The organism is Streptomyces sp. NPDC031418 (assembly GCF_055581605.1).
This window is the reverse complement of the sequence record NZ_JBVIJC010000004.1, coordinates 365,447-410,512: the sequence shown is the minus strand read 5'-3', so window position 1 is coordinate 410,512 and position 45,066 is coordinate 365,447. Positions and strand designations below refer to the sequence as shown.

Below are 45,066 nucleotides of genomic sequence, written 5' to 3'. Positions count from 1 at the left end.
CTGCTCCCTTCCTCCCTTCCCCCCCCCCCCCCCCCCCCCCCTTTCCCCCCCCCCCCCCCCCCCCCCCCCCCCCCACGCGGATCCCGTCCACCTGCCCCGCAAGGTGAGCCGGGCGCGTCGCTGCGGATACCTTTGGGTCGTGCAGCCAGCAAGTGACACCCCCCAGCGACCGCCCGGGCGGCTCCACCGGGCCAGAGCCCTGTACCGGAACGTATCCAAGCGCAGGACCGCCTGGCTGCTGCTGAAGGACACCGTCAACTCCTGCATGGAGTACCGCATCCTGGGCCTGGCGGCCGAGGCCGCGTTCTTCACGCTGCTGTCGGTGCCGCCGCTGCTGCTCTGCCTCATCGGGCTGCTCGCGTACGTCGACACCTGGACCGGCGCCCACACCATCCGCAGTCTCGAGACCAACATCCTCGAGGCCTCGCGGACGGTCCTGTCGGACAAGGGCGTCAAGGAGATCACCCAGCCGATCCTGCACGACGTGATGAGGGGCGGCCGGCCCGACGTCATCTCCATCGGCTTCCTCTTCGCCCTGTGGTCCGGGTCCCGTGCGGTCAACGTCTTCATCGACACCATCACGGTCATGTACGGCCTCGACGGCGTCCGGGGCATCGTCAAGACCCGGATCATGGCCTTCCTGCTGTTCATCGTGGCGCTGCTGATCGGCTCGGTCGCGCTGCCGCTGATGGTGGCCGGGCCGGATGCGGTGGTGCGGGTGGTGCCCTGGTCGGCGACGGTGGTCCAGGTCCTGTACTGGCCGGTCGTCATCGTCCTGTCCATCGTCTTCCTGACCACCCTGTACCACGTGTCCGTGCCGGTCCGCTCACCGTGGATCGAGGACGTCCCCGGTGCCCTCGTCGCTCTCGCCATGTGGGTCCTCGGCAGCTTCCTGCTGCGGATCTACCTCACGAACACCATCGAGGGCGCCACCATCTACGGCTCCCTCGCCGCGTCCGTCGCCGTCCTGCTGTGGATCGGCGTGGCCGCCTTCGCCGTGCTGGTCGGAGCGGCCGTCAACGCCGCCATCGACCGGGTGTGGCCGGCCGCCGCCACGGCCACCGCCCGCGCGGCCAACGAGCGGATGCGCGAGGCTCAGGTCGCCGAGTACGTCGCCCGCGCCGCGGCGGCCCGGGAGAGCGACTCCGACGATCCCGACGACCCGGACGACCCCGACATGCCGTCGGAGTTCCCCGAGCGCTGGTCCCGCTTCCTGCCGCCGGAGGACGTGACGTCCCGCCTGCGCACGCATGTGAAGAGCCAGCACGTCCACAAGGGGCATGTGGGCAACGGGGTGAACGGGGTGAACGGGGTGAACGGCGTGAACGGCGTGAACGGGGTGAACGGAGGCAACGGGGGGAGCGAGGACACGGCGGGCCCGCAGAGGTAGGTCCGACTTCCGGTCCGACCCGTGGTCCGACCCGTGGTCCGACTTCTGGTCCCCGGGGAGCGCTCCACCAGGGGGTGGAGTGCCGGACGGAGATCGCGGACCTGGACCTCCACCTGGTTTCCACCCGGCTCTCCACCCCTGCTCCGATCCGCCGGACCCCGCCCCGCGCCTAGCGTTTTCCCAGGCCGGCACCGCCCGGCAGGGAATCCGCTGCGGAGCGAGGAGGACCCATGGCGCACCCCACGGGCAGCAGGACGGACGACAGGACAGGCCGCGTTGCGGACAGCACGACGGGCCGCACGCTGGACACCACGACGGGCCGTGCTCCGGACAGGACGGCGGGCCGTCCACCGGACAGCACGGCGGATGTGGCGATGGGGCACGCGCCGGATGACGCGGCGCGGCCACACCGGCCGCGTGCGCGGGGGAAACCGGGCGGGACGGCCCGCGGCCCCCTGCTCTCCCTCGCGGTCGACATCCTGCTGCCGCTCCTCGTCTACTACGCGGCCCGGTCCCTCGGCGCCGGCCAGGCACCGGCGCTGCTGCTGAGCGGCGCGCCTCCGGCTCTGCGCCTGCTGTCCGGTGCGGTGCGCCGGCGCCGGGTGGACGGCGTGGACCTGTTCTTCACCGTGCTGCTGGCTGCCGCCGCGCTGGCGTCCCTGCTGGGCGGGGGCACCCGGCTCCTCCTGTGCAAGGACGCGGCGCTGTCCCTGGTGGTGGGCGCCTGGGTCCTCGGCACCGGACTCACCCGGCGACCGCTGGCCTTCCAGCTGGGACAGAGACTGCACCGGGAACCGGCGGCCCTGGCGCGGGCAGGGTTCTGGCAGGACTCCGCGGAGTTCCGCCGGGGGCTGCGGGTCCTCACCCTGCTGTGGGGCACCGAGCAACTGCTCGACGGCGGCCTCGGCACGCTCGCCGCCCTCACCCTGCCCACCGACACGGTGCCGCTGCTCGTCCGGGCCCAGTCCCTGCTGCTGCTCGCCCTGACGGCACTGGCCAGCTTCGCCTACGCCCGCCGCTTCCGTACCCGCCACGGCATTCAGCTCTTCGGTGTCCCCTCCGGCGCGGCGGACCGACGTCAGCACAGGTCGAAGGGCGGCCGGGCCCCGGGGCTCAGCGGAAGGTGACCGGTCCGTTGGGTGTGTCCAGGGTGAAGGAGAGTCCGGCCGGGCCCGGGGTGAGCGACAGTCCGGTGCCGAGGGCCGCGAGCGGGCCGTGCACCTCCTCCGGGGCGGGCAGGGTGGCCGTGACCTCCAACGGCGGGGTGACCGGCAGGCCGGAGGCAGCGGGATGACGGGAGTCGCCCCAGTCGATGAGGAACGGCACCAGACCCGACGGGTGGCCCGCGGCGCCGTCGGTGAGCCGCCGGCGCAGCACGGTGCCGTCCGGGGTGCGGCGGCTCATCGGCCGGGCGGGGCCGGGGTCGTAGCCGCGCGCGCGGGCCGCTTCGATCGCCGCGTCGAGGTCCGGCGGGCTGATGGCCCAGGTGAGCGTGCGCGGCCCGGTCAGCCGGTCGACACCGAACGGCCGGGGTGCGGGCTGGTCCGGGTCCGGGCCGAGGATCTCCAGACAGCTGCGGCCCCCGAGCCCCACCAGATAGTTGCGCAGCTCGCCGAGTGACGTTTCTGCGGTGAAAGCGTTCCACCATTCAGGTGAGTAAAGCTTGTCTCAGTAGAAGGTCACATGAGTATCTAGAGATGCTCTTGGCTTGGTAAAGGGCGTCGAGACGCGGCGGGGCCCCCGCTCCGCGTCACCCACCCACAAAAGGAGCCGGACCTTGACTTACGGGAAGAAGCTGCGCGACCGGATCGCCGGGCCCGGGACCACCCCGCTGATCGGCGTGTACGACATGTACTCGGCGTCGATCGCGGCCAAGCACTACGACGGCATGTTCGTCTCGGGCTTCGGTTTCGCCGCCTCGTACTACGGCCTGCCGGACATCGGATTCATCGCCTGGCCCGACATGGTGGCCTTCGTCCAGCGGCTGCGGGGCGCGTTCCCGCACCACCACCTGCTGGTCGACATCGACGACGGGTACGTCGACCCGGAGGTCGCCTGTCATGTCGTCGAGGGGCTGGAGCGCATCGGCGCGTCCGGCGTGATCCTCGAGGACCAGAAGCGGCCGCGCCGCTGCGGTCACGCCGACGGCAAGCAGGTGCTGCCGCTCGAGGAGTACCTGGAGAAGCTGCACCAGGTGCTGGAGACCCGCCGTGATCTCGTCGTGGTCGCCCGTACCGACGCCACCGACGAGCGGGACATCCTGCACCGCGCGGAGCGGCTGGCCGCCACCGACGCGGACGTCGTCCTGGTCGACGGTGTGCGCAGCGTCGAGTGGATCAAGCGCATCCGTGAGGTGGTCGGCAGCAAGCCGCTGCTGTTCAACCAGATCGCCGGCGGCAAGTCGCCCCGGCTGTCCCTGGGCGAGCTGTCCGAACTCGGCGTCGACGTCGCGATCTACAGCACCCCGTGCCTGTTCGCCGCGCACCAGGCGATGGACTCCGCGCTCTCGTCCCTCAAGGAGGCCGACGGGCGGCTGCCGGAGGTCGACCCGGCGAGCGGGGTCGGCGTGCGGGCGTCCACCAGCCTGCTGGAGCGCAACATCGCCCGCGAGCGGCTCATCCCCGAGGGTGTGGGCGTGTGACCGGCGCCCTGCCCCGGCTCGGGGTGGCGACCGCCGTGGCCGCCGCGCTCCTCGGCGCCGGCGCCGGTCCCGTGGCCGCATCCGACAGTCTGATCACCGTGATCGACAACTCGCACGCCGACTCCTGGCTGGAAGTGGACCGTGCGGCCAACGTCCAGACCGGCAGCGGCACCGCGGGCAGCGACCACGACGGCAGCGCCGTGGACGTGGTCGAGGCCATCGTCGGGGCCGCGCACCGGCACGGCGTCGCGGACTGACCCGGCCCACCGGCCCCACTCGCGGACAACGGCGGCCGGGCACCTCCCGATCGGGGTGCCCGGCCGCCGTCCGTCCGGCCCCGGAAGGGGGCCGCGTCTCAGTCCTCGCCGAGGTCGGGCCGGCCGTTCTCGTCGAGCTCGACGTCCTCCTTCGGGTCGTGCTCGTCGGCGGCCGTCAGCACGGTGGCGCGGTGCTGTCCGGGGGCGAGGGTGCGAGAGGCGGCGTGCGCCGTGCCGTAGGCGGCGACCAGGGCGATGGAAGCCACGGCGAGGGCGGCCGCGGAACGCGTGGTGAGGTTCATACCCGGGCAAACGGGTATGCGCCGGGCAAAGTCACCACGGTACGGCCGAACGGGCGGGCGGAGTGCGCCGGTTGCCGGGGCGGAACCCGTTCTACAGGACGGCGACCGTCTGCGCGTCGGCGTACCGGAACCCGTCGTTGTCGAAGTAGAAGACGGTGACCTTGACCTTGTCCCCCTTGGCGAAGTGCGAGCCCACCGCCGGGCGCAGGTTCACCAGTGCGACATGGTTGTTGTAGTCGCAGATCAGGTGGTCCTTCTTGATGGTGCCCGCGGCGATGGACTGGTCGTGGGCGCTGTGGTTGAGCGTCGTCGCGTTGCCGACGAGCTCGTGGTCCATGCCGACGTCGCAGGAGTACGTGACCTTCACCTGGATGCCGGGGGTGTGCAGGGACACCTTGTCGATGGCCAGCAGGTTGGCCTTGGCCGCCGCGGACGGCGCGGTCGCCAGCGCGCCGGCGCCGATCAGTAGAGCGGTGACCGCGGTTCCGGCGACACGTCGGCGGAGACGGGATGACGTCATCTCGGTACTTTCCTTCCCCCTTGCGCGGTCGCCCTTGGTCGATGTGTGGAGAATTCTCCAACTAGGCGGGCAACTGCGACTGTTGGTCAATTCGACCTGAATGTTATGTGCTCGTGGAGTGATTCAGGGGCTCGACGGACGACGGTGTCCCGTGAGGAATGCCGCACCCCGCCGGATGAACCACTCCCGGCCCGACACCGTCAGCGCACCGGGCGGACCGGGAGCGCCTGCACGCTGTTGCCGATGAAACTGCGCTGGCGGGGGAGTTCGGCCTCCGGCACGGCCAGGTCGAGGTCGGGGAAGCGGGTGAAGAGCGCTTCCAGGGCGATCGTGACCTCCAGTCGGGCGAGCGGGGCGCCCACGCAGTAGTGCGCGCCGTGGCCGAAGGAGAGGTGCCGGGCCGCGCCGCGCCGGGTGACGTCGAAGCGGTCGGCGTCCGGGCCGTGGAATGCCTCGTCCCGCCCGGCGGCGGTGTAGCCGGCCAGCACCGGGGTGCCCCGCAGGATGACGGTGTCGCCGAGGGCCAGGTCGCGGGTGGGGTAGCGGAAGGGGAACCAGCTGACCGGGCCGTCCCAGCGCAGCGTCTCGTCCACCACGTCCGACCAGGTGGCTCTGCCGTCCAGGACCAGCGCCAGCTGGTCCCGGTGGGTGCACAGCGCCCGGACCGCGTTGCTGATCAGGTTGAGGGCGGTCTCGTGGCCGGCGACCAGCATCAGGCGCATGGTGCCGATGAGGTCGGCCTCGCTGAGCCGGTCGCCGCCGTCCTCGCGGGCGGCTATCAGGGCGCTGGTCAGGTCGTCGCCGGGGGCGGCCCGGCGGGCGGCCGCGATCGTGCCGAGCAGCTCCGTCAGCTCGCGTACGGCGGCCATCACCTCCGCCGGGGTGGCGTCCGTGGCGATGACCATCGTGTAGGTGAGGTCGTGCAGCCGGGCGCGGTGCTCGGGGTCCACGCCGAGCAGCTCGCAGATGACGCTCAGCGGGAGCGGGAGGGCGACATGGGTGCGCAGGTCCGCGATGCCGTCCGGGTCCTCGGCGGCGGCCCGGGCGAGGTCGTCGAGAAGGCCGGCGGTCAGCTCCTCGATGCGCGGCCGCAACCGCTCCACCTGGCGGGCGGTGAAGGCGTTCCCGACGAGGGAGCGCAGCCGGCGGTGGTCGGCGCCGTCGGCGGTGTGCATGCCCCGGGCGTCGGCGAAGACCCGCAGCGGCCAGTCCGCGGGGATCGTGCCGTCGTGCAGGGCCGGGCAGTGGCGGGCGTCCTTGGCCACGTCGGGGTGGGAGAGGAACTCCTTGAGCGCGTCGTGCCCCAGTACGACCGCCGCGGGCACCCCGCCGGGCAGTACGACATCCGCGACGGGCCCCCGGGCCCGCAGCTCGGCGTTCAGGGCGTGCGGGCAGCCGCCGGCGGGATCGACGACATGGGCGGACGCGGGCGCGGGGAGGTGGGAGGACAAGCCGGGACTCCTGACGGTATGACGGATACCGGCCAACAGTGCGGTGTCGAGAGCCGCTTGTACAGCCCACCCGGCGGACACGTCGGCCGGGGCCCGCCTGGGCGAGCTTCGGCCGGGGGACACCCTCGGCCGGGGCGCTCGCACCGGCCCGCCCGCGGACACTTCGGCCGGGGCCTGCGCGTGCAAGCTCGTCCGGCGGACACTCCGCCTCGGCCGGAGGTGCTCGTACCAGCCGGCCAGGCGGAACACCTCGGCCGGGACCACCCGTCCAAGCCCGCCCGGCGGACACGTCGGCCGGGGCCCGCCTGGGCGAGCTTCGGCCGGGGGACACCCTCGGCCGGGGCGCTCGCACCAGCCCGCCCGCGGACACGTCGGCCGGGACCACCCGTCCAAGCCCACCCGGCGGACACGTCGGCCGGGGCCCCGCCTGGGCGAGCTTCGGCCGGGGGACACTCTCGGGCGGGGCGCTCGCACCGGCCCGCCCGCGGACACTTCGGCCGGGGCCTGCGCGTGCAAGCTCGTCCGGCGGACATTCCGCCTCGGCCGGAGGTGCTCGTACCAGCCGGCCAGGCGGAACACCTCGGCCGGGACCACCCGTCCAAGCCCGCCCGGCAGGACACCTCAGGCGACGCCCGCCCGTACAAGCCCACTCACCGGCGCCCCGGCCCAGTGGGACACCTCGGCCGGAAGCCGGTGCGCCCTCCTTCTGCCGTACCTCAGAGGCGGAGTGTTCCCGGGAAGGCGCCGTGGCTGATGCCCGGGGCGGTGAGCGCCAGCCAGCCGTGGCCGCGTACCTCGGTGTCCGGGCCGACCTCGCCCGGGTCGACCGAGAGGTACCGGCAGGCCGAGCGGGCGCCCGTGGTGCCCGCGTTGGACGGTACCTCGTCGTACTCGGGGTCGTACTCCGGGTCGTCGACCGCGAGGGTCTCCCACGGCAGCGGGTCGCCCTCCCACTCGGGGTCGCTCTCGGCGGCGTACCGGCGGATCATCCGGCCGTCCTCGGCGACCATCCACACGTCGGCGCCGCCGGCGTCGTCGAGGAAGAACAACTGGGCGTGGCCGCAGCGGGCGCTGACCGACTCGACCGTCTCGATCAGACCGTCCCAGGCGTCGCCGACCAGCAGGTCGAAGGGGCCGAAGACCAGGCGCCAGCCGTTCAGCTCGGGGGTGACGAAGACCCGCCCCACGGCCTGCCCGGCGCCGTCCTGCCCGGGTGCCCGGATGTGCCGGCCCTCCGCCGCCTCGACGCCGGCGGCGACCGTCACGGGCCGCCGGTCGTGCAGGCCCAGCGCCTCGAAGAGGCCCTCGTACGACGCCCCGGGCACCGCCAGCCACCAGCCGCTGAGGGTCGACGACGGGAGCCTCGGGGTCTCGTGCGGGATCTTGACCCGGATCAGCCGCTCGATCGCCGCGCGGTCGCGGTCGTCGAGGGCGTCGGCGCCGCCGCCCGCCACCAGCGCCACCATCGCGCCCCGCCGGGTCCTCGGGCTCTCGGCCGGGTCGCGGCGCAGGGCGCGCAGCCGCGGCCGGAAGGAGTCGTGCAGCGCTCGGGCGTAGTCGGACGCCCGGTAGGGGGCGACGCGGTCGCGGGCGTAGCTGGCCACCAGGGCCCGCAGTCCGGCCTCGGAGTCCGTCCGCAGCCTGAAGAGCCCCTGGAAGCCATGGCCCGACGTGCGGTAGTCCGGATCGGCCGCCAGGGCCGCGTACTGATCGGCGGAGCGCTCGTCGAACACCCCGAGGAGACGGCCCGCCTGCCAGTCCGGCACCTCCTTCCGGCGCCAGGCGGCCACCAGGGGCTCGAAGGCCGGCGGCCCCATGTGCTGCAACGCCCGCATGACCGGTTGCAGTCTGGCGGTCGACTTGACAGCGGCCACGCCCCGCAGCAGCGCGGGCACCACGGTGTCGGCCTGCTCGGCCAGCAGTGCGGCGGCGGCCTCCGCGCGTGCGGAGTCGCCGCTCTCCAGGTCCTCAAGAAGGGATTCGATCTTCATACGACAGCACGGTAGCCAGTGTCGGGTACGGCCCCGGCGGCGCGGCTCACTTCAGGGCGCCCAGCGTCACCCCGGTCCGCCAGTACCGGCGCATCGCGACCATCATCACCGCCATCGGCACGATCGACAGCAGCGCTCCGGTGAGGACCAGGCTGGTCAGGTCCACCCCCGACTCCAGGCGTTTGCCGGTCCAGTTGTACAGGCCGAGGGCGAGCGTCCAGTTCTTCTCGCCGCGCAGCACGGTCAGCGGCAGGAAGAAGGCGTTCCAGGTGTTGACGAAGGCGAGCAGGAACACCGTCGCGCCACCCGTGGTCATCATCCGCAGCACGATCGTGCAGAAGATCCGCACCTCGCCGGCGCCGTCGATCCGGGCCGCCTCCAGCAGTTCGTACGGAATGGTGGACTCCGTGTACACCTTCGCGAGATACACGCTGAACGGGTTGATCAGGCACGGGATCAGCATCGCCCACACCGTGTCCACCAGCCCGATGCGCGAGAACAGCAGATACAGGGGGAGCGTGAGCAGGGCGATCGGCACCAGGAAGGAGCCCACCACACACGCGAACACCACACTCCGGCCGGGGAAGTCGAAGCGCGCCAGGCCGTAGCCGGTGGCCAGCGCGATGAGCGTGCCGCCGGCCGAGCCGGCACCGGCGTACAGCAGCGAGTTGGCGGTCCAGCGCAGGAAGATGCCGTGCTCGTAGGTGAACAGCTGCCGCAGATTGGCCGCCAGGTGCATCCCGGAGAACCACAGGCCGTTGCTCTGGTACAGCCCTGTGCGGTCCTTGGTCGCCGCGATGATCAGCCACCACACCGGAAACAGGCTGTAGGCGCTCGCCAGCACCAGCCCCGCCAGCAGGAACCGCTGCCCGCCACGGCTGCGGGCGGCCGGGTCCGGGCGGGTCAGCCGCCGTACCGGACGGGTCCGGCCGCGCTCTTCGGTGAGGGTCATCGGTCGGCCTCCCTCGAGGTGAGCCGGTAGAAGGCGAAGGAGGCGACCCCGAGGACGAGCGCCAGCAGCACCGAAAGGGCCGCCGCGTAGTGGTAGTTGCCCGCGTTGAACGCCTGGTTGTAGATCACCATGATCGGGGTGAAGCCGTCCCCGACCGTCTGCGGAGTGACGTTCCGGAACAGCGCCGGCTCATTGAAGATCTGGAGCATCTGGATGATCGACAGCATGCCGGTGAGCACCAGTGCCCCACGGACGTACGGCACCTTGACGCTCCGGGCGATCCGCAGCTCGGAGGCGCCGTCCAGCCGGGCCGCCTCGAACAGCTCGCGCGGCACCCCTTGCAGCGCCGAGTAGATGATCACCATGTTGTAGCCGATGCCGTGCCAGGTCAGCAGGTTGCCGATGGACGGCCACACCATCGACGGCGCGAAGAAGTTCCAGGACAGACCGAACACCCGGCCCAGCGGGGTGAGCGGGCCGACGTCGGGGCTGTACAGGTTGATCCAGACGACGGCCGCGACCACCCCCGGGATCATGTACGGCACCAGCAGCAGGATCCGGAACCGGCCCGCCACCCGGGTGGCCGCCGCGTCCAGCAGCAGCGCCAGCACCAGGCTGATCAGCAGCATCACCGGGATCTGCACACAGGCGAACAGCACCACCCGCCCCACCGCGTGCAGGAACGCCGGATCGCTCAGGCCCTGGCGGTAGTTGGCCAGGCCCGAGAACCGCACGGTGGCGCCGCCGAGTCCGAGCCCGGACTGGTGCTCCCGGAAGAGCGACTGGTGGACGGCGTACCCGATCGGGACCAGATACAGGAAGACGAAGCCGAGCTGGAACGGCACCGTGAACGCGGCGCCCTTCCAGCGCTGGGAGCGCACCATCGGGCCTTCAGCCCTTGACGCTGATGCCGCGCGACGTCAGGTCCGCGACCGTCCACCGCTGCATGTGCGCCAGCAGGTCGGTGACCTTCTGCCGCCCGCTGACCACCTTCGCCCAGCCGCTCTGCAACTCGGTGAACATGGCGGTCCAGTCCGGGCCGAAGGTCCAGTCCGTGGTGACCGTCTTCAGGCTGTCGGTCACCACCGTCTTCGCCGGGGCGTAGTTCCTGCCGAGCAGCTTGGCCGAGATCGCCTCGCCCACGTAGGCGCCGCTGTCCTTCAGCGCGGGCATCACCCCGTTGCCGGTGACCGGGCTCGCCATCGTCCTCACCGCGCCCGGGTCCGTGGACATCCACAGCGCGGCCTCCGCGGCCTGGCGGGTGTGCTCGCACTGCTTGGTCACCAGGGTGACGCTGCCGGTCAGGTTGGTGCCGGAGGGCGTCCTGGCGGCCTCACCGGGGTACGTCGGCCATGGCGCGAGCGCCCACTTCCCGAAGGACTTGGTGAAGTTCTGCACCATGCCGGCCATCTGCCAGGTGGAGATCTGCCGGGTCGCGGTGCCGCCGTCGTCGTAGGTGCGCTGCACGGCCGCGTAGTCCGCGAACGACAGCGTGGAGTCGAGGCCGTTGTCGATGATCTCCTGGATCACCGCGGCCGCCTTCAGGGTGCCCGGGCCCTGGAAGTCCACCTTCCAGGAGTCGCCGTCGATCGCGTACCAGTGCGCGCCGGCCTGCATGGCGAGCACCTCCAGCGTGCTGGGGTCCTCACCGGCGTAGTTGGTGATCTTTATGCCGTGCTTCTTCAGCACCTTGCCGGCCGAGATGAAGTCGTCCCAGGTGGCGGGCGGCTTCAGCCCGTACCTGGCGAAGAGGTCGGCGCGGTAGACGGTGAAGGCGGGCGCCGAGCTGGTCGGTACGCCGTACAGCTTCCCCTGCACCTGCGCGGTGGACCAGGAACCGGGGTTGAACCTGTCCTTGGCGGTCCGGACGTACGGGGTGATGTCGGCGAGGGCGCCCTGCGAGACCCAGCTGGTCACGTACTCGGCGGTGTTCTGCACCAGGCAGGGCGCGTTGCCCGCCTTGACCGCGTTGGTCAGCTGCTTCTGCATGGTCAGCTGGTCGGTGACCTTGGTGTACTCCAGCTTGACGTCCTTGTGCGAGGCGTTGAAGGCCTTGACGACGGCGTCCTGCCCGTTGGCCCAGCCCCAGAAGGGCAGCGTGACCGGGCCGGCCGAGGCGGTGTCGCCCCCGGAGCCCGAGCCGCCGCAGGCGGTGAGCAGACCGGTGAGCACGAGACCCGTGAGGGCGGCGTGGGCGAACTTTCTCCGTGGGCTGGTGAAGTTCATCTGACCGGGTTCCTTCGGGATGTAGGCGTCTCGGACGGGAGGGGGCGTCGGCTGCGCGCGGGCCGGGATGGGCGGCCGGAGGTCATCGGCTCGGAAGGTCCGGGACCGGCCAGGCGGAGGCCGTCGTCCAAGCGGAAGCTGTAGTAAGCGTTTGCTGAGAAAGTAGGCGAGCTGACGAGCGGCGAGCAAGAGGCGTGCGGGAATTCGCTCCAACCAGCGGTCGGCCACCGGCCGGGGGGTGGGTAACCGCTGAGGAAAACGTTTACGAAAGAGCGCTGCCCGGACTCGACCTCAGCGACCCGGCGCGGGGGCAGGCGGCCGCACGGAGTCGCGTACGACGACATGGGTGCCCAGCACCAGATGCTCGCCGTCGGCGCCCCTGCGGCGGCCCGCACCGCCCTCGCGCCGGTCGGCCACCGCGCGCAGGGCGACCCGGCCCATCTCCTCGTAGGGCACATGCACGGTGGAGAGCTGGGGGGTCAGCTGGGAGGCGAGCGGGATGTCGTCGTAGCCGACGATCGACACGTCCTCCGGCACCCGCTTCCCGGCCGCGCGCAGGGCCTGCATGGCGCCCGCCGCGACCACGTCCGTGCCGGCCAGCACGGCGGTGAACTCCAGCCCCTCGCGCAGGCTCTGCCCGACGGCCCGGTACCCGTGCTCGTCGTCGTACGGGCCGTGTCTCACCATGCCCGGGTCGAAGGGCACGCCGTACGCCTCGAAGGCCCGCCGCGCGCCGCGCAACCTGCCCTGCGCCGTGGTCAGTTCGGCGGGACCGGGCAGCACCAGGACCCGGCGGTGCCCGGCCGACAGCAGATGGCTGGCCATCGCGTAGGCGCCGCCCTCGTTGTCGTAGTCGACCGTGGTGGCCGGCACGTCGCCCTCCAGGGGCGGCCTGCCCACCAGGACCAGATGGGAGCCGGCCGCGTCGAGGGAGCGGGCGAAGCGGGCCATGCGCAGCTGGTACTCGTCGTAGTCGTAGGCGCCGCCGAGCAGCACCACGGCGGCGACGCCCTGCTGGCGCATGAGGTTGACCAGCGCGAGTTCTCGCTCGGGGTCGTCACCGGTGGTGCCCACCAGGGAGAGCCACCCGCGCAGCGCGGCGGCGCCCTCGACGCCCTTGGCGACATGGGCGAAGGCGGCACCGGTGATGTTGTTGATGAGGATGGCCACGGTGGGGGTGCCGCCGCCGGCCAGCGAGCGGGCGTGGGCGTTGGTGACGTAGTCCAGGTCGCGTACGACCCTCATCACCCGGCGGCGCAGGTCCTCCGAGACCGGGTAGTTGCCGGACAGCACGCGGGACACGCTCGCGACGGAGACGCCCGCTCGCTCGGCCACATCGCGGATGGTGGCCCGTCCGGCCTCGCTCACCGCCTTGCGCTGACCCACCCTTGCGGCTCCTTCGCGTGAGTGACCCGGTCACCCGCGGGCCGAGGGCCACTTTGGTGCGGGTTGCGGAAACCGTATCCGATGCCGACTGCGGGGCGGCCTGCCCTGTGGACAAGCGCCGAGGGGGACCCTCGCCGGCCGGTGTCGGCGTCGGCCGGGGTGCGGCGGGCGTGGACTTCCATGCGTGTGGCTCGTGTTGCCGCCGGCCGAGGGCCGCCGGGCGCCCTCATGCGACCCGCGTCAGGTCGGAGTGCCGTACCTCGTGGGCCAAGGGCTGCCCCGCGGCCAGCCGTTCCAGTTCCTCGACGACGATGCGCCCGAGCCGCTCCAGCTCGTTGCCCAGCGAGCCCGCGATGTGCGGGGTGAGAAACACGTTGGGCAGCCGGTACAGCGGGGACTGCGCGGGCAGCGGCTCGGGCTCGGTCACGTCGAGGATCGCGTGCAGCCGCCCCGACACCAGCTCCCCGGTGAGCGCGTCCGGGTCGACCAGGGCGCCCCGGGAGGTGTTGATCAGCACGCCTCCGTCCCGGATGAGGGCGAGCCGGCCGGCGTCGAGCATGCGGTAGGTCTCGGGGAGGTCGGGGGCGTGCAGGGTCACGATGTCGCTGCGCCGCAACAGGTCGTCCAGCGGCAGCAGTTCGGCACCGAGGGCGGCGGCCTCGGCGGGGCTCGCGTACGGGTCGTGCAGCAGGACCGTGAAGTCGAACGGCCGCAGCAGCTCCAGCAGTCTGCGGCCCACCCGGGAGGCGCCGATGACCCCGACGCGACGGCCGACGTTTCCGGTGGCCGCGGTCTCGGCGTGGGCGGGGTGGGCGTGCGTGGCGCGGAACCGCTCGCGGTGCGTGAAGGCGTCCTTGCCGGCGAGCAGGATCATGGCGAGCGTGTACTCCGCGACGGGCACCGCGTTGCCGGTCGCCGCGCTGGACACGGCGACCCCGGCCTTCCACAGCGCCTCGCCGACCAGCGAGCGGACCGAGCCCGCGGCGTGCAGGACGGTGCGCAGGCCGGGCGCGACGGCCAGCACGTCCGCGTCCAGGCCGGGGCAGCCCCAGCCGGTGATCAGCACCTCGGCACCGGCGAGGGCGGCCCGGGCGGCCGGGTCGGCGAAGTCCCGTACGACCAGGGCCGGATCGAGGTCGCAGGTCTGCCGCAGCCGGGCCATGAGCGGTGGCGGGAAGAGCAGGGGGAGGTGCACCGGATCCATCGCGAACACGGCCCTCGGCGGCTGGCGGCTGGGCATGGCTCTCCTGGGATGGGAGTGGATGAGAGGGGGCGATGCCAGAAACCTTTTCAGAAAGCGGCTTCTACCGTAGATCTGGCGGGAAGCGCCGGTCAATGACCCGGCCGGGTGGGGGTGCGGCTTGGGGCGCCGTCCCTGGGACCTGCTCAAGCGAGGACTTCACTGTTCTCCAAAGTTCGCCGGGCCTCTTGACGTGCCGTGTGGCGGGAAGGAAGCTCCCTGCACTGCCAATAGCAAGCGGTTGCTGAAACATCGCACCCACCGCGTCCCTCATCTGCTCACCGCCCGCAAGGAGTCAGCACATGAACCCGCCGGACGCCTCATGACCATTCCTGCACCCAGCCGCCGCCGCTTCCTCGGCGGTACGGCGGCCCTGCTGCTGGCGTCGGGCGCGAGCGGACTGTCGACGCCGGGCACCGCGCGGGCGGCCGGCGCCCCCGGCGCCAGGACCTTCGCCCACCCCGGCCTGCTGCACACCGCCGCCGATCTCGCCCGTATGAAGGCGGCCGTCGACGCGCGGCAGTCACCCCAGTACGACGGCTTCCTCGCCCTCGCCGCCCACCCTCGGTCGCAGAGCGGCTACACCGTCCAGAACACCGGCCAGATCACCTCCTGGGGCCGCGGCCCCGCCAACTTCCAGAACGAGGCCGTCGCCGACTCCGCGGCCGCCTACCAGAACGCCCTGCTGTGGGCCGTCACCGGCGACCGCGCCCACGCCGACAAGGCCCGTGACATCCTCGACGCCTGGTCCGCCTCCCTCACCAAGGTCACCGGCGCCGACGGACCGCTCGGCGCCGGCCTCCAGGCCTTCAAGCTCGCCAACGCCGCCGAACTGCTGCGGCACACCGGCTACGACGGCTGGACGGACGCCGCCGTCGCCCGCTGCGAGCGGTCCTTCCTCGACGTCTGGTATCCCGCCGTCTCCGGCTACATGCTCTACGCCAACGGCAACTGGGACCTGACGGCCATTCAGACGATCCTGGCCATCGGCGTGTTCTGCGAGGAGCGCACGCTCTTCGAGGACGCCCTGCGCTACGCCGCCGCGGGCGCCGGCAACGGCAGCATCCGGCACCGCGTCGTCACCGACGCCGGCCAGGGCCAGGAGAGCGGCCGCGACCAGGGCCACGAACAGCTCGCGGTCGGGCTGACCGGCGACATCGCCCAGGTCGCCTGGAACCAGGGCGTCGACCTGTGGGGGTACGACGACCACCGCATCCTCGCGGGTGCCGAGTACGACGCCCGCTACAACCTCGGCGCCGACGTCCCCTTCACCCCCGACCTCGACCGCACCGGCAAGTACCTCAAGACCGCCGTCTCCGGCAAGGGCCGCGGCACCCTGCCCCCGGTCTACGAGATGTACTACGCCCACTACGCCGGCGTACGCGGCCTCGACACCCCCTGGACCAGGGCCGCCGTCTTCCGCGGCACCGGCGGCGCACGCGTCGTCGAGGGCGGCAGCGACGACCTGCCCGGCTGGGGCACCCTCGCCTACGCCGGCGCCCGGGCCCTGGGCCCCGCCGTCCCCACCGCCCCGGCCGGCGTCACCGCGACCGGCGACGGCACGGCCGTCACCGTGACCTGGCTGCCGTCGGCGGGGGCGCGGACGTACACCGTCCGGCGGGCCACCCGCCCCGAGGGCCCGTACGAGGAGATCGCCACCGGCCTCGGGCAACCGTTCCACACCGACCGCGGGACCCGTCCGGGCCGCACCTACTCCTACACGGTCAGCGCCGTGAACTCCCTCGGCACCAGCGGTGAGTCGGCCCTCGCCGCGGCCGCCGCCGGGCTGCCCGGGCCCTGGCGGACCCAGGACCTCGGAGCCGTACGGATCCCGGGAACCGCTGCCTTCGACGGGGAGCGGTTCCTGCTGGAGGCGTCCGGCACCGCGCACACCGGCCGCCTCGTCCATCTCCCGCTGCCCGGCGACGGCACCGTCACCGCGCGGATCGTATGGCCGCTCAGCTCCCAGTACTCCAGGACCGGCGTCACCCTGCGCGCCTCCCTCGACGCGGACGCGGCGCACGCCGCCATGCTGATCCAGGGCCTGCCGCTGCACACCTGGAGCGGCGTGTGGAGCGTACGGCCCAGCACGGGAGCGGCCGTCTCGGGCACCGGCAGCACACCGGTACCCCCCACCCAACAACAGGCGATCACGGTGAACGCCGGCTTCCCGCTCTCCGACCTCGGCGAACTGCCCGAGTCGGCCACCCCGCTCCAGGCCCCCCATGTCGAGGGCGCCGGCGACGGCTACCGGCTGCGGACCCCGTACTGGGTACGGATCAGCCGTCGCGGCGACCGGTGCACCGGGGCGATCTCACCGGACGGCGTCCGCTGGACCGAGGTGGGGTCGACGGTCTGCGACCTGCCGCACACCGCGTACGCGGGCCTGATCCTCACCTCCTGCCTCGGCGTCGACGCGGACTACGCCGAGACCGGCACCGGCGCCTTCGACAACGTCAGCGTGACCACCGCCTCCGGCGACCTGTGGACCCCGCCCCGCCCCGCCCGCACCGCCGCCGGCCTGACCGCGGCCACCGGCGCCGACGCCGTCGAACTGGCCTGGACCGACCCGGACCCCGGCGCCCGCTACACGGTGCTGCGCGCCACCGACGCCGAGGGCCCCTACCTCACCCTGACCACCGGCATCGGCCCGGTCGGCACCGGCAGCCGCATCCGGCACACCGACGCCACCGGCACACCCGGTACCAGGTACCACTACGCCGTGGCAAAGACCGGCGGCGGCGGACGCGGGCCGCTGTCGGCATCTGCCGCCGCCACCATGCCGACCCCGTCCGTCCCCGAACTCCCGGCCGGGACCGCCGCGTTCGCCAGCCAGGGGGACCCCTTCCAGCTGTGCCTGCGGGCCACCCACGAACCCGTGCGGTTCACCGCCGACGGGCTCCCCGACGGCCTGCGTCTCGACCGGCGCACCGGCCTGATCTCCGGCACCCCCACCACCACCGGCGTCCGCACGGTCACCCTCACCGCGGGCAACGCCTCCGGCACCGGCACCGGCACGCTCACCTTCACCGTCGGCACACCCCCGCCCGCCCCCTGGACCTACGGCGACCTCGGCGACCCGGTCCTGGACGACCGGGCCTTCGGAACCCTCGGGGTGGTCGCGATCCGCACCCCGGGCAGCACCGCCGTCGAGGACGGGACCTTCGTGGTGCGCGGCGCCGGGGCCGGCCTCGACGTCAACCACCAGGCGATGACCGGCCAGTTCGTACGGCAGCCGGTCACCGGCGACTGTGTGCTCACCGCCCGGCTGGTCTCCCGCACCGGGGCCGGCGCCGACCGGGCCGGGCTGCTCATGACCAAGTCCCTGTCGCCGTTCGACCAGGCCGCCGGAGCGATCGTCACCGGTGGCACCGGCGCCCAGCTCATGCTGCGCCCCACCGTCGCCGGCGCCTCCGCCTTCACCGGCGCCACTGCCGTCCAACTTCCCCTGCTGCTGCGGCTGAAGCGCACCGGGACCGCCTTCGCCGCGGCCGTCTCCACCGATGACGGCGCCACCTGGACCCCGCTCGCCACCGGCGAGATCCCGGGCTTCGGCGACGCCCCCTACCACGTGGGCCTGGTGGTCTGCTCCGGCGACCCGTCGGCCCTCGGCACCGCGCACTTCGACCAGGTGAGCGTCACGCCCGCCTGACCTCCCCCCACGAGGAGAAACCCATCTGGCCTCCCCCCACGAGGAGAACCCCGTCTGGCCTCCCCCCACGAGGAGAACATCGCGATGAACCGCCGCGAAGAACACCACCCCCACCCCCACACCGGCGCGCCGAGCCGCCGCGGTCTGCTGCGGACCGCCACCGGTCTCGCCGCCGCTCTCGCCGTCGGCTCCGCGTCCGCCGCCCCCAGGGCGGACGCGGCACCTGCGGCCTTCACCCACCCCGGGATGCTCCACAACGCGGGTGACATCAACCGCGCCAAGATCCGCGTCGCGGCCGGCGACGAACCCTGGCTCTCCGGCTGGCACCGGCTGACCGCCAACGACCACGCCCAGTCCACCTGGACCCCCAACCCCCAGGCCACCATCGTCCGGGGCGGCACCGGCGAGAACTACGGCATCCTCTTCCACGACATCGCCGCCGCCTACCAGAACGCCCTGCGCTGGAACATCGCCGGCACCGCCGCCCACGGCGACTGCGCCGCACGCATCCTCAACGCCTGGGCGTCCACCCTCACCACCATCACCGGCAACTCCGACCGCTTCCTCGCCGCGGGCATCTACGGCTGGCAGTTCGCCAACGCCGCCGAGCTGATGCGCGGCTACCCGGGCTTCGACCTGCGCGCCTTCCAGGAGATGATGACGGGCGTCTTCCACCCGCTGAACAACCAGTTCCTGACCCGCCACAACGACGCCTGTGTCACCCACTACTGGGCCAACTGGGACCTGTGCACCATGGCCTCGGTCATGGCCATCGGCATCCTCACCGACGACACCGCCACGTACGACCAGGCCGTCACGTACTTCAAGAAGGGCGCCGGCAACGGCTCCATCGGACACGCCGTGCCCTACCTCCACACCGACGCGGACGGCCACGAACTCGGCCAGTGGCAGGAGTCCGGCCGTGACCAGGGGCACACCCTGATGGGCATGGGCCAGATGGGCGCCCTGTGCGAGATGGCCTGGAACCAGGGCGACGACCTGTACTCCTACGACGGCCGCCGCTTCATGAAGGCCGCCCAGTACGTCGCCAAGTACAACCTCGGCGAGGACGTCCCCTTCACCACCTACACCTGGGGCAGCGGCCAGGACTGCGCCGAGCAGTCCCAGACCGTCATCTCCGACGAGTCCCGGGGCCAGCTCCGCCCGGTGTGGGCCATGCTCCACTACCACTACAACCGGCGCCTCCACCTCGACGACCCGTACATCGCCCGGATGAGCGACTCCGTCGCGCCCGAGGGCGGCGGCGGGGACTACGGCTCCACCTCCGGCGGCTACGACCAGCTCGGCTTCGGCACGCTGATGTACGCCAAGTAGCCGCGGGTACGCCGAACGGCCCAGCGACCGGCCCCAGCACCGGAATACATCCGCGCAGTGTGGTGCTCTGATGTGTACAGGGCACACGCGTCGCCGAGCGCGGTGCGACAGTCCGGCGAAGGGCTGGTGGCGATGACGGCAGACCAGACAGGCCCCGTGGTCAGAACCCCCCACGGGGCCGTACGCGGCCGGTACGAGCGGGGTGTCGCGGTGTTCCGGGGCATCCCGTACGCCGCCCCGCCCTTCGGCCCCCGGCGGTTCCGCCCGCCCCAGCCACCCGACCCCTGGGAGGGGGTCCGGGACGCGGCCGCCTTCGGTCCGACTGCGCCGAAACCGCCGTACTCCGAGGTGTTCGCCCATTACCTGTCCGATCCGGTGATCCCCGGTGACGACTGTCTCAACCTCAACGTCTGGACCCCCGACCCGGACCCCGGCGCCCGCCTCCCGGTCCTGGTCTGGCTGCACGGCGGCGCCCTGACCAGGGGCTCCTCCGCCGTACCCGTCTACGACGGCGCCACCTTCGCCCGCGACGGCGTCGTCTGTGTCTCGGTCAACTACCGGCTGGGCGTCGAAGGCTACGGACTCTTCCCCGACGCACCGCCCAACCCGGGGCTGCGCGACCAGCTGGCCGCGCTGCACTGGGTGCACGACGCGATCGAGGCCTTCGGCGGCGACCCCGGCCGGATCACGCTGTGCGGCCAGTCCGCCGGCGCCATCAGCGTCGGTGCCCTGCTCGCCGCGCCCCCGGCCCGCGGCCTGATCCGGCGCGCCGTGCTGCAAAGCGGCCCGCCCGAGGCCGCGGACCGCGACAAGGTACGGCGCATGGTGCGCCGGATGGCCGCCCGGCTGAAGATCCCCGCCACCGCCGAGGCCTTCGCCGCCGTCGACCGCGAGCTGCTGCTGCGCACCCAGGCCGAGGTCGGCCGGCTCAGCAGCCCGGTGCTGGGCGGCCCGGCCTTCGGCATCGTCGTGGACGGCGACCTCGTCCCCCGCGACCCGCTCAAGGCCCTGCTCGCCGGGGACGCCGCCCCGGACGTCGAGCTGCTCATGGGCTGGACCCGGGACGAGTACCGGCTGTGGCTCGTGCCCGGCGGACTGCTGGAACGCGTCGACCGGCTCGGCGCCGTCGCCCTCGCCGGCGCCATGGCCCGCTGCCACACCGGCCACGAGGTACCCCGCGCCTACCGGGTCCTGCACCCGGACGCGGGCACCGCCGAGATCGTCGGCCAGATGGTCACCGACCACCTGCTGCGCGTGCCGCTGCACCGGCTCGCCGACGCCCGCCCCGGCAGCTCCTGGCTCTACGAGTTCGCCTGGCCCTCCCGCCTCCCCGGCCTCGGCGCCTGCCACGCCCTGGAACTGGGCTTCGTCTTCGACTCGGCGGCCGTACCCGAGTCCCGGCGGCTGGCCGGCGAGGGCGCGCCGCAGGAGCTGTGCGACGCGATGCACGCGGCATGGGTCCGGTTCGCCGCCGGAGCGGACCCCGGCTGGCAGCCGTGGGACGCCACCCATCCCGTACGGGTCTTCGGGGAGGGCGATCCCTCCACCGTGTACGGCCCCCGGGACGCGGAGATCGCCCTGTGGCCGGCGGAACCCGGCCCGCCCGCGGAGATCCGCGCCCCGGGAGCGGAACTGGCGGGAGCGGTGCGCAGACTCCGCCGGTCGGTCGGGGCGCGGCGCCGCTGAGGCTCCGGGCGGCTGGTGCGGCGCGCAAGGAGCCGGCCGCCCGGTGGGAGGTCCGGGCGGCCGACGGCTGTGGGGCGGCGGGGCAGGTCACTGAGGTGTCGGCCGGGCGCATCCCCCGATCCCGCAACCGACCGTACTGATCCGAGCACGCGCCGTCACCGGCGTCAGGAGGCGCTGTTCGATCGCCGGGCGCCCGCTGGCGCCCCCCCCGCGCGGTCAGGCGCTGAAAGGCGCACCCGCCGGGCCCTCGGGCACACCTCCACCCCTCGCGCGGGGGACTGTGCGGACGGGACCCGGGCATCCGCACGAGCCTCTGCGCGCGCCCCACCGGACGGCCCCGCCCTACGTGCCCTGCCCGCCCACCGCGTCCGCGAGCGCGGCGATCGCCTCCGGGCCCACCCGGCAGCAGCCCCCGATCAGCCGTGCCCCGGCCGCCTGCCAGCTCGCGACCTGACCGGTGGCGAACCGGGTGCGCCCCGTCCAGGCCCGCGCCGCCGCGTCCCAGGCCTCGCCGCTGTTCGGATACACCACGACCGGCTTGCCGGTGACCCGCGCCGCGATCTCCACGGCCGGGGTCACATCCTCGGGATCGCAGCAGTTCACGCCCACCGCGATCACTTCCTCGGCCTTGGCGGCGGGCGCGAACGCCTCCTCCAGCGGCTGCCCGGCGCGGGTCTGCCGGCCGTCGACGGTGTACGACAGCCAGGCCGGCACCCCCAGCCCGCGCACCGCCCGGAGCAGCGCGACCGCCTCGTCGCTGTCCGGCACGGTCTCCAGCGCGAGGACGTCCGGCGCGGCGGCGGCCAGCACCTCCAGCCGCGGCCGGTGGAAGCGCTCCAGCTCGGCGACGCTCAGCCCGTACCGGCCGCGGTACTCGGAGCCGTCGGCGAGCATCGCGCCGTACGGCCCGACCGACGCGGCCACCCACAGCGGCCGCCCGACGCCCGCCGCCCGGGCCTGCCGCGCCGCGTCGCGGGCCAGTTCCACACTGAGCGCGAGCAGACGCGCGGCCTCCTCGTGGCCGATGCCACGCCGGGCGAAGCCCTCGAAGGTGGCCTGGTAGCTGGCGGTGATGGCGACGCTCGCACCGGCGAGGTAGTAGGCGAGATGCGCCTCGGTGACCGCCTCCGGCCGCTCGGCGAGCAGCCGCGCGGACCACAGGGCGTCGCTCAGGTCGTGCCCGGCCGACTCCAGCTGGTTGGACATACCGCCGTCGAGCACGACCGTTCCGGCGGCGAGGGCGTCGGCGAGGCTGGGGGAGGGATAGCTGGTCATGTCCCGACGCTAGTCGAAGCGGAGCCCGGCCGGATCGGGCCGTCCAGCAGGTGAACAGCCCACGATGCCGCGTCTGACCTGCGGAAACCCTGGGATCCGCCGCTGATTGTGTCCATTTCATGAACAGATCGCCCACCATGTGGACTCGGGGGTTACGATCACGCACCCACCCCTCCCCGCTCTTCTTCCCGTGACGGAACCGCCATGACAGCCCCCAGCTCCACCGGACCCGCCCACCCCGCCGAAGCGGCCGACACGCCCGCCGCTCCCACGCCGAGGCGCCGCACCTTCGGCCTGGCCACCGCGACCGCCCTGGTGATGGGCAACATCATCGGCGGCGGCATCTTCGCCCTGCCGTCCGCCGTCGCCCCGTACGGCACCGTCAGCCTGCTCGCGTTCGCCGTGCTGTCCGTGGCGGCCGTCCTTCTGGCCCTGCTCTTCGGCAGGCTGGCCCGGCGCAGCCCGGTCACCGGCGGGCTGTACGTGTATCCGCGGGACGCGTTCGGGCCGTTCGCGGGGTTTCTGTCGGCGTGGTCGTACTGGACGATGTGCTGGGTGAGCATCGCCGCGCTCGCGGTCGCCGTCGTCGGTTACGTCGACGTCCTCATTCCGCTGCACGGCAACCGGCTGCTCCAGGGGCTGGTCGCGCTGGCCGCGCTGTGGCTGCCCGCCGCCGCGAACTTCGCCGGCACCCGGGTCGTCGGTGTGGTGCAGCTCGTCTGCACCGTGCTGAAGTTCGTGCCGCTGGTCCTCGTCGCCACCATCGGCCTGTTCTTCGTCCGGGAGGACAACTTCGGCCCGTTCAACGCCTCCGGGGAGAGTGTCCCGGGCGCCGTCGCGGCCTCCGCCGCGCTGCTGCTGTACAGCTTCCTCGGGGTCGAGTCGGCCGCGGTGAGCGCGGGCGAGGTGGCGGACCCCGAGCGCACGGTGGGCCGCGCGAGCGTCCTCGGCACCCTCGGCTCGGCCCTCGTCTATCTGCTCGGCACGGTCGCCGTCTTCGGCCTGGTCCCGCACGAGCGGCTGGCCAGGTCCGGTGCGCCGTTCGCCGACGCGGTGAACGCGATGACCGGCGGGCACTGGGGCGGCACCGCGATCGCCCTGGTCGCCGTCGTGTCCGTCGTCGGCTGCCTCAACGGCTGGATCCTGCTCGCCGCGCAGATGCCGTACGCCGCCGCTCGCGACGGGCTCTTCCCGGCGCCGTTCGCGAAGGCCGGTGCGGGCGGCGTGCCCGGCTTCGGGGTGTGGGCCTGCGCGGTGCTCGGCACGGTCCTGATCGCCCTGAACTACACGGCGGGCCCGGACGCCACCTTCCGGGTGCTGGTCCTCATCACCACCTTCACCGGCTGTGTGCCCTATCTCCTGTCGGCCGCCGCCCAGTTGTTCTGGCTCGTCCGGGGCTCCCGCGCCCGGGTCCGCCCGGCCGGCCTGGTCCGCGACCTCGTCGTCGCCGCGCTCTCCTTCGCCTTCTCCTTCTGGCTGATCGCGGGCGCCGGGTACGCGGCCGTCTACCAGGGGGTGCTGTTCCTCTTCGCGGGCATCCCGGTCTACGTGTGGCTGCGTGGCCGCGCCGAACCTCCGGTCGAGGCCTGACCGCCCCGGCCCGCTTGAGAGGATCGGGGCATGACAGCCGCACGCATGCAGATCAACGCCCTCGTCGTCGACGCCGTGGACCCCGAGCGGCTCGCCCTGTTCTGGTCCGAGCTGCTCGGCAGGCCGGTCGTGGCCCGCACGGGCCCCTATGTCTGGCTGCGCCGGGAGGACGGCCTGGGCCTGGGCTTCCAGCGCACCGCCGCGCCCAAGTCCGGCAAGAACCGGATGCACTTCGACATCAGCTCTCCCGATCCCGCGGCCGAGCAGCAGCGGGTCGAGGCGCTCGGCGGGCGCCGGCTGGAGGAGTACGCCGACGGCGGTTTCCTGGTGATGGCGGACCCCGAGGGCAACGAGTTCTGCATCATCCCGGACGGTCCCTTGGAGATGGACGACGACGGGCGCGTGGACTACCTCAACTGATCCCGCGTATCAGCCAGTTCGCTCCCGGAAAGGGCTTTCCCTCTTCTCGCGTCCAACCCATTGACCCCCCGGTGGCTCACCCGTACCTTTTCGGCGTTCGGGATCACAGATGCCGTCCGGTATATCGATCACGCCGCGGCCGGCTCTCTCCCGGACCTGCCCTTCCCCACCGAGAGGCACTCCGCATGAGCCGCGACCACGACCTGCCCGAAGCCCCCAGCCGCCGACTGATGCTGAAGAGCGCCGCCCTGGCCGCCGGCGCCCTCGCCGCGGCCCCCGGCATCGCCCAGGCCACCCCCCGCGCCCGGCACACCGCCCCGTACCTGAACCCCCTGGTCCGCCAGCGTGCCGACCCGCACATCATCCGGCACATCGACGGCCAGTACTACTTCACGGCCACCGTGCCCGAGTACGACCGCATCGTCCTGCGCCGCGCCCGCACCCTGAACGGCCTCGCCACCGCCGCCGAGTCGGTGATCTGGCGGGCGCACACCAGCGGCCCGATGAGCGCCCACATCTGGGCGCCGGAGCTGCACCGCATCGGCGGCAAGTGGTACATCTACTTCGCCTCCGCGCCGGCCGAGGACGTGTGGGCCATCCGCATCTGGGTCCTGGAGAACGCCCACTCCGATCCCTTCCAGGGCACCTGGACCGAGCGGGGACAGATCCGGACCGCCTGGGAGACCTTCTCCCTCGACGCCACCACCTTCAAGCACCGCGGCACCCGTTACCTGGTCTGGGCCCAGCACGAGCCCGGCATGGACAACAACACCGCGCTGTGGATCTCGAGGATGGCCGACCCCTGGACCCTCACCGGCCCCCAGGTGCGGCTGTCCACCCCCGAGTACGACTGGGAGTGCGTCGGCTACAAGGTCAACGAGGGGCCGTACGCCCTCCAGCGCAACGGCCGGGTCTTCCTCACCTACTCGGCCAGCGCCACCGACCACCACTACTGCATGGGCCTGCTGACCGCCGACGCCGACAGCGACCTGATGGACGCCGCCAGCTGGGCCAAGTCCCCGGTCCCGGTCTTCACCAGCAGCGACGTCACCCGGCAGTACGGCCCCGGCCACAGCTGCTTCACCGTCGCCGAGGACGGCCACAGCGACGTCCTCGTCTACCACGCCCGCCCCTACAAGGAGATCACCGGCGACCCCCTGAACGATCCCAACCGGCACACCCGGATCCAGAAGCTCGGCTGGAAGCCGGACGGCACCCCGGACTTCGGCGTCCCCGTGGCGGACACCCCCGCCGGCGCCGGGAAGGAGCGTGCGTGAGATGAGACGTGCCTACGCGATCCTGCTCGCCCTGGCCTGCGCCCTCGCGGCGGCCCTGGCGACGGCCGGCCCCGCCCAGGCGGCGGCGCAGACCCTCACCAACGGCGTCCAGTTCACCGACACCTCGGGCAACGCCGTGCACGCCCACGGCGGCGGGGTCATCAAGGTCGGCGCGTACTACTACTGGTTCGGCGAGGACCGCAACGCCGACAACACCTTCCGATACGTCGACTGCTACCGCTCCACGGACCTGCGGAACTGGGAGTTCCGCGGCCATGTCCTCAGCCAGTCGTCCGCCGCCGAGCTCCAGACCGCCTACATCGAGCGCCCGAAGGTCGTCTACAACGCGGCCACCGGCCGGTTCGTGATGTGGATGCACAAGGAGAACGGCGTCGACTACAGCCAGGCCCGCACCGCCGTCGCCGTCTCCGCCACCGTCGACGGGAGCTACAGCTACCGGGGCAGCTTCCAGCCGCTCGGCGACAACCAGTCCCGCGACCTGACCACCTTCGTCGACACCGACGGCACCGGCTACCTGGTGTCCTCGGCCAACAACAACAACGACCTGCACATCTACCGGCTCACCGCCGACTACACCGGCATCGACAGCCTGGTCGCCAACCCCTGGCCCGGCGGCCACCGCGAGGCACCGGCCCTGTTCAAGCGGGGCGGCGTGTACTTCATGCTGACCTCGGGCGCCACCGGCTGGGACCCCAACCAGCAGCAGTACGCCACCGCCACCTCCCTCACCGGCCCCTGGACCTCCTGGACCAACGTCGGCGACTCCACCGCCTACGGCTCGCAGACCGCCTACGTCCTGCCGGTGCAGGGCACGTCGGGCACCTCGTACCTGTACATGGGCGACCGCTGGGGCAACTCCTTCGGCGGCACCGTCAACGACTCGCGCTTCGTGTGGCTGCCGCTGGCCTTCCCGACCGCCACCTCGATGACGATGTCCTGGTACCCGGAGATCACCGTCGACACCGCCGCCGGCACGATCGGCGGGACCGCGGCGACGTACAACACGCTGATCGCCCGGCACAGCTCCAAGTGCGCCGACGTGCCGAACCAGTCGCTGTGGCAGGGCGTCGCCGTCAGCCAGTACACCTGCAACGGCGGCGGCAACCAGAAGTGGTGGTTCAAGGACCTCGGCAACGGCTACTACGCGCTGATGGGCCGGGGCAGCTCGCTCTGTCTCCAGGAGAACGCCACCGACGTCACCCAGGAGAACTGCACCGGCGCCACCAGCCAGCAGTGGTCGGTGGCCGCCTCCGGCTCCTACGTCACCCTCAGGGCCCGGGCCAGCGGAGAGTGCCTGGACGTCTCCGGCGCGTCCACCGCCGACTCGGCGCCGGTCATCACCTACACCTGCAACGGCGGCGCCAACCAGCAGTGGAAGCGCGGTGGTTGAGGCGATCAGGCCAGCAGGTCGATCGCGTCGATCGCCGTGCCCGCGCTGAGGAAGCCGGTCGTGCCGGAACCGCTCACGATGTCGATCTTCAGCACGTTGTACCGGCTGGTGTCCGTCTGCCAGGCGCTGGCCGGGATGCTGTAGCTGAAGGTGTGGTTGTTGCCCCGGTAGGAGCCCACCGTCAGGGACCGGGTGCCCGGCTGAGCGGGCGGGGCGGGGATCGCCGACGTCCAGGCGCCGTTGACCGTGACCTGCGGGCGGCCGTTGGCGTAGGCCGTGGTCACGCCGATCCGCAGGGTGTGCGCGGCGGCGGCCTGCGCCGCGGTCAGCTTGAAGTAGACCAGCAGACCGCTGTTGACGTCCTTCCACAGATAGCAGGGGAAGGCGGAGGTCTCGGTGCCGCTGCCGATGACCACGTTGCCGGTCCAGGAGGCGGCCCGCGCGTCCGAGGGGTGCGCGTACGTCATCAGGTCCGCGTTCTTGAAGCCGCGGGGCGTGCCGTCCCAGGTGCCGATCCGCCAGAGGGCTCTCGCGTTGGCCGGGTCGTTGGTGGACGGGACGGTGATCGTGTTCAGCGCGGTGGTGCCGCCCGCGGACACGGTCACCTGCGTGCTGTAGACGGCCAGTTCGCCCTTGTACACGGTCAGGGTGTACGTGCCCGGCAGCACCCGGGTGATCGAGAAGTACCCGTCCGAGGCGCGGGCCGGACCCCAGTACTGGGCAGCCGAGTTGGCCAGGCCGACCGTGTACGCGGACGCGGTGTCCCGCCCGGCGATCCCGACACCCGTCACTCGGCCCCGGCCACTGTCCGGGACATAGCCCGAGATCCCGAGCGAGTCCGCCCAGGGCGTCGTCAGCGTGCCGTGGTACAGCGCCGGGGAGGGTGCGCCGCCGTCCGTGAACGCGATGACGTACGGCCCCCGGAGCCCGAACCGCTGGGCCTCGGTCTGGTTCTCGCCGTAGTACAGGATCTCGTACAGCCCGCCGCCGTCGGCGCTCTGGTGGCGCAGCAGCGAGCGGTAGAACGGGCCGCCGGACGCCTTCTCGTGGTTGCTGCGCACGATCCACAGGCCCACGCTGCCGGTGCTCCAGCCGATGTAGTCGTAGTCGATGACCCGGTGCCGGGAGTAGTGCTTGGAGCGGGTCTGGCCGTCGGGCTTCGCGAACACGTCCGAGGCCTCGACGGTGCTGGTGGTGTACGTGTAGGAGTCCGGTTCGTCGTTGCGGAACAGGGCCGCCCTCACGCGCACGATGTAGCGGGTCGCGGTGACCGAGTCGTCGGCCTTGTGGGTCCACAGGTAGATGTTGTTCTCGCCGCTGCGGGCCGCGTAGTAGTGCCGGAGCGTGCCGTGGGCGACCGATATCAGAATGGTCGGGCCGGACCGCGCGAGGGTCACGGTCGAGGCGCCGAGGCCCGACTCGACGTGCGAGTTCCGGCCGCCGTAGCCCTGGTACTCGGTGCCCTTGTACACCAGCGAGGTCAGGTCGCCGTTGGTCTTGCTGACCTTGAAGACCAGGTTCGCGCCGGTGTCGACGACGTAGTTCGAGCCGTCGTCGCTCCAGCCGAAGCCCGCGGCGGCCGCCGAACCGGCGAGCGGCCCGGCGAGGGTTGCCGTGCTAGCGGCGGCCGCGGCACCGAGCACGAAGGTGCGGCGGGTGGGGGCGCTGTGCGGGGAAACGGACATGGGGGGTCTCCTTCGGGGACGGGTTCAGCCGCTGGACCGTATCGCCTTGCGTAAGCGCTTTCCAGGGGGCAAGGTCAAGGGAGTTGGAGCATGGCCGGGGGTGACCCGGGCTGGTTCGCCAGGAAGGGAGAGGCGCCGACGTGATCGAACTGCCCGCCGACGACCGTGCGTCGAGTCCGTACACCGGGTACACCCGGGCCCACTGGGAAGCCGCGGCCGACGCCCTGCTCGCCGCCGTCGAGCCGTACCGCACCGCCGACGGTGCCCTCTACCATCTGCCCGGCGAACGCGAGAGCTGGTCGGGCCGTCTCTCCGACGGCCTCGAAGGGTACGCCCGCACCCTGCTGCTCGCCGCCTTCCGTCGCGACGAGACCGCGCTCGGCCGGTACGCCGAGGGCCTCGCCGTCGGCCCCGGCGGGGTCTGGCCGAAGATCGAGGACCGCGGCCAGCCGCTCGTCGAGGCCGCCTCGGTCGCGCTCGCCCTGCGGCTGACCCGGCCGCTGCTCTGGGACCGCCTGGACGACTCCGTACGCCAGCGCACGGCCGGCTGGCTGGAGGACGCGCTCACCGCCGAGGCCTGGCCGTGCAACTGGGAGTTGTTCCCGGTGACCGTCGGCGGCTTCCTCCAGGAGATCGGACACCAGCAGGAGGCGGCGCGCAAGGCGATCGACCGGGGGCTGGAGCGCATCGAGGACTGGTACCTCGGCGACGGCTGGTACACCGACGGCGACGGCCGCAAGTTCGACTACTACAACGGCTGGGCCATGCACCTGTACCCGGTTCTGCACGCCTGGCTGGACCAGGACGCCGAACTGCTCGACCGCTACGGCCGGCGGCTGACCCGTCATCTTGCCGACTACGCCCACTTCTTCGGCGGCGACGGTGCCCCCCTGCACCAGGGCCGCTCCCTGACCTACCGGTTCGCGACCGCCGCGCCGCTCTGGCTCGGCGCGCTCACCGGCCACACCCCGCTGCCCCCGGGGGAGACCCGGCGCCTGGCCTCGGGCGCCCTGCGGTACTTCATCGACGGCGGCGCGGTCGACGCGCGGGGCCTGCTGCCGCTCGGCTGGCTCGGCCCGGACGAGACCGTGCTCCAGGGGTACTCGGGACCGGCCTCCCCCTACTGGGCGAGCAAGGGCTTCCTCGGCCTGCTGCTGCCGGCCGATCACCCGGTGTGGACGGCACCGGAGGAACCGGGCCCGGCCGAACGCGCGGACACCGTACGCCCCCTGCCCGTCCCCAACTGGCTGCTCCAGTCCACCCGTTCGGACGGTCTGGTACGGCTGCACAACCACGGCAGCGAGGACGTCCGCTACGACCCCTACTACACCCGGCTCGGCTACTCCACCGCCACCACGCCCGTACCGTCGTACGACAACAGCGTGTTCGTCGACGGCGACCCGAGCCGCACGGACATCGAGCCGCTCGGCACCGGCGACGGCTGGATCGCCTCCCGGCACACCGTCCGCGAGGGCATCACGGTGACCAGCGTGGTGCTCGCCGAGGGCGCTGCGGAGGTGCGCGCCCATCTGGTCGCCGGGGCGGCCCCCGGAACCCCGGTACGGCTGACGGGCTGGCCGGACCGGCCGGGGCTGCGGGCTGAACTCCTCCCCGCCCTGGGCCTCTCCGACGCCCTCACCGGCACCACCGGCGCGACCCCCACCCTGTTCGTCGCCCTCTGCCGTCTCACCGCCGCCCCGGACCCCGCCCCGCTCGCCGACCTGGTCACCGTGCGGGCGCGGGGTGCCGGGCTGCTGGAGGTCGGCTGGAGCGGGGGCGGCCGGCTGCTGGTGAACCTGGCCGGGCCAGGGGTGGAGGTCACCGCGCAGAGGTGAGCGCGGGGCCGATGCGGGATGCGGCCGCCCGAACCGGACATGCCGGCCGAGCCCGCACATTCACGCCGGATTCCCCGCCCCTGTCGACCGGCCGACGTGCCGCCGGTTACCCTCGCGTCAGCCCGACACCCCTGCTCAGCAACGCCCCAGGAGACCTACTCGGTGGCCGCAGACGACGCCTACGCAAGACTGGCCACAACCCTGGAGCGCGTACGGTGACGGCGCTGACCCGGCTGCGCCAGTGGCAGCGGTTACGGCGGCGCGACCGGGAGATGCGGCTGTTCGTCGAGACGCTGATGGCTCCCATCCGCGCCCGGCTGGGCGGCCCCTGCGGGGACGAGACCTTGGCCGGCGCGGCTCCGGAGGACCCCGAAGCGCTGTTCCAGGCCCTGGTCGAGTCCGCCCAGCGGTGGCGCGGCGACCGGCCGCTCGTGGTGCACCGCGTGCACATCCCCCGCGAGTTCAGGGCCACGGGCATGTGGCTGGAGCGCGCGGACCGGGACGACGTCATCATCGAGCAGGACGCGGAGATCTGGCATCAGGCGCAGATCTTCGGACACGAGCTGTGGCACATGCGGCAGAAGGACGGTTTCACGCCCGAGCAACTGGCGAGCGGGGCCTGGGAGGCACTGGAGTCGGGGCACGCGCACGGCGCTCTGCCGGCCGCCGCCCGGTCCCGTTTCGACGCGGACCCGGAGAAAGAGGCCGAACTCTTCGGGATCCGGATCGGGCAGGAGATGCGTGCGCTGATGGAGCGGGACATGATCACCGGCGAAACGGCCCGCCGTATCGCGGACGCGCTGCACTATCGGGGGACCCGGACATGAGCGGGGCGATCAACTACACGAGCTGCGGCCTGCTGTGGGCCGGACTTCTGGTGAAGCTGCCGGATCTGCTCCGGCACTGGCGCGAGCCCTCGGTGCGGGCCGTCAACGGCGTGCTGGCGATCGCCTCGCTCTGCTTCCTGCTCGGGGCACCCGCCTCGGTGCGGGTGATCAACCGGGTCAGCGGCGTGTCCAACCTGGCCGCTCCCCTGACCTATGCCTCGATCACGGCCTACAGCGCGGCCCTGCTGATCATGATCGCCTGCTGGCGGGGCGGCCCGGGGCTGCGCCGGACGACCCGGAGCTGGATTCTCGGGTACACCGCCGTCCTCGCCGGTGTCGCTCTCCTCTTCGCCCTCGGTGACGCCGCCGAGGAGCGCCGCAGCGACTTCGACACGTACTACGCGACGAGTCCCTGGATCGCCGAGATGGTCGTCCTGTACCTCGTCGCGCATCTCACGGCCGTCGCCGTCAGCGCCGTCCGGTCGCTGCGCTGGGGCTTCGAGGAGGAGGTGCGCAAGCGGCCCTGGCTGCGCACCAGTCTGCTCCTGATCGGCACCGGCACGGTGATCAGCTCCGGGTACAGCATCGCGAAGCTGGCCGCCGTCGCCGCGCGCTGGACCGGCCGGGACTGGGCGGTCCTGGGCACGTCGATCCCGCCGGTCTGCGCCGGACTGGGCGCGCTGCTCACCGTGGTGGGCGTGCTCCTTCCGCTGGCCGGCCCGCACCTGTCCGCCTGGCGCGACTACGTCCGGCTGGCGCCGCTCGACGCGGTGCTGGACCCGGTGCTGACGGACCGTGCCCTGCGCGTCGAGCGGCCGCGCTCCCCCTTCCTGTGGGGCACCTGGCGCTGGAGCACCATCCACAACGGCCTCCTCGCGATCGAGACGCTCTACGACGAGATGCTCCACGACGCGACACTCCTCGCGGAGTTCGAGAAGACCGGCGACTGGACCCGGGCGACGTCGGCCGCGTGGGCGGTGACCATCGCCGAGGCCGTCGGGCGCGGTACCGGGCCCGTGCTCCGGCCCGCCGACGCGCCACCCCGGCTCTCCCCTCCGCGCGATGCCGCGTCCCTGGTCCTGATCGCCGACGCCGTGAAGAGGTCCGAGCGTGCGGCGCGCGCCGTCGAGCCGGGCCACGCCCCGGCCCGCTCCGCCTGACCCCGGATCCGCGTTCCCGAACCCCCCATGCGTCCGAAGGCCCTGAACGGAGTCCGCGAAAGAACATGAGCCTTCTCGTGTACCTGGCGTCCTCGCTGCTGGCCCTGGCCGCCATACTGCTGCGCCGGCCGCGCAGGACTCCGCGCTCCCCGCTGTCCGTCGCCACCCGGGCCACCGCGTTCATCGCCGCCGTCTGCTTCTTCCTGTCCGCTCCGGTCACGCTCGCCGCGGTCAACGACGTCACGGGCGTTCCCAACGCGGGCGCCCCGCTGACGTACAGCTGCATCTCCGCCTTCAGCTGCTCCCTGATCGTCCTGCTGTTCCACTGGAAGGGCGGGCCGAGGGAACGGATCCGGCGGATGACCCGGATGGCGGTCGTCGTCTACGGCACCCTCATCCTCGCCATCGTCGTGCTGTTCGGCCTCGCGGACGCGCACACCGAGCGCCTCACCGACCTGGACACCTACTACGCGAACACCCCGTACATGCGGGAGATGATCGCCCTCTACCTGACGGGTCATCTGGCGAGCACCATCGTCCTGAGCGCGGTCTGTCTGAAGTGGGCGCGTGACGAGGTCACGGGGCTGCTCCGGCTCGGCCTCCGGCTGATCCTGGCCGGGCTGCTGCTCGACGTCCTCGGCTTCACCCTCGCCAAGGTCACCGCGGTCGCCGCGCGCTGGCTGGGGTACGACCTGGACTTCCTGTCCACCGACGTCGCTCCCCCCGCCGCCTCGCTCGGGGCGCTGATCTACTGCGCCGGGTTCGTGCTGCCCCGCCTCGCCTCCGCGGCCGCCGTGGAGCGGCAGAGCCTGTCCACCTACCGGGCGCTCGGCCCCCTCTGGTCGGCGGTGAAGGACGTGGCCACGGCCCCGGTCGCCGAACCGACCTGGTGGCAGTTCTGGTGGCAGCTGCCCAGCAACCGCCTCTACCTCATGGAAGCGAACATCCGCGACGCCCTCCTCCAGCTGACGGCCTACATCGACCAGCGCGTCGGCCATACGACGTACGCGGCCGCCGTGGCACGCGGCGAGGCGGGGGAGAGGGCGCGTGCCGCTTCGGAGGAAGCGATGATCATCGACGGTATACGCCGTGCGTCGGGCCACGGTGACGGCCCCGCCGATCCGCCGGAGAAGTTCCGCGTCACCATCGATCTGGTCGAGCTGGCGCACGCCGTGCAAGGCCTGCGTGAGGCGGCACCGGGCCAGGTGGGAACCACGTGACGCCGGCCGACGAGCACTACAGGGAGAGAGAGTTGTCACACAGAGCTGTCGTGGTGGGAGCCGGCATCGCCGGGCTGGTGGCCGCCGCGGCCCTGGCCGTCGCCGATCCCTCGATGCGGATCCTCCTGCTCGAACAGGACGAGCTTGCGGCCGGCCCCGAGAACCGGCGGGGGGTCCCCCAGGGCCGGCACGCCCATCTGCTCATGGCCGGCGGGCTGGCCGCCATGGAGTCGCTCTTCCCGGTGAGCGTGCGCGACCGCCTCCTGGACGCGGGCGCCCACCAGGTCGCCCTCGGCAACGGCATGCTGGCCCTCACTCCCGACAGCGGGTGGCTGCGGCGATGGCGACACGGCGGCCCCGCCATGATCACCTGCACGCGCGCGCTGCTGGACTGGGTCGTGCGGCAGGCCCTGCTCGACTCCCACCCCGGTGTCTCGGTCCACCGGGCGACGGTGGAAGGGCTCCTCGGCACCGCCGAGCGCGTCCACGGCGTCCGGCTCGGCGGAGCAAAGTCCACGCTGGGGTCCGAGGTGGAGGCGGACTTCGTCGTCGACGCGAGCGGTCGTGGCTCGGGGAGCCTGACATGGCTCGCCGGAATCGGCGTCAGCGGGGTGGAGGAGAGGCGGCTCGACTCCGGACTGACCAACGCCACCCGGATCTACCGCACACCGGCGGGCGCCGAATCGTTCCCTCTCACGCTGGTGCAGCCGAACCCCTACGACGGACGGCCCGGCCGCAGCGCCATGGTGCTCCCGGTCGAGGGCAACCGGTGGATGGTCAGCGCGGGCGGCACCCGGGGCGGCGAACCTCCGCAGGACCCGCAGGGTTTCCTGGCGTACACGCTCAGCCTGCCGCACCCGATCGTCGGCCAGCTCATCTCCGGCGCGGAGGCCCTCACCGACGTGGTGGTCAGCCGCGGCCGCAGCACCAGCAACTCCCGCCGGTACTTCGAGCGGTCGCCGCGGTGGCCCGAGCGGTTCGTCGTGCTGGGCGACGCGCTGGCGACCTTCAACCCGGTCTACGGCCAGGGCATGTCGGTCGCGGCGCTCGGCGCGCAGGTGCTGGCCCGGGAGGTGGGGCGCGGCGGCCTCGACCGGCCCGGCCTGACCCGGCGGGTCCTGCACGGCGCGGCCCGCCATGTGGACACCGCCTGGCGGGCCGCCGTCGGCATGGACGTCCTGTACCCGGACGTGACCGGCGGCGAGCCCACGCTCGCCGACCGGGTCGCCGCCCGCTACGCGCGCAGGCTGACGAGGGCCGCGACGGGCTCCTTCGACGCGGCGGCGGCACTGTGGGACATCACCAGCCTCCAGGCGTCCCCGGCGCGGGTGCTGTGGCCGAAGACGCTGCTGGCCGCCCTGACCGGGCCGTACCTCCCGCCGACCGCCGAGCCTCCGCTGTCGTCCGCGGAGCGTGAGGTCCTCGACCGGTTGAAGAAGGGTGCGCCGGAGCCGAGCAGCTCCGTGCCCCTTCGGTAGCCCCGACGGCGAGGACGCGCGGTGGCCCGCAGGGTTCGGCCGGTGCCGAAACGACGGACGCCTAGGGACGCGGAGTGTCGGCGAGGGACGACAACGCCGCAGATGTGCGTGCCAGGGCCCGCGACGCCGGCAAGATCCGAAAGAGAGGCCCTAGGGTGGCCGTATGACCGCAGACCCGACCGTGTCGCCGTTCGCCGCGCTGCACCACCGTCCCGGCGAGCCGCTGCTGCTGCCCAACGCCTGGGACCACGCCTCGGCGGCCGCGCTGGCCGCCCGGGGGTTCCCCGCGGTCGCCACGTCCAGCCTCGCCGTGGCGGCGGCCGCCGGGTTGCCCGACGGGGCGGGTACGACCCGCGAGCACACCCTGCGGCTCGCCCTGACCCTGGGCGCCGGGCCCTGGCTCCTCTCGGTCGACGCCGAGGACGGCTTCAGCGACGACCCCGCGGAAGTGGCCGTACTGGCACGGCAGTTGTGGGAGGCGGGCGCGGTCGGGATCAACCTGGAGGACGGGCTCGGGCCGGCCGCGCGGCACGCGGCGAAGATCGCCGCCGTGAAGGCGGCCGTGCCCGGCCTGTTCGTCAACGCCCGCACCGACACCCACTGGTCCGGCGACGGGGACGAGACCGACACGCTGCGGCGGCTGGACGCGTACCAACAGGCCGGTGCCGACGGGGTGTTCGTGCCGGGGCTGAGCGACCCGGCGCGGATCGCCGCCCTCGTACGCCGTCTCGACGCCCCGCTCAACATCCTCTACTCGCCCGCCGGACCGGCCCTCGGCCACCTCGCCGACCTCGGCGTCCGCCGGGTCAGCCTCGGGTCGCTGCTGTACCGGCGGGCGCTCGGGGCGGCACTGGACGCGGTGGCCGACATCGCCGCCGGGCGGGCGCCGGGCGGTACGGCGCCCTCCTACGCCGAGGTGCAGGCGCTGGCTCCCAGCAGCACCCCGGTGAGCCGGTCCGCGAACTCCGCCGGATGATCGACGGTGCCGAGGTGCCCGCCCGGGAACTCCGCGAAGCCGCCGCCCAGCCGCTCGGCCAGGAACCCGGCCGTACGGTGCAGCACCTGGCCGCGCGAGTCGGAGCCGGCGGCGACGGTGAGCCGGCCGGGCGGTGCTGCGCGGACCGGGACGTAGGCGGTGAAGGGGTGCAGGACCCGGGCCAGGAAGACACCGAACGGTGTCGCCTCCGCGCCCTCGGCCGGCGGCCGTTCGGCCCCGTCCAGCTGCGCGATCAGCTCGGCCCGCCGCTCGGCGCCGTCCGGCAGCGCGGCGACGCACGCCGGCTCGTGCGCGACCACGTGCGCGAGCCGCTCCGGGTGCCGGGCGAGCAGGTCCAGCGCCGCGATGCCGCCGGAACTGGTCCCGCACACATACGCCTGTTCCCCCTCGGGCAGCACCGCCTCCAGCAGCCGGTGCGCCCCCTCGCTCCAGTCCGCCACCCGCTGCTCGGGCACCGGCAGGCCGAGCCGGCCGTGGGCGAGGCCGAGCGGGTCGTAGGTGACCACGGTGAAGCGGGCCGCCAGCCGCTCGGTGAGCGGTCCGAGGCCCATCGGGTGGCCGGCCCCGCCGGGCAGGAGGAGCAGCACGGGGCCGGTGCCGGTGCGGTCGTGGTGCGGTGGTTCAGTCATCGCTCGTCGTCTCCCGGGGCCAGTGGGTCAGGGCCAGGTGCAGGGCCTCGACCGCCTTGTGCCAGGACGCCCGTACGTCCCGCTCGGCGCCGAAGCCGCCCGCGGCCTCCAGGACGCAGTAGCCGTGGAAGGTGCTGCGCAGCAGCCGTACGGCGTCCGTGAGGTCGGGTTCGCCGAGGCCGTAGCCGCGCAGCATGCCGTAGGTGATCTCGGCGGTGCGGTGCAGCGCGGGGGAGTCGGCGATCAGGGTTTGGTCGATACGGATCTGGGTGGCCGCGTACCGGCCGGGGTGTTCCAGGGCGTAGGCGCGGTAGGCGTCGGCGAACGCGGTCAGGGCCGCCCGCCCCGCGCGCCCGGCCACGGCCACGGCGATCCGCTCGATCAGCTCGCCGCCGGCGTGCAGCGCGAGCCGGGTACGCAGGTCCTCCAGGCCGCGGACGTGCGAGTACAGGCTCGCGTCCTTCACCCCGAAGCGGCGGGCCAGCGCGGACAGGGTGAGGTTCTCGAAGCCCGCCTCGTCGGCGAGTTCGGCTGCGGCCGCGACCACACGGTCGGCGGTGAGGCCCGCTCGGACCATGGCACATCCCCTCCGGGCCGCGGCGGACGGGCCCTCACCGGCCGGGGACACGACCTCCCCGATTCCTAGGACCCCTAGGTTACATCCTAGGGGCCCTAGGAGGAAGGGGCGGTCGCTCTGGTCAGCCGGATCAGCCCCACCGTCGGCAGAAGCGACGCCGCCGAGAGGGCGGTCAGCAGCCAGGGGACCGCGTGGATGCCGGACGCCTCGATGCCCAGGCCCAGCAGCGGCGGGGCCGCCACACCGCCGGTCATCGAGGCGGCGATCACCCAGGCACCGGCCCGCCTCGCCCCGGGCAGCGCCCGGTTGAGCCAGGGCAGGCCGGTCGGGAAGACCGGTGCGATGAACAGGCCGACGCCCGCGTACGCCACCGGCGCGAGCGGCCGTACCAGAGCCAGCAGCAGGCAGGCCGTCATACCGGCCGTGCACACCGTCAGGATCCGCTCGGGGGAGTGCCGCAGGGTGAGCGGGACGACCAGGAACCGGCCCGCCGTCAGCATCAGCCAGTACACGGACGTCGCCGACGCGGCCACCGCGCTGCCGTACCCGACGGTCTCCAGATGGGTCGGCTCCCAGCCGCCCACGCCCGCCTCCACGGCCACATTGAGGATGTACAGGGCGAGGAAGCCGAGGAGGACACCGGGCCGGCCGGGGGCGGCCGGCACCGTCCCCTCCTCGGGCGGGCGGGTGCGGACGCCCCGCGCGCCGCCGGCCACCAGCAGCGCCGCCAGCGCCGCGCACCCCCCGAACGCCCAGGTGTAATGCTCCGGGCCCGCCCACGCCACCACCGCCGGGCCGAGCACCGCGCCGATGCCGAAGTGGGCGTTGAGGACGTTCAGCATGGCCGTGGAACGCTCACCGAAGCCGACGGCGAACAGCTGGTTCAGGCCGTAGTCGAGGCCGCCGAAGCCGAGCCCGCCCAGAAAGGCGCAGGCCAGCGCGAGCGGCCAGGCCGGTGCCAGCGCGAACCCGGCCGCACCCGCCGCCATCAGGCCGTAACTCGCCGCCAGCAGCGCGCTGTTGCTGATCCGCGTGTGGACGGCGTTGAACAGCAGGACCCCCGCGACGCCGCCGGTGAAGTGCAGGCTCAGGCCGAGCCCCGCACCGGCCGGGGACAGACCGTACGCGGTGCGCAGACCGGGCACGGCCGGGCCGTAGAGCGCCTGGAGCATGCCGATGAGGACGAAACCCCCGCACGACGCGACCGCGGCCGGCCGGCTGAAGAGCCGGCCGGCCGCGGAGGGCGTCAGGGCCGTGCCGGTCAACTGGGCTCCGGCGACGTGCTTTCCGAGAACACGAACGAGAACTCGGCGGGCCGGGCCAGGAGGTGGTACTGCGGCAGCGGGCCGGGGCCGCAGGACTGGGAGCCGATGCCGTGCAGGCCGTGGTCGAGGTTGACCCAGACCGTGTCCCCTGCCACCAGGTCCGTGCGGTGCGCGGCCGCGTCCAGCTGCTCGGTGGTCCAGCGGCGGGCGGTCAGGAAGAACTCCGGATCGCCCTCGATCCGCAGACCGCCGAGTTCGGCCCAGCGGACGTCGATCCGGGCGCCGTTCTCCTGCGGACGGACGTACGGCGTCTGCAAGCCGTCCACGGTCGACCGCCAGCGGCCGACCGCGGCCGCGGTCCGGGTGTCCGGATAGGCCTCTCCGGGACCGCCGCCGTACCACTCCACCCGGTCGGCCGCCGCCAGCCCGAAGCGGATGCCGAGCCGGGGCAGCGGCACGGTCCAGTCGCCCTCCGGGGTGGTGGACACGGTCAGCCGCAGCCGGTCGCCGTCCGACGTCCAGCGGTACACCGTCGACAGCCCGATCTCCCAGGCCGCCGGCGCCACCCGGGTGCGGACGGTCAGCGCGTCGCCGCCGGTCTCCACCGCGTCCAGCCGGTGCCGCATCCGGTGCAGGCCCAGCGTGCGCCAGCGCAGGCCGTAGCGGAGGTCGGTCTGCCAGGCCGCGCCGTCGTCGTTGTCGGTGGTGGCCCGCCACACGTCCAGCCGGAGACCGGACACGGCCACCCCGCCGACCGCCGTGAGGGCGCCGGTGCGCGCGTCGAACGTGCCGGGGCCGAGCGTGATCACCCCGTCGCCGGGGACCGGCCGCGCGGTCGCCGGGACGGCCGGGCGGCGCCGCCGGGCGACCCGGACCTGGCCCCAGGCGACGACATGGTCCTTCGGCGCCCACGAGGTGTCGGCCCCGAGCACCGCGCGGACCGTCCAGTGGGCCTCGCCGGCCGGTGCGCCCGGCACCGGATCGGGCAGCTTGACCTCGGCGGACTCGCCTGGCCCCAGCGCGGGCACCGACAGGGCGCCGCTCTCCAGCACCTCGCCCTCGACCTCGTAGGCCCAGGTGAAGGCGAGCGCCGACAGGTCCGCGAAGTCGTACTTGTTGGTGATGCGGACCGTGGCGTCGGCGGGGTCGCCGGCGATGCCGACCGGCTCGATCACCTTCTTGTACTCGACCAGGCCGGGGGAGGGCCGGCGGTCCGGGAAGAGCAGGCCGTCGCAGACGAAGTTGCCGTCGTGCAGCTCCTCCCCGAAGTCGCCGCCGTAGGCGTGGTCCAGCTCCGGATGGGCGATGCCGTGGTCGATCCACTCCCAGACGAACCCGCCCTGGAGCCGGTCGTAGGTCTCGAACAGCCGCTGGTAGTCGGCGAGTCCGCCGGGTCCGTTGCCCATGGCGTGCCCGTACTCGCACAGGATGAAGGGCAGCCCGCGCCGCTTGTGGGTGCCGCCGTCCAGGTCCCGGCCGATCCGCTCCACCTCGGCGTGGTCGGCGTACATCCGCGAGTACATGTCCGTGTCGCGGCAGGTGATGTCCCCCTCGTAGTGCACCAGGCGCGAGGAGTCGCGGCCGTGGATCCACTCGGCCATCGCGGTCAGTCCGCGTCCGGTGCCCGCCTCGTTGCCCAGTGACCAGATGACGACGGACGGGTGGTTCTTGTCCCGCTCCACCATGCGGGCCGCCCGGTCCAGCAGGGCCGGGGTCCAGCGGTCGTCGTCGACGGGGTTGTCCCGCCAGCCCTGCTCGGTGAAGCCGTGGGTCTCCAGGTCGCACTCGTCGACGACCCACAGGCCGTACTCGTCGCACAGGTCGAGGAAGGCCGGGTGCGGCGGGTAGTGCGAGGTGCGCACCGCGTTGACGTTGTGCCGCTTCATCAGCAGCACGTCCTCGCGCATCGTCTCCAGGTCCAGCGCGCGGCCCCGCTCCGGGTGCCACTCGTGCCGGTTGACGCCCTTGAACAGCACCGGGGTGCCGTTCACCTTGATCAGGCCGTCCGCCAGCTCGACCGTGCGGAAGCCGATGCGCAGCGGCACCCGCTCGCCCTCGGTGGCCAGCACCCCCGGGTAGAGCCGGGGCAGCTCGGCCGACCAGGGCGTGACCGGCACGGTGACGCTCTCACCGGTGGCGATGTCGATGCCGAGGTCGGGCACGGTGACCCGGCCCGGCACCTCGGAGTCGACGCGCAGGGTGCCGGTGCCGTCCCGGTGGTCGTAGGAGGCGTGCACGAAGAAGTCCCGCGCGCAGCCCGCCGGGCGGTGCAGCAGGGTGACGTCACGGAAGATGCCCGGCAGCCACCACTGGTCCTGGTCCTCCAGATAGGAGCCGGCCGACCACTGGTGGACCCGGACCGCCAGCACATTGCCCTCGGGCCTCAGCAGCTGGCCGACCGCGAACTCGTGCGGCAGCCGGGAGCCCTTGAACTCGCCGATCTCGGTGCCGTTCAGCCACACCCGGGCGCAGGACTCCACCCCGTCGAAGCGCAGCACGGCGCCACCCTCGGACGGCTCCGGCCAGTCCCCCGGCAGGTCGAAGACGCGCAGATGGTCACCGGTCGGGTTCTCGGTCGGCACCCGCGGCGGGTCGACCGGGAACGGGTACAGGTGGTTGGTGTAGATCGGCGCGCCATGGCCCTGGAGGACCCAGTGGCCGGGGACCGAGACCTCCGCCCAGCCACCGGCGTCGTACCCGGCCGCGGCGAAGGAGTCGTCCTCGGCGTCGCTGGTCGGGGACAGTCTGAACCGCCAGGTGCCGTTCAGCGAGAGGGACCTCGCGTCGGAGGCGGCGTACCAGGCGCGGGGCGGCAGCGCCCCGGAGCCCGGCGAGACGTCCTCGACGTAATCGGTGACGGTACGGGTGCGGAAGGACATCTATCTCCTCGCTCAGCCCTTGATTCCGGTCTGCGCGATCCCCTGCACCAGCCAGCGCTGGAGGAAGAGGAACACGAACAGCAGCGGCAGGATGGAAACGGCGGTGGCCATGAAGATCAGGTGGTAGTTGACGGTCTGGTTGGTCATGTACGACGACAGCGCGACCTGCACCGTCCAGGCGCTGGGGTCCTGGCCGATCACCAGCGGCCACAGGAAGGCGTTCCAGCCGTTGATGAAGGTGATGGTGGCCATCGCCGCGAAGAAGTTCAGCGAGTTCGGTACGACGATCCGCCAGTACGCACCCCAGTGGCCGAGTCCGTCCACGCGTGCCGCCTCCTCCAGCTCCTTGGGGAACCCGAGGAAGTACTGCCGGAACAGGAAACAGGTGAAACCGCTGAACAGGCCGGGGATGATCAGACCCCGGTAGCTGTCCACCCAGCCGAGCGACGACACCAGTACGAAGCTGGGCACGAAGGTCACGGCGGTGGGCACCATCAGGGTGGCGAGGACCGCGTAGAAGACCTTGTCGGCGTGGCGGTAGGGGATGCGGGCGAGGCCGTAGCCGGCGAGGGAGCAGACCAGCAGGATGCCGGCGGTCATCAGGACCGCGACGACCAGCGAGTTCAGCATCGACCGGCCGAAGTCGACCGTCGGGTCGTCGAACAGCTCGGAGATGTTGCCCCACTGGAGGTGGGAGGGCAGGAACTTCCAGTTCTCGCCGGTGATCTCCTGGTCCGTGGACAGGGCGTTGCGGACGATCAGATAGAAGGGGATCAGGAACAGCACCGCGGCGATGCTCACGGCGAGATACAGACCGGTGTTGCCGAGGACGCTGCCGCGCCCGGTGCGGCGTGCGGTGGTGGTCCGGGGTGCGGTGGTGCTCACCTGGACTCCTCCCCCCTTCCGAAGCCCATGAACCTGCCCTGGAGCAGGGTGACGGCGCAGATCAGCACGGTGAGGATGACCGCGCCGGCGCTGCCGGAGCCGTAGTCCTGGCTGGCGCCGAGCGCCGTCTTGTACAGCACCATGAGCGGGGTCTGGCCCCAGGTCGCCCTGGTGGAGACGATGTTGTAGAACTCGTCGAAGGCCTGGTAGGCGGCGATCAGCAGCAGCAGGATCACCGCGGTCGAGGTGGCGCGCAGCTGGGGCAGCGTGATGTGCCGGAAGGTCTGCCAGCCGGGCTTGGCGCCGTCGATGGCCGCGGCCTCGTACAGCTCCCCGGGGATGTTCTGGAGGGCGGCCAGGAAAAGGATCATGTAGAAGCCGGACTGGAGCCACAGCCGTACGGTCACGATGACCAGCCAGTACCACGGCGGGGACGGGTTGGACACCCAGGCGATGTTCTCGACCCCGAACCAGCCGACGACCGTGTTCGCCAGGCCGAAGCGGACGCCGTTGAAGATCGACATCTTCCAGATCAGCGCGGCGGCGACATAGCTGCACGCGGTCGGCAGGAAGAACACCGACCGGAAGAAGGCGCGCAGGAAGCGCAGCCGGTGCACCAGCAGGGCGAGCCCCAGGGACAGCGCCCAGGTGGTGGGCACGATGAACGCGGCGAACACGGTGAACGTCAGCAGCGAGCCGGTGAAGTCGCTGTTCGACAGCATGTGGGTGTAGTTGTCGAAACCGACGAAGTGGCTCGGGGTGACGGTGAAGCGGGCGTCGAAGAAGCTGAGCCAGATGCTCCAGCCGATGGGCACGAAGACGAAGATCACCAGGCCGATGAGGAAGGGCCCGGTGAAGAGCCAGAAGTTGAGCGTGTTGCGCGTCCCGAGGCCCCGCCGCGGCCGGGCCTGGCCGGCCGCGGCCGGGGCGGGTCGGGCGACCCCGCGCGTGGTGGTGGTCGACATGTCGTGGTCCGTCCGCCGGCCTATCCGAAGAGCTTCTTCAGCTCGCGATTGATCGTCCTGTCCGCCTTGTCGAGCGCGGCCTCCGGGTCTCCGCCCTTGCGGACGCAGTCGGCGATGACCGAGTCCCAGGCGCTCCACATGGCCTGGGTCCAGCCGATGTTGTCGAAGTGCCCGTAGGTGTTGAAGAGCTTCACGCCCTCGGCGGCCAGACCGGACTTGAGCTTGCCGGCCTGCGCGGCGATCGTCCTGCGCGGCGGGATGTGGAAGCCGTAGGAGGTGGCGAAGTCCTCCTGGTACTGCTTCTGGTCGATCCACAGCCACTTGACGTACTCCTTGGCCGCGTCGACGTCCTTGCCCTTGGCGTTGACGAACATCGACCAGCCGCCGTTGTAGACGGACGGCCTGCCCTTGCTGCCGACCTTCGGGAAGGGCATCACGCCGAGGTCGTCGCCGAGCGCCTGCTGCATGGCGGGCATCGCCCACATGCCGCAGAACTGGATGGCGCACAGGCCCTGGCTGATCGCGGACGGGTCCCAGAAGTCGGCGGGCGCGTCCAGCAGCAGGTCGCCGTTGGTGAACAGCTTGCGCAGCTGGCGCAGTCCGGCGACGACCTCGTCGGTGTGGTAGCCGATCTCGTTCTTGGCGGTGAGCGGCTCGGCACCGGCCGACCAGATCAGGGGCGCCTCGATCGCGTGCAGGTCGTTGCCGAGGAACAGGCCCTTGACCTTGGACGTGGTGAGCTTGGCGGCGGCCTCGATCAGCTCGTCGAGGGTGGTCGGCACGGCGACGTTCGCCTTCTCCAGCATCGACTTGCGGTAGAAGAGGAACTGCGGGTCGTCGATCATCCGGACGCCGTAGACCTTGCCGTCGACGGTGTGCGAGGCGATGTCGGCCGGGTTGAAGTCGTCCTTGACCGGCGCGATGATGTCGGTCAGATCGGCCACCTGACCGCTCTTGACGAGCTGGATCTGCGGGTGGAACTCGAAGACGTCGGGCGCCTGGTCGGTGAGCAGGGCGGCGAACAGCTTGGTCTCGTAGTCCGAGCCGGTGATCCACTGCGTGGTGACGTTCACCTTGCTGTAGGCCTTCGCGTAGCGCTTGACGGCCTGCTCGACCCCGGCCTCGCCGTACGCGTGGAAGTACTGGGTCAGCTGCTTGCCCGAACCCGAGCCGCCACCACGCCCGTTGTTGCTGCCACAGGCGGCGAGGCCGCCGGCGGCGGCCACGCCGAGGGCGGCCCGGAGTATCGATCGGCGGTCCCAGTTGCTGTTGCTCAGTGCCGGCATGCTGACGTCCTTGTCTGTTCGTGCGGCTGTGGATGGCTTCGCGCCCGGCGGCCGAATGGCTCGAAAGAGAGGCTGCGGAGCGGGACGTTAACCTTCGGCTAAGGCTTCGGCAAGGGGTTGAACGAAGTCTGTGTGCGAAGCGTTGTGTCCGGTTCGGAATCCCGAACAGGCTTGTGGGGCAAGGGAGATGAGGGCCGCCGGGTCAGGGGTGTGGTCGGCGGCCCTCGGTCGGCGGGAGGGCCCGGCTAGCGCCTGGTCCACGCCTCGTTCGAACCGCCGTTGCAGCTGTACAGGATCACTGCGCTGCCGTCGGCGGTGGCCTGTCCGCTGACGTCGAGGCACGTACCCGACGCCTCGCTGACGATCTGCCCGTTCG

General features: G+C 72.5%; 36 protein-coding genes and 1 pseudogene (1 of these 37 running past the window's edge). 17 read left to right on the top strand and 20 right to left on the bottom strand.

Annotation, left to right across the window (positions count from 1 at the left end; genetic code table 11):
• Positions 1 to 139: 139 nt before the first annotated feature.
• A complete protein-coding gene (locus tag ACZ5CZ_RS07755; protein ID WP_468940159.1) occupies positions 140 to 1,390 on the top strand; it encodes a YihY/virulence factor BrkB family protein in 1,251 nt (416 codons plus the stop codon).
• Between the two features lie 230 nt (positions 1,391 to 1,620).
• Positions 1,621 to 2,517: a VC0807 family protein gene (locus tag ACZ5CZ_RS07750; RefSeq protein WP_468940156.1), complete on the top strand. Its 897-nt coding sequence runs from the start codon at positions 1,621 to 1,623 to the stop codon at positions 2,515 to 2,517.
• Here ACZ5CZ_RS07750 and ACZ5CZ_RS07745 read toward each other — a convergent pair.
• Positions 2,504 to 2,995 (bottom strand): annotated as a pseudogene (locus ACZ5CZ_RS07745) (VOC family protein); the annotation flags it as partial. The gene ACZ5CZ_RS07750 and the pseudogene ACZ5CZ_RS07745 sit on opposite strands and share 14 nt — an antisense overlap.
• A gap of 172 nt (positions 2,996 to 3,167) precedes the next feature.
• On the opposite strand from ACZ5CZ_RS07745, the gene ACZ5CZ_RS07740 reads away from it, so the two are divergent.
• Complete coding sequence (locus ACZ5CZ_RS07740; RefSeq protein WP_385840697.1) at positions 3,168 to 4,031, top strand: isocitrate lyase/PEP mutase family protein; 864 nt, start codon at positions 3,168 to 3,170, stop codon at positions 4,029 to 4,031.
• On the top strand, positions 4,028 to 4,288 hold the full coding sequence (locus ACZ5CZ_RS07735) for a hypothetical protein (protein ID WP_385840698.1): 261 nt from the start codon (positions 4,028 to 4,030) through the stop codon (positions 4,286 to 4,288). Before ACZ5CZ_RS07740 ends, ACZ5CZ_RS07735 begins: the two co-directional genes overlap by 4 nt.
• Positions 4,289 to 4,386: 98 nt before the next feature.
• Here the strand turns inward: ACZ5CZ_RS07735 and ACZ5CZ_RS07730 are convergent, their stop codons facing one another.
• The 9 genes from ACZ5CZ_RS07730 to ACZ5CZ_RS07690 form a co-directional block, all read right to left on the bottom strand.
• Positions 4,387 to 4,590 carry a hypothetical protein gene (locus ACZ5CZ_RS07730; RefSeq protein ID WP_385840699.1) on the bottom strand — a complete coding sequence of 68 codons (204 nt, stop codon included), beginning with the start codon at positions 4,588 to 4,590 and terminating at the stop codon, positions 4,387 to 4,389.
• Positions 4,591 to 4,681: 91 nt separating this feature from the next.
• On the bottom strand, positions 4,682 to 5,110 hold the full coding sequence (locus ACZ5CZ_RS07725) for a hypothetical protein (protein ID WP_385840701.1): 429 nt from the start codon (positions 5,108 to 5,110) through the stop codon (positions 4,682 to 4,684).
• A 200-nt stretch (positions 5,111 to 5,310) separates the two neighbouring features.
• Positions 5,311 to 6,561, bottom strand: coding sequence for a cytochrome P450 family protein (locus ACZ5CZ_RS07720; RefSeq protein ID WP_468940151.1), 1,251 nt, complete (start codon positions 6,559 to 6,561; stop codon positions 5,311 to 5,313).
• 716 nt (positions 6,562 to 7,277) lie between these two features.
• Complete coding sequence (locus ACZ5CZ_RS07715) at positions 7,278 to 8,552, bottom strand: hypothetical protein (RefSeq protein ID WP_468940149.1); 1,275 nt, start codon at positions 8,550 to 8,552, stop codon at positions 7,278 to 7,280.
• Positions 8,553 to 8,598: 46 nt separating this feature from the next.
• A complete protein-coding gene (locus tag ACZ5CZ_RS07710; protein ID WP_468940146.1) occupies positions 8,599 to 9,504 on the bottom strand; it encodes a carbohydrate ABC transporter permease in 906 nt (301 codons plus the stop codon).
• Positions 9,501 to 10,388 (bottom strand): carbohydrate ABC transporter permease, encoded by an 888-nt coding sequence (locus ACZ5CZ_RS07705; protein WP_468940143.1) that lies wholly within the window; start codon positions 10,386 to 10,388, stop codon positions 9,501 to 9,503. Before ACZ5CZ_RS07705 ends, ACZ5CZ_RS07710 begins: the two co-directional genes overlap by 4 nt.
• Positions 10,389 to 10,395: 7 nt before the next feature.
• Positions 10,396 to 11,730, bottom strand: coding sequence for an ABC transporter substrate-binding protein (locus ACZ5CZ_RS07700; RefSeq protein WP_468940140.1), 1,335 nt, complete (start codon positions 11,728 to 11,730; stop codon positions 10,396 to 10,398).
• Between the two features lie 291 nt (positions 11,731 to 12,021).
• Entirely contained in the window at positions 12,022 to 13,116 is a 1,095-nt protein-coding gene (locus tag ACZ5CZ_RS07695; protein WP_468940137.1) for a LacI family DNA-binding transcriptional regulator, read from the bottom strand.
• A 226-nt stretch (positions 13,117 to 13,342) separates the two neighbouring features.
• Positions 13,343 to 14,356, bottom strand: a complete 1,014-nt coding sequence (locus tag ACZ5CZ_RS07690; protein ID WP_468940135.1) for a hydroxyacid dehydrogenase — start codon at positions 14,354 to 14,356, stop codon at positions 13,343 to 13,345.
• 322 nt (positions 14,357 to 14,678) lie between these two features.
• Here ACZ5CZ_RS07690 and ACZ5CZ_RS07685 point away from each other — a divergent pair, with 322 nt between their 5' ends.
• The 3 genes from ACZ5CZ_RS07685 to ACZ5CZ_RS07675 all read left to right on the top strand — a co-directional run bounded on the left by ACZ5CZ_RS07685 (position 14,679) and on the right by ACZ5CZ_RS07675 (position 21,029).
• The gene (locus ACZ5CZ_RS07685) at positions 14,679 to 18,008 is read left to right on the top strand and encodes an alginate lyase family protein (protein WP_468940133.1); all 3,330 of its coding nucleotides are present in this window, start codon (positions 14,679 to 14,681) and stop codon (positions 18,006 to 18,008) included.
• Positions 18,009 to 18,092: 84 nt separating this feature from the next.
• Positions 18,093 to 19,343: an alginate lyase family protein gene (locus ACZ5CZ_RS07680; protein WP_385840712.1), complete on the top strand. Its 1,251-nt coding sequence runs from the start codon at positions 18,093 to 18,095 to the stop codon at positions 19,341 to 19,343.
• 132 nt (positions 19,344 to 19,475) lie between these two features.
• Positions 19,476 to 21,029: a carboxylesterase/lipase family protein gene (locus ACZ5CZ_RS07675; protein ID WP_468940131.1), complete on the top strand. Its 1,554-nt coding sequence runs from the start codon at positions 19,476 to 19,478 to the stop codon at positions 21,027 to 21,029.
• Positions 21,030 to 21,371: 342 nt separating this feature from the next.
• On the opposite strand, the gene mmuM is transcribed toward ACZ5CZ_RS07675, so the two are convergent.
• A complete protein-coding gene (gene mmuM / locus ACZ5CZ_RS07670; protein WP_468940128.1) occupies positions 21,372 to 22,304 on the bottom strand; it encodes a homocysteine S-methyltransferase in 933 nt (310 codons plus the stop codon).
• A gap of 204 nt (positions 22,305 to 22,508) precedes the next feature.
• Between mmuM and ACZ5CZ_RS07665 the strand changes: the two genes are divergently transcribed.
• The 4 genes from ACZ5CZ_RS07665 to ACZ5CZ_RS07650 all read left to right on the top strand — a co-directional run bounded on the left by ACZ5CZ_RS07665 (position 22,509) and on the right by ACZ5CZ_RS07650 (position 27,002).
• Positions 22,509 to 23,894 carry an amino acid permease gene (locus ACZ5CZ_RS07665; protein ID WP_385840716.1) on the top strand — a complete coding sequence of 462 codons (1,386 nt, stop codon included), beginning with the start codon at positions 22,509 to 22,511 and terminating at the stop codon, positions 23,892 to 23,894.
• A 30-nt stretch (positions 23,895 to 23,924) separates the two neighbouring features.
• Entirely contained in the window at positions 23,925 to 24,314 is a 390-nt protein-coding gene (locus ACZ5CZ_RS07660; RefSeq protein WP_468940125.1) for a VOC family protein, read from the top strand.
• Positions 24,315 to 24,499: 185 nt separating this feature from the next.
• Complete coding sequence (locus ACZ5CZ_RS07655; protein ID WP_468940122.1) at positions 24,500 to 25,591, top strand: glycoside hydrolase family 43 protein; 1,092 nt, start codon at positions 24,500 to 24,502, stop codon at positions 25,589 to 25,591.
• 1 nt (position 25,592) lies between these two features.
• Complete coding sequence (locus ACZ5CZ_RS07650) at positions 25,593 to 27,002, top strand: RICIN domain-containing protein (RefSeq protein WP_468940120.1); 1,410 nt, start codon at positions 25,593 to 25,595, stop codon at positions 27,000 to 27,002.
• 5 nt (positions 27,003 to 27,007) lie between these two features.
• Here ACZ5CZ_RS07650 and ACZ5CZ_RS07645 read toward each other — a convergent pair whose 3' ends face one another.
• The gene (locus ACZ5CZ_RS07645; protein ID WP_468940117.1) at positions 27,008 to 28,687 is read right to left on the bottom strand and encodes a rhamnogalacturonan lyase B N-terminal domain-containing protein; all 1,680 of its coding nucleotides are present in this window, start codon (positions 28,685 to 28,687) and stop codon (positions 27,008 to 27,010) included.
• Positions 28,688 to 28,830: 143 nt separating this feature from the next.
• Between ACZ5CZ_RS07645 and ACZ5CZ_RS07640 the strand changes: the two genes are divergently transcribed.
• The 6 genes from ACZ5CZ_RS07640 (at position 28,831) to ACZ5CZ_RS07615 (ending at position 36,183) form a co-directional block, all read left to right on the top strand.
• Positions 28,831 to 30,522 (top strand): DUF2264 domain-containing protein, encoded by a 1,692-nt coding sequence (locus ACZ5CZ_RS07640; RefSeq protein ID WP_468940182.1) that lies wholly within the window; start codon positions 28,831 to 28,833, stop codon positions 30,520 to 30,522.
• Between the two features lie 215 nt (positions 30,523 to 30,737).
• On the top strand, positions 30,738 to 31,349 hold the full coding sequence (locus tag ACZ5CZ_RS07635; RefSeq protein ID WP_468940114.1) for a toxin: 612 nt from the start codon (positions 30,738 to 30,740) through the stop codon (positions 31,347 to 31,349).
• A complete protein-coding gene (locus tag ACZ5CZ_RS07630) occupies positions 31,346 to 32,509 on the top strand; it encodes an MAB_1171c family putative transporter (RefSeq protein WP_468940112.1) in 1,164 nt (387 codons plus the stop codon). Before ACZ5CZ_RS07635 ends, ACZ5CZ_RS07630 begins: the two co-directional genes overlap by 4 nt.
• A 65-nt stretch (positions 32,510 to 32,574) precedes the next feature.
• On the top strand, positions 32,575 to 33,729 hold the full coding sequence (locus ACZ5CZ_RS07625) for an MAB_1171c family putative transporter (RefSeq protein WP_385840724.1): 1,155 nt from the start codon (positions 32,575 to 32,577) through the stop codon (positions 33,727 to 33,729).
• A gap of 32 nt (positions 33,730 to 33,761) precedes the next feature.
• A complete protein-coding gene (locus tag ACZ5CZ_RS07620) occupies positions 33,762 to 35,207 on the top strand; it encodes an NAD(P)/FAD-dependent oxidoreductase (RefSeq protein ID WP_468940110.1) in 1,446 nt (481 codons plus the stop codon).
• 163 nt (positions 35,208 to 35,370) lie between these two features.
• Positions 35,371 to 36,183: an isocitrate lyase/PEP mutase family protein gene (locus tag ACZ5CZ_RS07615; RefSeq protein WP_385840726.1), complete on the top strand. Its 813-nt coding sequence runs from the start codon at positions 35,371 to 35,373 to the stop codon at positions 36,181 to 36,183.
• Here the strand turns inward: ACZ5CZ_RS07615 and ACZ5CZ_RS07610 are convergent.
• The 8 genes from ACZ5CZ_RS07610 to ACZ5CZ_RS07575 form a co-directional block, all read right to left on the bottom strand.
• Positions 36,114 to 36,833 (bottom strand): alpha/beta fold hydrolase, encoded by a 720-nt coding sequence (locus ACZ5CZ_RS07610; protein WP_385840727.1) that lies wholly within the window; start codon positions 36,831 to 36,833, stop codon positions 36,114 to 36,116. The genes ACZ5CZ_RS07615 and ACZ5CZ_RS07610 overlap by 70 nt on opposite strands.
• Positions 36,826 to 37,410, bottom strand: a complete 585-nt coding sequence (locus tag ACZ5CZ_RS07605) for a TetR/AcrR family transcriptional regulator (protein WP_468940108.1) — start codon at positions 37,408 to 37,410, stop codon at positions 36,826 to 36,828. The genes ACZ5CZ_RS07610 and ACZ5CZ_RS07605 overlap by 8 nt, the downstream gene beginning before the upstream one ends.
• Positions 37,411 to 37,505: 95 nt before the next feature.
• Positions 37,506 to 38,675 carry an MFS transporter gene (locus tag ACZ5CZ_RS07600; RefSeq protein WP_468940105.1) on the bottom strand — a complete coding sequence of 390 codons (1,170 nt, stop codon included), beginning with the start codon at positions 38,673 to 38,675 and terminating at the stop codon, positions 37,506 to 37,508.
• Complete coding sequence (locus tag ACZ5CZ_RS07595; protein ID WP_468940102.1) at positions 38,672 to 41,554, bottom strand: glycoside hydrolase family 2 TIM barrel-domain containing protein; 2,883 nt, start codon at positions 41,552 to 41,554, stop codon at positions 38,672 to 38,674. Before ACZ5CZ_RS07595 ends, ACZ5CZ_RS07600 begins: the two co-directional genes overlap by 4 nt.
• A 12-nt stretch (positions 41,555 to 41,566) precedes the next feature.
• Positions 41,567 to 42,439: a carbohydrate ABC transporter permease gene (locus tag ACZ5CZ_RS07590; RefSeq protein WP_385840730.1), complete on the bottom strand. Its 873-nt coding sequence runs from the start codon at positions 42,437 to 42,439 to the stop codon at positions 41,567 to 41,569.
• Positions 42,436 to 43,404, bottom strand: coding sequence for a carbohydrate ABC transporter permease (locus tag ACZ5CZ_RS07585; RefSeq protein ID WP_387054207.1), 969 nt, complete (start codon positions 43,402 to 43,404; stop codon positions 42,436 to 42,438). The genes ACZ5CZ_RS07590 and ACZ5CZ_RS07585 overlap by 4 nt, the downstream gene beginning before the upstream one ends.
• 20 nt (positions 43,405 to 43,424) lie before the next feature.
• The gene (locus ACZ5CZ_RS07580) at positions 43,425 to 44,690 is read right to left on the bottom strand and encodes an ABC transporter substrate-binding protein (RefSeq protein WP_468940098.1); all 1,266 of its coding nucleotides are present in this window, start codon (positions 44,688 to 44,690) and stop codon (positions 43,425 to 43,427) included.
• A gap of 245 nt (positions 44,691 to 44,935) precedes the next feature.
• On the bottom strand, positions 44,936 to 45,066 hold the 3' end of the coding sequence (locus ACZ5CZ_RS07575) for a glycoside hydrolase (protein ID WP_468940095.1). 1,729 nt of this gene lie beyond the right edge of the window; 131 of the gene's 1,860 nt are visible here — the last part of the coding sequence; the start codon falls outside the window, past its right edge; it ends in the stop codon at positions 44,936 to 44,938.

Excerpts from the sequence above, each read along its gene's own strand:
- ACZ5CZ_RS07750 (WP_468940156.1), top strand. The coding sequence starts at position 1,621 with ATGGCGCACCCCACGGGCAGCAGGACGGACGACAGGACAGGCCGCGTT.
- ACZ5CZ_RS07730 (WP_385840699.1), bottom strand. The coding sequence starts at position 4,590 with ATGAACCTCACCACGCGTTCCGCGGCCGCCCTCGCCGTGGCTTCCATC.
- ACZ5CZ_RS07725 (WP_385840701.1), bottom strand. The coding sequence starts at position 5,110 with ATGACGTCATCCCGTCTCCGCCGACGTGTCGCCGGAACCGCGGTCACC.
- ACZ5CZ_RS07715 (WP_468940149.1), bottom strand. The coding sequence starts at position 8,552 with ATGAAGATCGAATCCCTTCTTGAGGACCTGGAGAGCGGCGACTCCGCA.
- ACZ5CZ_RS07710 (WP_468940146.1), bottom strand. The coding sequence starts at position 9,504 with ATGACCCTCACCGAAGAGCGCGGCCGGACCCGTCCGGTACGGCGGCTG.
- ACZ5CZ_RS07705 (WP_468940143.1), bottom strand. The coding sequence starts at position 10,388 with ATGGTGCGCTCCCAGCGCTGGAAGGGCGCCGCGTTCACGGTGCCGTTC.
- ACZ5CZ_RS07700 (WP_468940140.1), bottom strand. The coding sequence starts at position 11,730 with ATGAACTTCACCAGCCCACGGAGAAAGTTCGCCCACGCCGCCCTCACG.
- ACZ5CZ_RS07690 (WP_468940135.1), bottom strand. The coding sequence starts at position 14,356 with ATGCCCAGCCGCCAGCCGCCGAGGGCCGTGTTCGCGATGGATCCGGTG.
- ACZ5CZ_RS07685 (WP_468940133.1), top strand. The coding sequence starts at position 14,679 with ATGACCATTCCTGCACCCAGCCGCCGCCGCTTCCTCGGCGGTACGGCG.
- ACZ5CZ_RS07680 (WP_385840712.1), top strand. The coding sequence starts at position 18,093 with ATGAACCGCCGCGAAGAACACCACCCCCACCCCCACACCGGCGCGCCG.
- ACZ5CZ_RS07675 (WP_468940131.1), top strand. The coding sequence starts at position 19,476 with ATGACGGCAGACCAGACAGGCCCCGTGGTCAGAACCCCCCACGGGGCC.
- mmuM (WP_468940128.1), bottom strand. The coding sequence starts at position 22,304 with ATGACCAGCTATCCCTCCCCCAGCCTCGCCGACGCCCTCGCCGCCGGA.
- ACZ5CZ_RS07665 (WP_385840716.1), top strand. The coding sequence starts at position 22,509 with ATGACAGCCCCCAGCTCCACCGGACCCGCCCACCCCGCCGAAGCGGCC.
- ACZ5CZ_RS07660 (WP_468940125.1), top strand. The coding sequence starts at position 23,925 with ATGACAGCCGCACGCATGCAGATCAACGCCCTCGTCGTCGACGCCGTG.
- ACZ5CZ_RS07655 (WP_468940122.1), top strand. The coding sequence starts at position 24,500 with ATGAGCCGCGACCACGACCTGCCCGAAGCCCCCAGCCGCCGACTGATG.
- ACZ5CZ_RS07650 (WP_468940120.1), top strand. The coding sequence starts at position 25,593 with ATGAGACGTGCCTACGCGATCCTGCTCGCCCTGGCCTGCGCCCTCGCG.
- ACZ5CZ_RS07645 (WP_468940117.1), bottom strand. The coding sequence starts at position 28,687 with ATGTCCGTTTCCCCGCACAGCGCCCCCACCCGCCGCACCTTCGTGCTC.
- ACZ5CZ_RS07630 (WP_468940112.1), top strand. The coding sequence starts at position 31,346 with ATGAGCGGGGCGATCAACTACACGAGCTGCGGCCTGCTGTGGGCCGGA.
- ACZ5CZ_RS07625 (WP_385840724.1), top strand. The coding sequence starts at position 32,575 with ATGAGCCTTCTCGTGTACCTGGCGTCCTCGCTGCTGGCCCTGGCCGCC.
- ACZ5CZ_RS07615 (WP_385840726.1), top strand. The coding sequence starts at position 35,371 with ATGACCGCAGACCCGACCGTGTCGCCGTTCGCCGCGCTGCACCACCGT.
- ACZ5CZ_RS07610 (WP_385840727.1), bottom strand. The coding sequence starts at position 36,833 with ATGACTGAACCACCGCACCACGACCGCACCGGCACCGGCCCCGTGCTG.
- ACZ5CZ_RS07605 (WP_468940108.1), bottom strand. The coding sequence starts at position 37,410 with ATGGTCCGAGCGGGCCTCACCGCCGACCGTGTGGTCGCGGCCGCAGCC.
- ACZ5CZ_RS07595 (WP_468940102.1), bottom strand. The coding sequence starts at position 41,554 with ATGTCCTTCCGCACCCGTACCGTCACCGATTACGTCGAGGACGTCTCG.
- ACZ5CZ_RS07585 (WP_387054207.1), bottom strand. The coding sequence starts at position 43,404 with ATGTCGACCACCACCACGCGCGGGGTCGCCCGACCCGCCCCGGCCGCG.
- ACZ5CZ_RS07580 (WP_468940098.1), bottom strand. The coding sequence starts at position 44,690 with ATGCCGGCACTGAGCAACAGCAACTGGGACCGCCGATCGATACTCCGG.